Origin of the sequence: Streptomyces apocyni (assembly GCF_009739465.1) — a bacterium.
Classification (GTDB): domain Bacteria; phylum Actinomycetota; class Actinomycetes; order Streptomycetales; family Streptomycetaceae; genus Streptomyces; species Streptomyces apocyni.
In genome coordinates this window covers 1-56,578 of the sequence record NZ_WHOM01000064.1, presented here as the reverse complement: position 1 = coordinate 56,578, position 56,578 = coordinate 1, and the positions used below count along the sequence as shown (strand labels likewise).

At 68.6% G+C, this 56,578-nt stretch carries 48 protein-coding genes and 6 pseudogenes; 31 read left to right on the top strand and 23 right to left on the bottom strand.

Annotated features, from left to right (window positions below; translation table 11 throughout):
- Positions 1-695: 695 nt before the first annotated feature.
- A pseudogene (locus tag GCN81_RS18870) lies at positions 696-941 on the bottom strand (transposase family protein); the annotation flags it as partial.
- 53 nt (positions 942-994) lie between these two features.
- On the opposite strand from GCN81_RS18870, the pseudogene GCN81_RS32465 reads away from it, so the two are divergent.
- Positions 995-1,309, top strand: a pseudogene (locus GCN81_RS32465) (hypothetical protein); the annotation flags it as partial.
- 17 nt (positions 1,310-1,326) lie between these two features.
- On the opposite strand, the pseudogene GCN81_RS31925 reads toward GCN81_RS32465, so the two are convergent.
- Positions 1,327-1,507: pseudogene (locus tag GCN81_RS31925) on the bottom strand (hypothetical protein); the annotation flags it as partial.
- A gap of 648 nt (positions 1,508-2,155) precedes the next feature.
- Here GCN81_RS31925 and GCN81_RS18865 point away from each other — a divergent pair.
- Both GCN81_RS18865 and GCN81_RS18860 read left to right on the top strand, forming a co-directional pair.
- Positions 2,156-2,530 (top strand): hypothetical protein, encoded by a 375-nt coding sequence (locus tag GCN81_RS18865; RefSeq protein WP_231626833.1) that lies wholly within the window; start codon positions 2,156-2,158, stop codon positions 2,528-2,530.
- Positions 2,527-5,241, top strand: coding sequence for a tetratricopeptide repeat protein (locus tag GCN81_RS18860; RefSeq protein WP_156725785.1), 2,715 nt, complete (start codon positions 2,527-2,529; stop codon positions 5,239-5,241). The genes GCN81_RS18865 and GCN81_RS18860 overlap by 4 nt, the downstream gene beginning before the upstream one ends.
- Positions 5,242-5,386: 145 nt before the next feature.
- Here the strand turns inward: GCN81_RS18860 and GCN81_RS18855 are convergent, their stop codons facing one another.
- The 3 genes from GCN81_RS18855 to GCN81_RS18845 form a co-directional block, all read right to left on the bottom strand.
- Positions 5,387-6,886, bottom strand: coding sequence for a UvrD-helicase domain-containing protein (locus tag GCN81_RS18855; protein ID WP_156724944.1), 1,500 nt, complete (start codon positions 6,884-6,886; stop codon positions 5,387-5,389).
- 476 nt (positions 6,887-7,362) lie between these two features.
- Positions 7,363-8,223 carry a DUF6083 domain-containing protein gene (locus tag GCN81_RS18850; RefSeq protein ID WP_156724748.1) on the bottom strand — a complete coding sequence of 287 codons (861 nt, stop codon included), beginning with the start codon at positions 8,221-8,223 and terminating at the stop codon, positions 7,363-7,365.
- 171 nt (positions 8,224-8,394) lie between these two features.
- Positions 8,395-8,652 (bottom strand): helix-turn-helix transcriptional regulator, encoded by a 258-nt coding sequence (locus GCN81_RS18845; protein ID WP_156724749.1) that lies wholly within the window; start codon positions 8,650-8,652, stop codon positions 8,395-8,397.
- A gap of 166 nt (positions 8,653-8,818) precedes the next feature.
- On the opposite strand from GCN81_RS18845, the gene GCN81_RS18840 reads away from it, so the two are divergent.
- From GCN81_RS18840 to GCN81_RS18830, 3 genes are all read left to right on the top strand, one after another.
- Positions 8,819-9,928: a hypothetical protein gene (locus tag GCN81_RS18840; RefSeq protein WP_197287612.1), complete on the top strand. Its 1,110-nt coding sequence runs from the start codon at positions 8,819-8,821 to the stop codon at positions 9,926-9,928.
- 374 nt (positions 9,929-10,302) lie between these two features.
- Entirely contained in the window at positions 10,303-10,551 is a 249-nt protein-coding gene (locus tag GCN81_RS18835) for a hypothetical protein (RefSeq protein WP_156724750.1), read from the top strand.
- A gap of 1 nt (position 10,552) precedes the next feature.
- Positions 10,553-11,353, top strand: a complete 801-nt coding sequence (locus GCN81_RS18830; RefSeq protein WP_156724751.1) for a sigma-70 RNA polymerase sigma factor region 4 domain-containing protein — start codon at positions 10,553-10,555, stop codon at positions 11,351-11,353.
- A 15-nt stretch (positions 11,354-11,368) separates the two neighbouring features.
- On the opposite strand, the gene GCN81_RS18825 is transcribed toward GCN81_RS18830, so the two are convergent.
- The 5 genes from GCN81_RS18825 to tap form a co-directional block, all read right to left on the bottom strand.
- A complete protein-coding gene (locus GCN81_RS18825) occupies positions 11,369-12,088 on the bottom strand; it encodes a helix-turn-helix domain containing protein (protein ID WP_156724752.1) in 720 nt (239 codons plus the stop codon).
- Entirely contained in the window at positions 12,088-14,220 is a 2,133-nt protein-coding gene (locus tag GCN81_RS18820) for a hypothetical protein (protein ID WP_156724753.1), read from the bottom strand. The genes GCN81_RS18825 and GCN81_RS18820 overlap by 1 nt, the downstream gene beginning before the upstream one ends.
- Before the next feature lie 25 nt (positions 14,221-14,245).
- Positions 14,246-14,842, bottom strand: coding sequence for a helix-turn-helix domain-containing protein (locus GCN81_RS18815; RefSeq protein WP_156724754.1), 597 nt, complete (start codon positions 14,840-14,842; stop codon positions 14,246-14,248).
- A gap of 95 nt (positions 14,843-14,937) precedes the next feature.
- Positions 14,938-15,930 (bottom strand): hypothetical protein, encoded by a 993-nt coding sequence (locus GCN81_RS18810; RefSeq protein WP_156724755.1) that lies wholly within the window; start codon positions 15,928-15,930, stop codon positions 14,938-14,940.
- Between the two features lie 252 nt (positions 15,931-16,182).
- On the bottom strand, positions 16,183-18,387 hold the full coding sequence (gene tap, locus GCN81_RS18805; protein ID WP_156724756.1) for a telomere-associated protein Tap: 2,205 nt from the start codon (positions 18,385-18,387) through the stop codon (positions 16,183-16,185).
- A gap of 866 nt (positions 18,388-19,253) precedes the next feature.
- Between tap and GCN81_RS18800 the strand changes: the two genes are divergently transcribed.
- The 5 genes from GCN81_RS18800 to GCN81_RS18780 all read left to right on the top strand — a co-directional run bounded on the left by GCN81_RS18800 (position 19,254) and on the right by GCN81_RS18780 (position 25,839).
- Entirely contained in the window at positions 19,254-20,063 is an 810-nt protein-coding gene (locus GCN81_RS18800; RefSeq protein ID WP_197287613.1) for a TnsA-like heteromeric transposase endonuclease subunit, read from the top strand.
- A 29-nt stretch (positions 20,064-20,092) separates the two neighbouring features.
- Positions 20,093-22,201, top strand: a complete 2,109-nt coding sequence (locus GCN81_RS18795; RefSeq protein WP_197287614.1) for a transposase — start codon at positions 20,093-20,095, stop codon at positions 22,199-22,201.
- Positions 22,189-23,226: an ATP-binding protein gene (locus tag GCN81_RS18790; RefSeq protein WP_156724757.1), complete on the top strand. Its 1,038-nt coding sequence runs from the start codon at positions 22,189-22,191 to the stop codon at positions 23,224-23,226. Before GCN81_RS18795 ends, GCN81_RS18790 begins: the two co-directional genes overlap by 13 nt.
- 152 nt (positions 23,227-23,378) lie before the next feature.
- A complete protein-coding gene (locus GCN81_RS18785) occupies positions 23,379-24,509 on the top strand; it encodes a TniQ family protein (protein ID WP_231626690.1) in 1,131 nt (376 codons plus the stop codon).
- Between the two features lie 133 nt (positions 24,510-24,642).
- Positions 24,643-25,839 (top strand): endonuclease domain-containing protein, encoded by a 1,197-nt coding sequence (locus tag GCN81_RS18780; protein WP_156724758.1) that lies wholly within the window; start codon positions 24,643-24,645, stop codon positions 25,837-25,839.
- 265 nt (positions 25,840-26,104) lie between these two features.
- On the opposite strand, the gene GCN81_RS18775 is transcribed toward GCN81_RS18780, so the two are convergent.
- Positions 26,105-27,064, bottom strand: coding sequence for a 5'-nucleotidase (locus GCN81_RS18775; RefSeq protein WP_156724759.1), 960 nt, complete (start codon positions 27,062-27,064; stop codon positions 26,105-26,107).
- A 183-nt stretch (positions 27,065-27,247) separates the two neighbouring features.
- On the opposite strand from GCN81_RS18775, the gene GCN81_RS18770 reads away from it, so the two are divergent.
- The 3 genes from GCN81_RS18770 (at position 27,248) to GCN81_RS18760 (ending at position 33,929) form a co-directional block, all read left to right on the top strand.
- Positions 27,248-27,475, top strand: a complete 228-nt coding sequence (locus GCN81_RS18770; protein WP_267904582.1) for a 3'-5' exonuclease — start codon at positions 27,248-27,250, stop codon at positions 27,473-27,475.
- Between the two features lie 314 nt (positions 27,476-27,789).
- Positions 27,790-30,957: a DEAD/DEAH box helicase gene (locus GCN81_RS18765; RefSeq protein WP_156724760.1), complete on the top strand. Its 3,168-nt coding sequence runs from the start codon at positions 27,790-27,792 to the stop codon at positions 30,955-30,957.
- Between the two features lie 140 nt (positions 30,958-31,097).
- Positions 31,098-33,929 (top strand): dsDNA nuclease domain-containing protein, encoded by a 2,832-nt coding sequence (locus GCN81_RS18760; protein ID WP_197287615.1) that lies wholly within the window; start codon positions 31,098-31,100, stop codon positions 33,927-33,929.
- A gap of 410 nt (positions 33,930-34,339) precedes the next feature.
- On the opposite strand, the gene GCN81_RS18755 is transcribed toward GCN81_RS18760, so the two are convergent.
- Both GCN81_RS18755 and GCN81_RS18750 read right to left on the bottom strand, forming a co-directional pair.
- Complete coding sequence (locus tag GCN81_RS18755) at positions 34,340-35,092, bottom strand: HD domain-containing protein (RefSeq protein WP_231626708.1); 753 nt, start codon at positions 35,090-35,092, stop codon at positions 34,340-34,342.
- Between the two features lie 83 nt (positions 35,093-35,175).
- Positions 35,176-35,520, bottom strand: coding sequence for a PadR family transcriptional regulator (locus GCN81_RS18750; protein ID WP_231626691.1), 345 nt, complete (start codon positions 35,518-35,520; stop codon positions 35,176-35,178).
- A 766-nt stretch (positions 35,521-36,286) separates the two neighbouring features.
- On the opposite strand from GCN81_RS18750, the gene GCN81_RS18745 reads away from it, so the two are divergent.
- Positions 36,287-36,475: a hypothetical protein gene (locus GCN81_RS18745; protein WP_156724763.1), complete on the top strand. Its 189-nt coding sequence runs from the start codon at positions 36,287-36,289 to the stop codon at positions 36,473-36,475.
- Positions 36,472-36,654, top strand: a complete 183-nt coding sequence (locus GCN81_RS18740) for a hypothetical protein (RefSeq protein ID WP_156724764.1) — start codon at positions 36,472-36,474, stop codon at positions 36,652-36,654. The genes GCN81_RS18745 and GCN81_RS18740 overlap by 4 nt, the downstream gene beginning before the upstream one ends.
- A gap of 83 nt (positions 36,655-36,737) precedes the next feature.
- Here GCN81_RS18740 and GCN81_RS18735 read toward each other — a convergent pair whose 3' ends face one another.
- Both GCN81_RS18735 and GCN81_RS18730 read right to left on the bottom strand, forming a co-directional pair.
- The gene (locus tag GCN81_RS18735) at positions 36,738-37,490 is read right to left on the bottom strand and encodes an AbiTii domain-containing protein (RefSeq protein ID WP_156724765.1); all 753 of its coding nucleotides are present in this window, start codon (positions 37,488-37,490) and stop codon (positions 36,738-36,740) included.
- Positions 37,487-38,404 (bottom strand): hypothetical protein, encoded by a 918-nt coding sequence (locus GCN81_RS18730; RefSeq protein ID WP_156724766.1) that lies wholly within the window; start codon positions 38,402-38,404, stop codon positions 37,487-37,489. Before GCN81_RS18730 ends, GCN81_RS18735 begins: the two co-directional genes overlap by 4 nt.
- 575 nt (positions 38,405-38,979) lie before the next feature.
- Between GCN81_RS18730 and GCN81_RS18725 the strand changes: the two genes are divergently transcribed.
- The 3 genes from GCN81_RS18725 to GCN81_RS32450 all read left to right on the top strand — a co-directional run bounded on the left by GCN81_RS18725 (position 38,980) and on the right by GCN81_RS32450 (position 40,507).
- Positions 38,980-40,020 (top strand): coiled-coil domain-containing protein, encoded by a 1,041-nt coding sequence (locus tag GCN81_RS18725; protein WP_197287617.1) that lies wholly within the window; start codon positions 38,980-38,982, stop codon positions 40,018-40,020.
- A gap of 68 nt (positions 40,021-40,088) precedes the next feature.
- Complete coding sequence (locus GCN81_RS32455; protein ID WP_231626832.1) at positions 40,089-40,307, top strand: restriction endonuclease; 219 nt, start codon at positions 40,089-40,091, stop codon at positions 40,305-40,307.
- A complete protein-coding gene (locus GCN81_RS32450; protein ID WP_231626831.1) occupies positions 40,304-40,507 on the top strand; it encodes a restriction endonuclease in 204 nt (67 codons plus the stop codon). The genes GCN81_RS32455 and GCN81_RS32450 overlap by 4 nt, the downstream gene beginning before the upstream one ends.
- 275 nt (positions 40,508-40,782) lie before the next feature.
- On the opposite strand, the gene GCN81_RS18720 is transcribed toward GCN81_RS32450, so the two are convergent.
- The gene (locus GCN81_RS18720; RefSeq protein WP_156724767.1) at positions 40,783-41,052 is read right to left on the bottom strand and encodes an IS3 family transposase; all 270 of its coding nucleotides are present in this window, start codon (positions 41,050-41,052) and stop codon (positions 40,783-40,785) included.
- 360 nt (positions 41,053-41,412) lie between these two features.
- Between GCN81_RS18720 and GCN81_RS18715 the strand changes: the two genes are divergently transcribed.
- From GCN81_RS18715 to GCN81_RS18705, 3 genes are all read left to right on the top strand, one after another.
- Positions 41,413-42,045, top strand: coding sequence for a hypothetical protein (locus GCN81_RS18715; protein WP_156724768.1), 633 nt, complete (start codon positions 41,413-41,415; stop codon positions 42,043-42,045).
- A gap of 219 nt (positions 42,046-42,264) precedes the next feature.
- The gene (locus GCN81_RS18710; protein ID WP_156724769.1) at positions 42,265-43,179 is read left to right on the top strand and encodes a hypothetical protein; all 915 of its coding nucleotides are present in this window, start codon (positions 42,265-42,267) and stop codon (positions 43,177-43,179) included.
- Positions 43,176-43,718 (top strand): restriction endonuclease, encoded by a 543-nt coding sequence (locus tag GCN81_RS18705; protein ID WP_156724770.1) that lies wholly within the window; start codon positions 43,176-43,178, stop codon positions 43,716-43,718. Before GCN81_RS18710 ends, GCN81_RS18705 begins: the two co-directional genes overlap by 4 nt.
- Before the next feature lie 611 nt (positions 43,719-44,329).
- Here GCN81_RS18705 and GCN81_RS33010 read toward each other — a convergent pair.
- Positions 44,330-44,563: pseudogene (locus GCN81_RS33010) on the bottom strand (effector-associated constant component EACC1); the annotation flags it as partial.
- A gap of 480 nt (positions 44,564-45,043) precedes the next feature.
- Here GCN81_RS33010 and GCN81_RS18700 point away from each other — a divergent pair.
- Positions 45,044-45,697, top strand: a pseudogene (locus tag GCN81_RS18700) (amino acid--tRNA ligase-related protein); the annotation flags it as partial.
- A 364-nt stretch (positions 45,698-46,061) separates the two neighbouring features.
- Positions 46,062-46,538: a transposase gene (locus tag GCN81_RS18695; protein WP_231626693.1), complete on the top strand. Its 477-nt coding sequence runs from the start codon at positions 46,062-46,064 to the stop codon at positions 46,536-46,538.
- Between the two features lie 98 nt (positions 46,539-46,636).
- Here the strand turns inward: GCN81_RS18695 and GCN81_RS18690 are convergent, their stop codons facing one another.
- Entirely contained in the window at positions 46,637-47,314 is a 678-nt protein-coding gene (locus GCN81_RS18690) for a Crp/Fnr family transcriptional regulator (protein ID WP_156724772.1), read from the bottom strand.
- 111 nt (positions 47,315-47,425) lie between these two features.
- Here GCN81_RS18690 and GCN81_RS18685 point away from each other — a divergent pair, with 111 nt between their 5' ends.
- The 3 genes from GCN81_RS18685 (at position 47,426) to GCN81_RS18675 (ending at position 49,355) form a co-directional block, all read left to right on the top strand.
- A complete protein-coding gene (locus GCN81_RS18685) occupies positions 47,426-48,097 on the top strand; it encodes a hypothetical protein (RefSeq protein WP_156724773.1) in 672 nt (223 codons plus the stop codon).
- Positions 48,098-48,170: 73 nt separating this feature from the next.
- Positions 48,171-48,887: an adenylate/guanylate cyclase gene (locus GCN81_RS18680; protein ID WP_156724774.1), complete on the top strand. Its 717-nt coding sequence runs from the start codon at positions 48,171-48,173 to the stop codon at positions 48,885-48,887.
- A 105-nt stretch (positions 48,888-48,992) separates the two neighbouring features.
- Positions 48,993-49,355 carry a molybdenum ABC transporter substrate-binding protein gene (locus GCN81_RS18675; protein WP_156724775.1) on the top strand — a complete coding sequence of 121 codons (363 nt, stop codon included), beginning with the start codon at positions 48,993-48,995 and terminating at the stop codon, positions 49,353-49,355.
- A gap of 111 nt (positions 49,356-49,466) precedes the next feature.
- On the opposite strand, the gene GCN81_RS32445 is transcribed toward GCN81_RS18675, so the two are convergent.
- Positions 49,467-49,619 (bottom strand): hypothetical protein, encoded by a 153-nt coding sequence (locus GCN81_RS32445; protein WP_231626694.1) that lies wholly within the window; start codon positions 49,617-49,619, stop codon positions 49,467-49,469.
- Here GCN81_RS32445 and GCN81_RS33005 point away from each other — a divergent pair.
- Together GCN81_RS33005 and GCN81_RS31915 are read left to right on the top strand one after the other, a co-directional pair.
- Positions 49,605-49,862 carry a hypothetical protein gene (locus GCN81_RS33005; RefSeq protein WP_407697988.1) on the top strand — a complete coding sequence of 86 codons (258 nt, stop codon included), beginning with the start codon at positions 49,605-49,607 and terminating at the stop codon, positions 49,860-49,862. The genes GCN81_RS32445 and GCN81_RS33005 overlap by 15 nt on opposite strands.
- A gap of 35 nt (positions 49,863-49,897) precedes the next feature.
- A complete protein-coding gene (locus tag GCN81_RS31915; RefSeq protein ID WP_197287618.1) occupies positions 49,898-50,140 on the top strand; it encodes a serine hydrolase in 243 nt (80 codons plus the stop codon).
- A 125-nt stretch (positions 50,141-50,265) separates the two neighbouring features.
- Here GCN81_RS31915 and GCN81_RS18660 read toward each other — a convergent pair whose 3' ends face one another.
- Together GCN81_RS18660 and GCN81_RS18655 are read right to left on the bottom strand one after the other, a co-directional pair.
- The gene (locus GCN81_RS18660) at positions 50,266-50,721 is read right to left on the bottom strand and encodes a transposase (protein WP_156724777.1); all 456 of its coding nucleotides are present in this window, start codon (positions 50,719-50,721) and stop codon (positions 50,266-50,268) included.
- A 443-nt stretch (positions 50,722-51,164) separates the two neighbouring features.
- Complete coding sequence (locus tag GCN81_RS18655) at positions 51,165-51,371, bottom strand: hypothetical protein (protein ID WP_156724778.1); 207 nt, start codon at positions 51,369-51,371, stop codon at positions 51,165-51,167.
- A gap of 118 nt (positions 51,372-51,489) precedes the next feature.
- Here GCN81_RS18655 and GCN81_RS18650 point away from each other — a divergent pair, with 118 nt between their 5' ends.
- The gene (locus GCN81_RS18650) at positions 51,490-54,144 is read left to right on the top strand and encodes a tetratricopeptide repeat protein (protein ID WP_156724779.1); all 2,655 of its coding nucleotides are present in this window, start codon (positions 51,490-51,492) and stop codon (positions 54,142-54,144) included.
- A 67-nt stretch (positions 54,145-54,211) separates the two neighbouring features.
- Here GCN81_RS18650 and GCN81_RS18645 read toward each other — a convergent pair whose 3' ends face one another.
- The gene (locus tag GCN81_RS18645; protein WP_156724780.1) at positions 54,212-54,613 is read right to left on the bottom strand and encodes an HD domain-containing protein; all 402 of its coding nucleotides are present in this window, start codon (positions 54,611-54,613) and stop codon (positions 54,212-54,214) included.
- 420 nt (positions 54,614-55,033) lie between these two features.
- Positions 55,034-55,799: pseudogene (locus GCN81_RS18640) on the bottom strand (transposase).
- Between the two features lie 100 nt (positions 55,800-55,899).
- On the opposite strand from GCN81_RS18640, the gene GCN81_RS18635 reads away from it, so the two are divergent.
- Positions 55,900-56,313, top strand: a complete 414-nt coding sequence (locus GCN81_RS18635; RefSeq protein WP_156724781.1) for a hypothetical protein — start codon at positions 55,900-55,902, stop codon at positions 56,311-56,313.
- The last annotated feature ends 265 nt before the right edge of the window (positions 56,314-56,578 follow it).

Genomic DNA, 56,578 nt, shown 5'->3' with positions numbered 1-56,578 from the left:
GGCTCCGCACGGCTCCCTGTTACAGCAGGGAGCCGCCGTCGTTTACATCTCCTGTAGCAGGCGACGTAGAAGCTCAGCGAGCCCCTGCAGCGTCAGCCAGCCGAGGATCCGCTTCACGGCCCGGCGGTTCCGGTTCTCCCCACCCTCGGGCGGGGTGGCTTCCATACACACACCTCCCTTCTTCGGAGCGATCGGCTCCGATCGGAGACGCCGATCGAGACCACTCGAATGGAGGTGCTGACGAAGCACTTTACCCGCTCGTGAGTGCCGGTCGGGCGGCCCCTTGCGCTCCGTCTAGTCAACTGCGGGTCCTGGCACGGAAGCTGACGTCAGGGCAGGAACCGGAGGCACTTCCTCCGATTTCTTTCTACTGCTGAGTAGCAGTCAATTTCAATGTTCATATGGTCGGTTGCGCTTACAACTGGAGAAACGTATCCCCCCTCCTCAGGGGGACCTCGGCCCCTGCGTCCAACAAGCGGACGCGAGGGGGGATCTGTCTATACGGGCCCTTGTGGACTAGACCGCCACGCGTCATGCACTTGCCAGGGTTCACTGGTGTCAGGCTTCAGAGTCAGCTGGATCCCATGTGGTGGACATCACGGAGCGTGGTGTGACCTGCCCCATACGCCGAATCGGCTCCCCGAACCATCGCGCAGTATGGCGGCGGGGCAGCGGAAACGGCTCAGTGAGCTTCTTCAGCGTTGCCGCTCCAGGGTGAGGACGGCTTTGGCGATTGACGTCATGCGGTTTGGACTGCATCGGGATCTGCGGAAGATCCGCCAGGACTTGAGGCGGGCGACGCCGCGTTCGACCGGTGCCCGTGCCGCGGCCAAAGCCTGGTTGACGGTCTTCTCGGTGGGGGTGAGTTCCTGTAGGGGCCTGCGTTTGGTGCCCGTGGTCAGCCAGGGGCCGCCGCCCTGGTAGGCGACCAGGTCAACCAGTTCGTCCACACGAACTACACCCCACATGCCCTGAACCCCGCTACCGTGCCGTCGTGATCAGTTCTGTGCTGCCCCTCCTCTTTCTCGATATCGATGGACCACTCATTCCCTTCGGTACGACACGGCAACAGCTCCCCGACGGGTACCCGACCTATGAGAACGGGCGCAGGCCTGAAGAGACTGGCACCAATCCGCTCATCCCCAGGATCAACCCCGCCCACGGGGCCCGGCTGATGGCGCTGCCGTGCACTTCGGTGTGGGCCACGATGTGGATGTCCGACGCAAACGAATGCATCGCCCCGCGGCTCGGCTTGCCAGAGTTGCCAGTGGTGAACTGGCCGGACCCCTCCAACAAGGAGACGCCGGCCACGCCCGCAGGCGTGGCCTCACTGCCCAGCGGCCACGGCTCGTCCACCGGCCACAGCATCGGCCCACCCACGGAACTGGCCGACACATCGGACCTTCCCGGCCGCGGGTACAGCCGGGTCGTCGTGCCCCGGTCGGCGGGCCAGCTCAGGGAAGAGCGCCTCGACATCGAGCGGGCGCGGCGGCGTGGTCCTCGTCATGAAGGCGACCTTAAACACTCGACGGGTCCGGTGAGCAGCGCCCCTGGCCGCTTTCTCCCCAAGGCCGAAGCAGCGACCCGCAGGCATCCTGGACTCGGTCCCTCAAGCACCGATGCTGTCCAAACTCCGGGTTCTGGCTCACGTTCCGGATGCTGTTGGTGATCTTCAGCGCGAGCGCCGTTGCGTTTCAGTAGTCGCTGGTCAGCTGTCAGCTCGGGAAGTCGGAGTGCTGGCCGAGGGCAGCGCGAGAGCACATTTCGTTGACTGCGAGCCTGGGCACGCCGCACAGGGCGGAACAGCATAATTCCCACGAGCCTCGACAAGAGCACCAACAACATCCACAAGTTGAGCCAGACCCAAACTCGTGTGCAGAGCCAGTCAGCCCATCGCCTTCACCATTGCTCCTCGCCGCTGACCTGGTCGACTGTCGGAGAGCTTGTCGTGTCTGCCTCCCCATGGCCGAATGATGGTCGCGGAACTTGACAGCAATGCGTCAATGTCAGTGCGTAGCAAATGATTTGGTGTACTCCTCTGGCCCGCAACCTCCCGCGTAGCCAGCTGCCCCCTTATAGTGATTGTGGAGCTTCTCGGATGGTGGTGGGGATGGATCCGGTCGCGATGGCAGCGGGTACCGCACTCGTAGGAGCGATGGCCACGGATGCCTGGGGGCAGGTCCGCGAAGCAGTGGTGGCGTTGTGGCGCCGCGCACGTCCCGAACGGGCTGAAACCGTCGGCATAGAACTTGAAGAACTCAGGCATCACGTACTGGATGCCCGCAGCGACGGCGATGAGGAGACGGAAGAAGCCCTCATTGGTGCCTGGCGTCTCCAGCTGCACCAGCTGCTCCGTCAGAACCCGGCACTAGCTGCGGAGTTGCGGCTACTACTGGATCACCACCTAACCCCCGCATTGAGCGAAGGCGAACAGGCCCGCGTGCAGTCCGTCGTGCAGAATGCCACCGTGTCCGGCGGCGTAAGCATTCAGGCGGGCCGAGACGTGCACACCCCTCCTCCTCCTCCATGACCAGTGCCGAAGAACCACGGCTCCCCAGGCCAAGGCAGCAGGCTCTAACAGGTGGCGGTGGGGAAACCAATCAGGCAGGCCGCGATGTCCACAGGACCACGCATGTCCATGAGGTGTCAGCGCCAGCACGGCCCTCCGTCATCCACGGCCTGCGCAGAGATACCCTCTACTTCACAGGCCGTGATGCAGAGCTGAGATATTTGCTGGAGGCAACGACCTCGGGGGAAGCGAGCATTTACACTGTCGACGGAATGCCGGGCGTCGGCAAGACAGCTCTCGTAACGCATGCGGCTCATCTGCTGGCGAGCCGGTTTCCCGACGGACAGTTCTTCGTCGACCTTCGTGCTCATGCACCGGGGCAGGCTGCGGCAGACCCGGTCGATGTGCTCGCCACTCTCCTCGCTGGTATGGGCATTGACCCCCGTAACCTGCCCACGTCCTTGGAGCAACGCAGCAGCCTGTGGCGTGATCGGCTAACTGGCCGCCGCGTCTTGCTGGTACTGGACGACGCTGCCGACAGTGACCAGATGGAGCCGCTGCTGCCCGGCGGAGCAGGCTGTCTGACGCTGGTGACCAGTCGGCGCCGACTAGTTGCCCTCGACGGCGGTGAGCCGCTATCACTGGCCACACTGCCCCGCGACGAGGCCATCACGCTATTCAATCGCCTCGTGCATCGCAGCCGTCACGGCTATGCCCCAGACACCGCTGAGTCCGCAGTGGTCAGCAACGTCGTGGAGCTCTGCGGCTGCCTGCCGCTGGCAATCGTGCTGCTCGCCGGGCGTCTCGCTCATCGCCCGACCTGGACTGCTGCCGATCTCGCGGCCGACTTCACCACCACTGCAGACCGGCTTGGCCATCTGGTCGCTGGCAAGCGCGCGGTTGATGCCGCCTTCACGCTCTCCTACCAGGACCTGCCTCCGACCAGGAGACGTCTGTTTCGGCGCCTTGGTCTGCATCCCGGCCCCGACATCGACTCCTGCGCAACTGCCGCCCTCGATGGCATCTCCGATGCCCAGGCACGCGAAGAGCTAGAAGCGCTGTACACGGATCATCTGCTCGAGGAGTCAGCGCCCCGCCGGTACAACCTCCACGATCTACTTCGAGAGTTCGCTGCCGGACTCTGCGTCTCCCAGGACCCTGCCGACAACCGCGATCTGGCGGTTACACGGCTGATGAAGTACTACCAGCGCACCGTCGAGTCGGCCGAAGAGGTCATCTCTGCACGCAGCTCGGGCACCCCTTTGCTACCCGATGCGAACAGTGCGCTGACCTGCTTACGCACCGAGCGAGCCAACGTTCTGGCGTGCCTCGATCACGCAGCCGCCCACGATCAGCCGGAACACGTCGTCGAACTGACTGCAGCCTTGGCACCCTTCCTGCTACGCGAAGGTCCCTGGCCGCAGGCCGCAGCCCTCCACGAACGGGCCGCTGAAGCGGCCCGCCAGATTGGGGACCCGCTTGGCGAGGCCAATGCTCTCGATGAACTCGGCTTCGTACGGTACGTGACGGGCGATTACGCGGCGGCAGCTGGATACCACGGCCGCGCGCTGGCCCTGTTCGAGGACCTCGGCAACCGCCACGGACAGGCCAAAGTGCTCAACAACCTGGGCCGCGTCCGCGGTACAGCCGACGACTACACGGCTGCGACCGGATTCCATGAACGGGCGCTGACCCTGTTCAAAGACCTCGGCGACCGCCACGGACAGGCCGACGCCCTTCACGGCCTGGGCCGTGTCCGGTATATGACGGCGGACTACGCGGCTTCGACGGACCTCAACAAGCATGCGCTTGCGCTCTTCGACGCGCTAGGTGATCACCGCGGGCAGAGCAGTGCACTCCTCAGTCTCGGGTTCGTTCAGTACATGACCGGTGACTATGCAGCGGCGACCGGATTCCATGAACGGGCACTGACCCTGTTCAAAGACCTCGGCGACCGCCACGGACAGGCGAGCGCTCAGCAGGACCTTGGCCGTGTCCGCTACGCGACCGGCGACTATGCGGCAGCCAGGGAGCTTCATGAGCGGGCACTAGCCCTGTTTGAGGAACTCGGAGATCGGCACGGCCAGGCAAACGGCCTGAACAACCTTGGCCGTGTCCGCTACGCGACCGGCAACTGTACGGCAGCCAGGGAGCTTCATGAGCGGGCACTAGCCCTGTTTGAGGAACTCGGAGATCGGCACGGCCAGGCAAACGGCCTGAACAACCTTGGCCGTGTCCGCTACGCGACCGGCGACTATGCGGCAGCCAGGGAGCTTCATGAGCGGGCACTAGCCCTGTTTGAGGAACTCGGAGATCGGCACGGGCGGTCCAACGCCCTCCACGGGCTTGGACGCACACGGTATGCATCGGGTGAGTACGCAAGTGCGGCCGAACTCTTCGAGCAGGCCCTCCACCTCTTTCGAAGGGTCGGAGATCCTCAAGGCGAGGCGGAAGTCTGGAACAGTCTGGGGGCCCTCCGCACCAGAGTCGTCAGCCCCCAGGAGGGGCTGGCCGCACACCGCAAAGCTCTGGAGCTTGCACGCCGAGCGCACAGCCCCCTCGACGAGGCATGCGCCTTGGAGGGCGCCGCGCGCAGCCTGGTCCTCACCGGTGATCTAGAGGCCGCCATGGTCGACTTGAGGCAGGCGGTGCGCATCTACGACTGCATCGGGGCCGCTACAGGCGGATCCGTCGACAGGGCGACCGATGCTTCACGCGCAGCCGGTGGGTGATATCCATCCCGACGCCTGCCAGCATCCCCGCCACTAGCGCAGATCGCCGCGACCTGATCGCTTGGGCGTGCAATGGCGAGGTACCGCTCACCAAAGACACGACCTCTGAGGTGTAGTGCAACCTCGCTGAGCGCGCCATTCACTCTCAGCTGGCCAAGTTACCGCTGTTGTTGTGGGTTACTTCGTAAGCGGTTCCGTCGGGGTGATGGTGAATCCAGGACAGCCCTCCAAGGTCGAGGAGCATCCGGGTGCGGGTGACTGCGACATAGGAGAGCCGGGCTTCGGCGTCCTCGACGGGGCCAGGGAGGGGGTGGCCGGTCTCATCGTGCTGGCCACTGTCTTTGGGCGGGTGAAAGTCGCCGGCGATTTTCACCCGGCCCCACTCTCGCCCCTTGGCCTTGTGTGCGGTGGAGACGGTCACCTCGGCTTGTTGTTCGCTGGTGAGCTGGCCGACGGCGTTGAGGATGGCATCGGCGCCATGGGTGTCGACCAGGTCGACGAGCGGCAGCAGGTCGCATCCTGCCGGGTCGTGCGTAGCGTAGTCCTGGAGGTCGCCCCAGCAGGTAAACAGAACCAGTTCAGGGTGGCCGGTGCGGCGGCCTTCTTTCAGTTCCCGGGCGGCCGAGGCCAGAGCGCGCAGGGTGTCTCCTCCTCCAACGAGGGCGACGCGGCGCCCCGTGCCCAGCAGCTTCATGACTTCGGCCATGGCCCCGACGTTGGTGCGGCACAGCACCGCGTCGGGGTCCTCGACGTCGCCGAGTTCGGTGGGGATGGTCTCGGTGCCCTCGAGGCGGATGGGTGCGTCGGCGATGGCCAGCCACCGGTTGGCCTCGCTGGCCAGGCGAGGGCCGAAGCGGAAGGACTTTGACAAGGTCAGGGGGGTGCCGTTGAAGCTGGTCATGACGTCTTTGGCGCCGCGCCAGTGGTAGATGGCCTGGGCGGAGTCGCCGACCATCACCAGTTGGGCGTGGCCTCGCTGGTTGGTGAAGATCTGTTCGACGACGGGGTTGGTGTCCTGGGCTTCATCGAGGAGGAGGAAGTCGGTGTCGATCTTGGGGTCGGACAGGGCCCAGATTTTGAGGTAGTGGTCGTGGTCGAAGCGGACGGCGCCGTCGTCGGGGTGCTGAAGGTCGGCCCAGGCCCTTCTCGCGAACGGTACGACGCAGGCGGCGAGTTGGGTGTGTAGGTCGGGGTCTTCCAGGCCGCGCAGGTGGGGGATGTGGTGGTGGGTGATGGTGGGGTCGGCGGAGTGGCAGAAGCGGGTCACGGTGCGCAGGGTGGCGTAGGAGAGGGCCTTGGGTGACAGATCGCGTTGGCCGATGCGGATGGGCTTGGTGATGCCCAGTGATTGGCCGGTTCTCCAGGCGGGCTGGCGGGGGCCGTTGAGGCGGCGGGTGTAGCGGTGGCCGATGGCGGCGAAGGCCATGGCATGGGCGGTCTTGCAGGTGACGGTGTTGGGGAAGCGTGTGGCTGCGTCTTGGGCGATGGCTTTGTTGAAGGCGAGGTAGCGGCCGCGGCGTTTGGTGCCGGAGGCGAGCAGGGCGAGGGTGGTGGTCTTGCCGGTGCCGGCGCCCGCTTGGAGGGCGAAGTGGTCGCCGGCGTGGAAGGCGTCGGCTGCGGCGGTCTGTTCGTCGGTGGGGTTCAGCACGGTGCACCTGTCGTGGGGTGGGTGAGGGCGCGGCCGACGGCGGCCAGGAGTTGCGGGGCGGTGGTGCGGGTGAGGAGGCGCTGCAGGGTGTGGTCGAGCTGGTCGGCGTCGCGTCGGGCCTGCTGGGGCCAGGGCGTGGTGGATGGCCTGTGCCACGAAGGTGTGTACAGGTTGGCCTTGTTGGGCGGCTGCGCGGCGCAGGAGGGTATTGGCCTCGATTGGGAGGTCGATGCTGAGTAGGACGTGCCCGTTGGCATCCGGGTAGTGCGCCGTCACGGCGTCCAGGGGCAGGCGGGCATCGAGGCGGTGGCAGAGTCGGCGCAGGGCCTGGTGGGGGGACTTGGCTGAGACGAGGGCCATCAGGCGGGTGGTGTCGTGGTTGGTGGCCAGCGGCAGGATGCGGCGGGCTCGGTCGAGTTCGGTACGGGTGCAGGGTCTGGTCAGGGTGATTTCCAGGGCGTGGTGCGGCACGGTCAGGCCTCCTGTGCCGCGGGGGCGGTGTCGGGTAGGCACGCGTGGATATGGGGGTGGTGGGTGAGCGGGTCGAAGCGTTGCCAGCCGGGCAGGGTGAGATCGGGGGCGCTCGCGGTGGCGGCGTGGGCGGGGCAGCGCTGGGCGCGCCAGCGCAGTTGTTCGGCGTAGGGCAGGTGGCTGAGGTCGTAGAGCGCCATAGGGGTGTCGGGCAGGGCGAGTTGGCCGGGGCGGATGGGGTGGGCGGGGGTCAGGATCCAGGTGCCGGTGGGGGCGGCGGGGTTCAGGATGGGGTGGGGGCAGCGGCGGCGTTGGCGGGTCTGGGCTACGCACTGGATGGAGGTGAGCGGGCGGTCGGCGAGGTAGCGGGTGTAGAGGATCTGTACGACGGGTCGCTCTGGGGTGCGGGTGAGGCGTGCGGGGGTCAGGTTGCAGGTGGGGGTGGTGGGTGGGGTGAAGGTGCCGGTGTCGATGAGGCGGCGTGTGTGGAGGGCCAGGTGGCGGCGGAGGGCTTCGATGTCGGGGCCGAGCGGGCGGTCGCTGGTGTGGCGGGGGCAGAGCACGGTGTGGGGGATTCGGCACCAGGCGGTGGCGTCGGCGTGTCGGTAGGCGATGCCTCCGCTCAGGTGCCAGCGGCAGGAGTCCGCGACGGCGTGGGTGGCGACTTCCTGTGGGTGCAGGGCGATGGGCCGGTGGTTGCTGCGCGGGTACCAGTCGATGCGGTTGCCGCAGTCGCGGCAGTGGCCGTTTTGGCCGGTGCGTAGCAGGCGGCTGGGGCTGGTGGGGGCGACGCGCAGTCGACGGCGGGGCGTGGTGGTGGCGGGGCTGCCGTCCCAGTGGCGGGCTCGGGTGTGGGGGTGCATGGCGGGCAACTTGCCAGGCGGCACTCCGTGGTGGGTGGTTCGCGGCCGCTCAGGTCAGGCGAACGGCCCAACCGTCTACTACAGGCGCGCGAATGATGGCGCGTGTGTGCGACGTCGGGTGACCGTCCGGGTGGTGTGTGCGCGCGGGGTCAGGGGCCTGCTGGCGGCGGGTCAGGCGTCTGGGGTGCCGGAGGGGGTGTGTCCGTCGCAGAGGGTGCCCAGCAGGTGGTCGATGGGGACGGCGAAGGCGTGGGCGTGCCAGGTGGTGATGCTGCCGGTGGTGCGGCCGTGTTCGAGGTCGATGAGGGTGCGGCGGGCGAGTCCGCTGCGGTCGGCGAGTTCGTCGAAGGTCCATCCGCGCTCGCCCCTCAGCCGCGCGAGTGAGACGCGCAGGGCGTTGAGGTTGGGGTCGGGCGGGAAGATCGTCACTCCACCATCCGAAGGTGCAGGACCCTGCCCCGTCAGTGCAGACCTCTGCACTATTTGCTAGGGAAGGGGTGACATCTGCGGCTGCATCACCATGCGGCCGGACACCAGCCCCACCTAGCGCCGGACAGCCCTCGGCGCACGCCCAGACAGGAGGAGATCGGGCCCGATGAGGCTCTCCATGCACGCCGCCCTGCCCCGGGTGTGGTCGGTGGAATTGCACCCGCAGGCGGGCGGGCCGGTGCTGGCCTGCCAACGCTGCGCACCGCGGGCGACCCCGCTTGAGGCGAGCTCGGCGCGCTCCGCCGCCCTGAGGCATCTGGCCCTCCACGCCCGCATGGACACGCTGGCCGGGCACCTGCGGACCTGCCAGTGCCGGCAGCGGGGCTGTCCCTGGCATGCCCGACACCGCGGCTGCGCAGGCCCGGTACGGCTGGCGCTGGCCCGCGAGCACGGCGGGCGCGGCTGGCGGCTGGCCGACGTCTGTGCCGCGTGTGCACACGCCATCCCGCACACCGCCATCGTGCCCGACCCCCTACCCGCGGCTACGCCGCCCGCCGCGTCGGCCCACCAGACGGCGCAGCCTGCCCGACGGCTGCCGGGGCCTACCGCCGTGACTCGCGTGCGGGAGATGCTGAGCTACCTCGCAGCCGCCCTGCCCGCCTGCACTGCGGCCGAGTCACGCCTGCTGGCGCTGCAGTGCGCGCTGCGCGCCGACACCCGCGGCCGGCTCCTGCTGGCGCGCGGGGTGCTGCGCAGCATGCGCATGGCCCACTCCTCCGCCCCTTGGCGGGAGTTGGAACAGGCACAGTGGCTACGGCGACCGGCCAACTCCCCGACGAAGGAGAACACCGGCAGCATGCGGGCCGTACTCCTCGATGCCGCCGTCCTCACCCAGGTACCCGGCCGCCACGGCCGCGCCCAGGCCGCGGACTGGGCACTGCGCACCCTCACCGGCCCCGCGGTGCGCGACCAGACGGCCACCGCCCGGCTGATCACCCTGCAGCTGGCCGTATACACCCTCCCCGACAGCCCGCACGGCCGCGCCGAGGCCGACCAGCTCGCCCGGGCCGCCGGCCTCTCCCACGCCGCGCTCACAACGATCCTGGACCAACTCGCCGCCACGGGGGCACTTCAGGGATGGGGCTTCGATCCCGTCACCGACGAGGTGGCCTGGGAACTGTCGGTACCGATCCCTTCCGTACCGGCCCCGCCCGAACCCGGCAGCCAGCTCGCACGCCGGACAGAGAGTCCGCCTTCTGTCGCGCTGCCGGCCTAGCTCCCAGCCGCGTACACCTTCACGTGTACACCGACGCCTGTGTCCCGTGGCCTTGGTGCGTACGTATCTCGATGGTCGGGGCCCGCCGCGTTGTCTCCTGGCCTGAAGCGCTGCGGCGGGTCCCCTTCACACACCGGCGCCCCCTGCGGGCAGAGGTTCGCCTTCGCCCTGTAGATGCCACCAGAGGGCCGTTTCGCGTCATAGCGCTCAACGTGCAAAAGGCCACACCTCCCGTCCGCCACACGGCAGGGGCAAATAGGCTGTGAGCAGGCAGAATTGAGGAAGCGTCACTGGCGGGTCCGTGTTGCCGTAACCAATGTCTCCTGGCCGATTCATGCGCGCGGCGGCGGTCCCCTTCACACACTTGGAGCGTCATGTCCTTGTTTCCGCATGCCCACACCCCCTTCATGGCACCCGGCTGGCCTACTGCCGTCTGGTCCACCACTCCCGGCCGCGGCCGGCGGCACCCGCTGCACCAAGAACAGGTGCTGCTCGGAGGCCCGGTGACGATCCTGGTGATCGTGCTGGCCGTCCTCGGCTGGCAGGCCCAGGAGATCGCCGTGCTGCTGGCGACCCTCACACCGCTCGCCGTGGGCTACCGCCCCAGCCGGATGGCCTCCTGAGATGGCCATCATGGCGGGGCTGTCCCCCCAGCGCCCGGCCCGGTGGGACGGACACCGGCCGCAGCTCCTTGCCGCACTGCGCGAGCACCTGGCGCTGCGCGGCTTCAGCGACGACATCGCCGAGCCCGCAGCCGACGCCGCCATCGACCGCGTCGAGGCCCGGGCCAAAGACATCGACAGTGTCGTCGCCTACGCCAAGGAGGTGGCATTCAACGAGGCCCGCCGCCGCTCCGCGCGGCGGCGGGAGATGCCGGTGGCCGAGATCGCCAGCATCGCCGCACTGCGCGGCGCGCAGGCGCCGCACAGCGGCTCAGACACCGTCGAACTCCTGGACCTGCTGGCCCGGCTGCCGCACCGCCAGGCCGCGGTCGCCCTCCAGCTGTCCTGGGGGATGAAGGTCTCCGACATCGCCCGAGAACGCGAGGTCAGCCCGTCCACCATCCGCCGGGACATCGCCGACCTGCGCATCGCGCTGCGCCCGCTGTGGGACCGGCGGCCCGAGCCGGCCAGCCCCGTCCCTATCGGACGGGCACAGACAGCTCGCCGCACTCCCGGGGGCCGCGCGGGAGAACTAGCCCACGCCGTACGCAGCCTGGGCACCCGGCAGGGGCAGGTGTTCGACCTGCACCTGCGCGGTCTGTCCCCTGAGGCGTCCGCCCGGGCCCTGGGCATCCCCGCCAGCAGCGTCCGCTCCAGCCTCACCTACGCCCGCAAAAACCTGCGCGAGCGACTCGGCTGGAGCGCCGAAACCCTGCAGGCCGCTGTCCGAGAGTGGGCCCACACCAGGCCCACGGCCGCCTAGCGGGCCTCGCCCTCGTCATCTGCCCGCGTTACGCGGCCGCCAGGTGCGCACCTCAAGGTGGGTGATGTGCGCCTCGGGGTGGATCCGTCCGCTGTCCACCAGCCACTGGTGGACAGCGGCGGTCACGTCGCCGCCTGTGGCGTCCACCCGGCGGGCGAAGTCGGCGGCGTCGAAGCCGCCGGTGGTGGCGGAGCCATAGGAACGTTCCTCGGTGTGGTCGGTGCGCTGGATGACGTCCCGGCGGATGCCGGGTGAGTCGGTGCGGCTGCCGGAGGGGTGTACGTAGCCGCTCTTGCCCAGGCGGACGGTGAAGGCCAGGCGCAGGTGCTGGCGGGCGGCTTCGGCGATCAGGGGGCGCAGGCGGGCGGAGCCGGAGGCGATGGCCTGGGCGCCGACGCGGCCGGTGCCGGTGCCGGTAGGGGTGATGAGGACGGCTTTGGCGCGGACGCGGGCGCGGGCGCCGGAGGCGGTGGTGCGGCGGGTGATGTGGCGGGCGGCGAGGGTGGTGAGGGCGGGCAGGTCGGTGATGCCGCCGGTCTCGACCGCGGTGAGGACTTCGCGCAGGGCGGCCACGAAGGCGGCTCCTTTGTTCTTTGTGTAGAACTGGGAGACCAGGGAGGCGTCGCGGTTGATGATGCGGGCGATGTCGCGTTTGGTGTAGCCGAGCGCTTGGAGTTGGTCGGCGAGCTGGGCGGCTTCGTTGCGTTGCGGCGCCGGGCGGCGGCGGGGCGGCATCAGGCGCCCGCCGGTGTCTGGGCGAGCGCGGCGCGTCCGGCGTCGCGCAGTTGCAGGAGGTCTTCTTCGCTGGTGGGTGCGGCGAGGGGGCCGATGAGGTGGCCCTTGTAGAGGTAGTCGCCAGGCTGGTGGTGGTAGGGCCAGTTGTGGGTGCTGGTGAGGTAGAGGGCGTCGGTGCGGAAAGCGATGACGCTGCCGGGCTCAGTGTGCAGGGCGCCGGCGTAGGTGTCCTGGTCGCGGTGGCGCTGGCTGAGCAGGGCGGCGCGGGCTCCGGACCAGATGGCGGCGGCCCATTCGGGGTGGGCGTTGGGGTCGCGGGCAAAGCCGGTGGGCTTCTGCCAGGTGATCAGGTCGTCGTCGAAGCCGATGATTTCGGCGTCCGGGGGCACGTCGCGTTCCAGGTGGCGGGGGGTGGTGCCGGTGACGGTGCGGGGGCGCTGGGCGAAGGAGCCGATGCCGTACAGCAGGATGGCGCGCACCGCGCGGGAGGCGAGGTGCGCGGCGCGGGCCTGTTGGGCGTCGCCTTGGAAGTGGGCCTGGGTGGTGAGGTTGGTCCAGGCGTCTTTGAGTTTCTTGGCCCAGTCGTCCAGGGGTTTGCCGTCGTCGAAGAGGATGCCGTCGAGGATTTCGATCTTCCACGGCCCGATGGGGTTGGCCAGGGCGGTGTGGATTTCGGGGCCGCCGGCCCAGGTGGTGAAGGTGGTGCCCGGTGCGGCCGGGTAGTGCCAGGCGCGTTCGCCGGGGGTGGCGGCGGGCAGGAGGCCGACGTGGTTCCAGGTGTCGGGGACGGTGACGCGGACGTGCCAGTGGCCGCAGCCGTACAGGGCCCGGGTCTGTTCCTTCTCGGACCAGCTCGCGAAGGTGGCGGCGGTGATGCGGCGGGGGGTGCCGACCGGGGACTTCCAGGTGTGTTTGGCGTAGGCGAAGGTGCGGTCGTACTCGACCAGCGCGGGGAGCTGTTCGGGGACGCGGGGCGGGGTGATGAGTTCGGTGCGGCCCTGCCCGGCGGTGGCGTGCAGCAGGCCGCGCAGTTCCTCGGACAGGACCGGGTAGCCCTCGGCGTGCTGGCCGCGGGCGGGGATGGTGCGGGTCCACAGGTCGCGGCCGGTCTGCGAGGGGGAGCCCATGATGACCGCGTCGGTCCAGTGGCGGCGCAGGGCCTGCCACAGCAGCACGAACGCGTCGCGGGCCACGGCCGGTTCGTCACCGTCGAGGTCGAACCACTCCCCCACCGAGCGGATCTCGACATGCTCCTCGCCGTTCTCGCGCTGGTAGCGGGCGACGGGGTTGCGGGGATGGACGAAGTGTCCGGCCATCCGGTCCCTGCCACGGCCGGTGTCGGTGCGCCAGCCCGGCGTGGGCGCGTTCAGCCAGGCCGCAACCGCGTCCCGCAGGTAGGGATAGCGGCCGGCGTCCCGGTGCCAGGAGTCACCGCCGGTGATGTAAATGCGCTCCACGCCGCCGGGGAGGGTACGGAAGACGGCGGTGAGGATCTCCGCAGCCGAGCCTGATCCCAGCTCAAGCCGGTGAGTCTGGTCGCGATGGACCAAGACGCCGGTGTCGGTGTCGAGGAAGACGGTGGAGCGGGCCTGCTGGGTGAAGTTCGGCCGTGTGGAGGCCAGGTTCGCAGTGTGCGTGAACCACCCGTCGCCCGCGGCACCTTCGGGGATGGAGGGCAGAGTGCGCGGCGTGCCCAGGACGGCGGGCGGCGGACCGGAAGAATCCTGCGGGGGCGCCTCGGCCGCTGACGGGCCAGCGGGCTTGCCTGGCGCGGTGGACATGGCGGGGGCTGGCGTTCCCGCAGCCGGGGCAGCAGACTGCGGCGCCGCGCCCGCGTCATCAGCGGTCTGGGCTGCAGTGGCCGGTGGGGCCGTCGCCGAGTCGGGCGCGTCGTCGCCGGTCGTGGCGAGGCTGTCGGGCGCGAGGGCCGGGGCCAGGGCAACGACCTCGGCCAGACTCAGTCCGGCCGCCGGCGCAATCCGCTCCGCCTTCGCCTTCTCATACCCGGCCAGCACCGCGATCTGCTTGTCCCGCGCAGCCTCAAGTCTGGCCAGTGCGGCCTGCGTCTTCTTGATCTCATCCCGCACGGTGCGCAGTTCGGCGAGAGCGGCGGTGTAGCTGTGTGCGTCCATCGTGTTCCTTGGCTCGGGTGGCGCTTCAGCCGTTGCGGCGGGTGGGAACGTAGGCGATTGCCCCACCGGAATGGGAGGGCAGGCGAGTGCCCAGCAGGTGGCCGGCCAGACGCCGCTCGGCGGTAGTGGTCCCGGTCAGTTCCTTAACCGGAGTGGCGAGATCGGTGACGTAGCCGGCCAGCCGCGCCTGGGGGAAGCAGTGGCGCCCGTGCTCGTTCTTCTCCCACCCTTCCAGGCCGGTGAGCACGGCGACGACGTAGCCCGACACGGTCACCGGCAGCACTCCCCCGGCCGCGATACTCGCCGCGTCACAACGCCACCAGCCCCGCAGCGCCTTCAGGAGATCGTCCGGTGCGAGCGATGTAGAAAAGCCGATCCACTGGCGGTCGCCCTCGGCGACCTGCCGGGCCGCATCGACACGCAGCACCGCGACCTCGGGGGCCTCCAGCCGGTCAAGCGAGGCAAGATGACGTTCGGTGAGGGCTTGGATGGTGGCGAGCGGGACCATGACTCGCACCCCACGCCGCGACAGGCCCGGCAACAACCCGGCACGGATCAGGCGACGAAAAGTGGTGACCGCACAACCCAGCTCCTCCGCAGCCTGCCCCGTCGTCAGCAGCACCTCTACCCTCCCCGTATATCCCAAATCCGATATCTGATTTGGGATATACATTACGTGCACGGCGGATGAGGGGCAAGGAGCACGGTCATGGAGGTTCAGTAGGTGTAGCGGGCGGCCTCGTCTGCTGCGGGCCCGATCGCGCCGATCTTGTTGAGGCGACTGATGACGGCCCCTTCATCGCGTCCGAACTCCTGTGAAAGTTCCGCGATAGCGGCGCCTTCGGCGGCCCGCCGGGCCAGCAGGCGATCGTCCTCGGGTTCCCACTTCTTGTAGGCGTTCGGGTGTGCTTGGCGTTTGTCCGTCACGGTGTAGGCCTTGGGTTGCTCGGGGATGGTATTCGCACGCCGATCGGGGACGAGGTCTTTCGGGAAGGGTTCCAGGCGGAGGTCCCACAGCTTCCACCGGATGGCCGCCTCGCTGCGTCCGAACTCCTCTGCGAGCGTCGCTTCGTCCTTTCCGTCTGCGTGGGCGGCACGCAGAAGGTCGAGCAGGTCCTCGGTCCAGGGTGCGCCACGTTGGGCAGGCTTGGCCGATGGGGCGGGTGCCGACGGGGCTGGGGGTGACGCTGGACAGGCGTCGGCAGCTGCTTTCAGGAGACGGGAGAGATGGGCCAGGTCTGTGGCGTCGGTCTCTCCTGTGAGGGCTCCGTAGATCTCGCCGGCGGTGGAGGTGATCATGATGTTCACCTCGACTCGCCCGCCATCGAGCTGTTCCGCGTCGAAGCTGTAGCGGCGGTTGGCGGCATAGATCTCCAGTTTGGCGACGGGCACCGTGGCAGGCGGTGGAGGGTCGGATGGGGGCGCATGGGCGGCTGTCTGATAGGGGGCTGACAGGAGTTCGTGGACGTGCCAGGACGCCAGAACCCAGTCTCCGTTGTCGAGTTGGTAGGTGGTGGCGCTGGGCTCGAGGTCGGTGGCGGCGTACAGCACGCGCAGCGTCTGGCCGGCGAACAGGCTGGTTGCGGGGCCAGCTTGGGGCGGGGCGGGGAGGGTCAGGTTGCCGTGCCTGGGCTGGGGTTCGTGGATGTCGGCGTCGGGGTCTCCGTGCCACGTGCCGCTGGCGTCCGTGAAGGCATAGAACAGGATCATGTCGGGGGCTTTCCAGTCGGTGGGGTCAGACGGAGCGAACGGCTCCTGGGGCTGGTGTGGGCCCAGATTGTTGTCAGGAGCAGGCGGCCGCCGGTACCGCGCTGAGGCCGCGCGGTTCGCCCTCGGCAGCGTCCTGATAACGGGCGATGAAGAGGTCAGGCCACCGGCGTGCCCGAGCAGGCAGGAGATGTCCTGCCTGCTCGGAGGGCCAGGCGGGTGGCGAGTAGCGACGGCACGGTGAGGTATGCCCGCTTAGAACAGGAGCGCAGGCTCGTCTGGACCCGCGGGGTGGGACGGTTTCTCACGGGGCAGGGGGAGATGCGCGTCGGGGTCTTTGATCCCTGCGGCGGGATTGATGTGCCGTGCTAGCAGGGTGTGGGCCCAGTCCATGGTGTGAGTGCCTTCGAGGGTGACGTGGCCGAAGCGGGGGCTGAGGGTGAAGCTGCCTGGGACGGGGCGCTCGTCGGGCAGGATGTCCAGCGGCGTAGGCCGGGTGGTGGGGTAGACAATGCGGTCGGACAGCACCGCCACCGGGTAACGGCCCGCGTTGGCCATGCTGGTCATCTTGCGGTGCAGCTCGGTGCGGGCGGTGGCGATGATGGCGGCCCGGATGTCGGGGCGCCAGGTGACGCGGTTGAGGGCTGGCCAGCGTTCGTGGGGTTCCCGGTCGCGGTCGATAGGGTCTTCGTGAAGCCTGTCGATGCCGCCGTCTGCGGTGGCCTTGATGGCCGACAGCAGTATCCAGTCCAGCTGGTCGCCCTCGACTTCTGCTTGCTCACAGGCGTGCAGGAAAACGGAGCCGGTGGCGTCGGGGGCGATCCGTAGGCGGCGCAGCACTTGCCAGTAGGCCTCGCGCAGACGCTTGTTCCAGGGTTCGAGATAGGTTCCCGCGTTACCGTGCCGTAGGTAGGCCTTGATCGGCTTGATGGTGAGGCCAGCTTGGGACGCGAGCTGCTGGGCGTAGGCCAGGGTCGGGGTCGTATACCAGGTGGGGCCGGTGGGCGGCTGTCCGCTCGCGGTGAAGGGGGACGGCAGGCGGGAGTCGGTGGGGATGCCGGAGAGGTCGGCGTACCAGGTGCCTGGCACGGATGGGTCGAACGTCGGCTGATGTTCGAGGGGACCGGGGGGCCCGTAGCCGATCTTGAGCTTGCCTGCGGCATTGGTGAAGGCGAAGTTGACGGCGAGAGCGACAACGTGGCGGTAGGTCTCCCGTTCCCATCGGGCGGGCTGCCGGTACCAGTTGTAGGCCTCCTCGCGCAGGACGTCGTCGGGGTTCCGGTCGCGGCCCGCCACTGGGTGGTCCGCGGGCGCTTCGGGCGGGGCGGGGTCGTATGCCGCAGTCAGGGCGCCGCGTGCGGCGGGCTCCAGGACACGGCGGCCGCTGCGGGCTTGTGTGGCCCACTGTTTGGGCGGGCGCAGCTCGGTCATCAGATCCGAGCCGCAGGCCGCGGGGGTGTCATAGGGGGTCAGTACGGTGTCCGCGTAGCGGGTCGTCACCGTGGCGAGGTCCTTCGCCTCCAGGGCGTGAAGCCCCCAGCTGTCCCCCACCGCTCCCCAGGGCTGGACGGCGAGCCGGACCGTGACTTGGTGGCCTTCGCTCACGCGGGTCTGCAGTCGGCTCCAGGGCCCCATGCCCGGCTGAGTGGGGGGCCATCCGGCCCGGCCGAGGTCAGCCAGGACGGGGTGGTCGGCTGGCAGCAGCCGCTCGACGGGATCGTCCAGGGCCAGCGGAAGTCCGAAGAAGCCGGTGGCAGCTGCGGTGAGGATGAGCAGCGGCGGTACGTGATTCCCTTTGGCATGCAGCCGGGGTGCTCCGATGCCGCGCGTGTAGGCCCACGCGAGCAGGTCAGGCAGAGTTCTTGCAGGGCATTCCATGCTGCGGTGCTGTCTGAGGTGGGCCACGAGGCGGTCATTGTCGATGTGGTGGTCGATGACCGCCAATGGTCCGAGAGGGAAGCCTCCGGGCGGTTTCGGCAGGCGCAGCGGCAGTTGGGGAGCCGCGGGCTGTTGGGGGATGCGCGGGCCTTGTGGGGCGCAGTTGGTGTTCTGGTGCAGCCACCGTCCCCCGGGGTTATGGGTGGTGGGCTGGCCGCAGTGTTCGCAGCGGCCCATCGGCTGTCCGCAGCTGTCGCACGGCGGTACCGGTCGGGGCGGATGAGGTGAGGGAGCAGGGCGTCGGCGTAGGGCTGCCCAGTCTGGTTCGTGGCCGGGGGGCAGCTCTTGTCTGATGCGGTTGAGCAGGCGCAGGTAGGCGATCTCGTCGGCCTGGTCGGCGCCCCGGTGGCCGGCCTCCCAAGCCTCCATGTCGTCGGTGTCCTGGTTGAGAGTGCTGGCGAATTCCTCAAGGGAGGCACCCCAGGCTTCCCGCAGGTGGCGGCGTTCTTCGGGAGTGGGCAGCTGGGGCGGGTGAGGACCGCGCCCGATCAGGGCGTCCACTGCTACGAAGTGTTCGTTCATGTGTGAGTCCGAAGAAGTGTTGTTCGGTCAAGCGGTTGGTCGTCACGCTCTCGGTTCATGCCCCCCTCTTCCTCAGACGAAGCGGGGGATCTGTCGCTTCGCCGCGCAGCATGCCCGATCCGAACGGGCTTTAGTTCAGGCAGGTGAACGATTCTTCGCCGGTACGACCATCTGACCTGCACGAATTCCCGGCCCGATCTTCGACGAAACGCCCGTTCGAGTGGCGTGGGGTGGCCCCGCTTTGATTGCGTCGCTCGTTCGAGCTGTTCGAGCCGGAAGTTCTTCCCGTGCCAGGCCGTGTCCACCACAGTGATCGTCCTCAAGTCCGTTCAGGTGGACGGCAGATGGGTCTTTGTGCGAGGTGACAGGTGTGTGAGGTGGCGTGGGCGGAGTTCTGCTCGCCCTCGGGGCGTCGCAGGCGGCAGCCGGTGGGTTTGCTCCGGCACGGGGCACTCGAGGAGCGCGCCCTTGCGTGGGGAGCTGGTGCAGCACTACGGGAAAGGGCGACCGCCGCGTGCGTCTGGAGGACAGCAGAGCGTGGCAGCAGACCGATGCGGCAATGCTGCTGCATTCGCCCCGGACATCCGTACGTTCACGGCGTGACCACTGCTGTCCTCAGCAGGCTGACGGTGCTTTCGTGCCGGGCTTCTTCGCCCGTGAAACCTCCAGTGATGGGGGCCTGGTGGCCTGCCCCGGGCCGGTTCTTCGGGCTTGACGGCAGACGCTGGTACACGCCGCGCCTGCGCGCGACGGCCCAGCTCTTTCACTCGATCTGTGCGCAGCTGTGGGGGCGGCCGCAGAGGTGCAGCGTCCCGCCTGTCGCCGGATCTGCGCAAGCACGTGTTTCGAAGGAAGTGTGGCCTTTCATGTCTGAAGCTTCTGTGTGGGAACAAGGGCAGCCGCCTGGATCGGCGCGCGCCGTTTCGCTTCCGCTCCGTGGCCGGCGCGTCGACCCCGCGCTGGTGGAGGCGAGGTTCGTGGATGAGTCCGGTACGGAGCATGTGATGCCGTGGCTCCAGGCGGGCAGGGAGCAGGCGCTGGAGGAGTGTCTTCCCGTACGGGATTTCCCGGTGCTGCGGGGGCGGCGGATCGCGCCGGGCTGGTGGTGGTCGGCGACGTCCGGGCGGCTGGTGCACTACGGGTTCGGGGCGATGCGCACTCAGGTGATGATGCTGGATCGTGATCCGAAGGTGGTGGCACTGGCTTGCCGGCCGGTGGAGCTGCTGTGGCGGGGCAGGAGCGGGAAGGTCGTATCGCACGCGCCGCACCTGGTGGCTCGCCTCGCGGACGGCAGCGGGCTCTTTGTGGACTGTGCCGGCCGGTGCGGAGCCGGGCGGCGCCTGGTCCAGCGGGCTGGGCATGTCGAGGCCGCGGCCCTCGCGGCCGGCTGGCACTACCGGCTGGTCGGGCCGCCGCGGCCTGCGGTGGAGGCCAATGTGCGCTGGCTCGCCGACTACCGGCATCCGCGGTGTGCTGGAGGCCTGATGCCCCGGATCGTTCAGTGCTTCCGAACACCCACGCCTCTGGTCGAGGGGGTCCGTCTGCTGGGCGATCCGATCGCCGTGTGGCCTGCGGTGTTTCACGCCCTGTGGGCCGGAGTGCTGAGTACGCGGCTGGACAGCCCGCTGCACGAGCGGGCCGTGGCTGTGGCATCTCCGGCGGGAGTCGAACGATGAATGGGCTGGTACCAGGAGTCGGCGCTGCCGTGCGATTCAACGACCGTGACTGGACCGTTGCCGGGATCGAGGGAAACCTGACACCCCAGGCGCGTATCTGGCTAGCCGAGAACCATGAGGCGTGTGGGCTGGCGGTGTTCAGCCTGGCCACGCTGATCGGTGATCCCTCCTTCGAGATGAAGGACGGCCCGCCCCGTCTGCGCGTACCCCAGACGGGCCTGTTGTCGACCGTGTCCGAAGACCAGCAGCGGCGCGCGCTCGCCATCGAGCAGCACGTCCGCGAGGTGGAGACCGGCTACCCCACGCCGAACAGCGAAGGCCCGGTGAAGCCCCCGTACAACCCCGAAACCACCACGCTGGCACAGCGTGAGCAGGCCAAGGCTGACGAGCTCACCGCGCAGGGCTGGACGAGCGTGAGCCGGGCAACGGTCCGTAGGTGGCGTGCGCGCTACGGCACGGGCGGGGTGTGGGCACTGGTGCCCAAGCGTCGTAGTTCGACATTGCCCGGCCGGGCCGACGCCGAGGTAGTCGAAGCGGTTCGCAAACTGCTGCATCAGGAGGCGCCGCGCTCTCGGTCGCGGGGGTGGAAGAAGCGTATGCGCCGGGAAACGCAGTGGTGGCTGGATGCGAAGCACGGTCCCGGCGCAGTGAGGGTCCCGCCGCAGTCCACGTTCAACAAGCTCCTGGACAAGGTGGAAGCGGTGCTGGGCCTGGGGGGCACGGTGGCTCAGCGGCGTGCCCGGGCCGCACGCCCGGAGCCGCCGTTCACCCCGACAGTCGCGCTGCGTCCCGGCGAGCTGGTGATGATGGACAGCACCCCGGTGGATGTGTTGTGCGTCCTGGATGACGGGGTCGTGGCACGGCCGGAGCTGACCACGGCACTGGACGTGGCGACCCGCAGCTTGTGGGGAATTCTGCGGCCGCCGGGTAGCAAGCTGACCGATGTGGCGGTCTTGCTGGCGCAGATGATGACGCCGATGACGATGCGGCCCGACTGGCCCGCGACGCTGTCGATGGCCTCCTCAGTTATCCCCCACGAGCGGCTGGTCAGCCTGGATGAGCGGTTGAACGACGCCGCGGCACGCCCGGTAATCGTGCCCAAGATGATCGTGGTCGACCAGGGCAAGGTGTTCGTCTCTCCCGCCACGCGGGCCGCGTGCGAAAGCCTGGGGATCTCTCTGCAGCCCGTGCCACCGGCCAACGGGCCAGCCAAGGCGCACGAGGAGCGGACCTTCGGCTCGCTCAACTCTCTGTTCTGTCAGTGGCTGCCGGGCCACACCGGGGCGAACGTGTCCGAGCGGGGCTCCAAGGTCGAGCAGGAGCCGTTGCGGACCCTGCAGGAGATGCAGGAGCTGCTGGACGAGTTCCTCGTGCACTGGCACCACCGTCCGCATGAGGGCCTGCGCCATCCGCTGATGCCGAAGAAGGCCCTCACCCCGAACCAGATGTGGGCGGCGCTGCTCCCGGTGGCGGGGTACGTGCCGGTGGTACTGAGCTCGCAGGACTACGTGGAGCTCCTGCCGGTGCGCTGGCAGCCGGTCACCGGCGCCGGTATCCGGTTCGACTACCGCACCTACGACGACAAGTGCCTCCACGAAGACCACGGCCCTGGGACGCGGTCGAAGGGGCGCCTGCGGGAGGTGCACCACAACCCCTACGACCCGACCCGGATCTGGGTACGCCTGCCCGAGGGGTTCCGTGAAGTGCCGTGGATTCACGCCACCGCGGTGAGCCTTCCGTTCACCCACCACATCTGGCAGCACATCTGCAAGGTCGTCAAGCGCACCGGGTCCCGCGAGGAGCACGAGGCAGAACTCGCCCTGGCTCTGGACGACTTCCTCAAGCGGGCCTCAGGGAAGGGGGAGCTGTCTCGCTCGGAGCGACGGGTAGTGGCCAAGTCCCGCGCCTCGGGGGCAGTGCCGGTGCCAGCAGGCGGGCCCGACGTGCTGAGCACTCCGACGCTGTCTTTTGGACTGGCCGGCGTGTACGCCGCGCCGGAACTCGACGACGACACCGTTCCCGACGAGGACGACGACCTGTCTGTTTCCAGCGACGGCGAGCAGGATGCCGACCAGGTCGCCGACGGCTCTTCCATCCTCGACGACACCAGCCGGGAGAACGACCTGTGGCTGCCGTAACCGTGTGCGCGAGCGACGACTTCTTCGACGACGGTCTGCTCACCCCCAGCCCAATCACCAACTGCGTCCTGTGGCAGGCCTATGTGTCTCAACCGCGGGTGCCCGCTCTGCCTGTGAAGGATCCGTCCTGGAGCCGAAAGACGCTCCTGGAGTACCACTCCGAGTTCGTGACGCTGAAGACCCGCTCCATGGAACAGGCTCTTCAGCAGCTGAAGTTGACGCTCCTGGTCAACAACCGGCAGCAGGGTACCGCCCGGCGCGGGCTGATCGTGTCCGGGCCGCCGGGGGCGGGAAAGTCGACCACGCTCATGGAACTCGGCCGGTCCTTCGAACTGAGCGAACGGCGCCGTCGGCCCGGCATGGAGGGCTCCATGCCCGTGCTGTTCGCTTCCGTCCCGCCCACCTACACGCCCAGGAACCTGGCCAAGGTCCTCGCCCGGTTCGCCGGCATTCCGATCCACGACCGGATGACCGAACACACCATCACCAACGCCGTGTGCCACGTCATGTTAAAGCGGGGCACCCGGCTGGTGTTCATCGACGACGTGCACCTGCTCAACACCCGTACCCGGCCCGGCGCCGACACCTCCGACCAGGTCAAGACCCTGATGGAACGAGTACCCGCGACGTTCGTGCTGGCCGGTGTCAACGTGGAGGACTCACCGCTGCTGACCGGGCCCCGCGGTGCCCAGCTCGCCGCCCGCTGCAAACTCCTGCGCACGCCCCCGCTACTCAACGGCACCCAAGAGCAAAAGAAGATGTGGCACTCACTCCTGGGCGACATGGAGGGGGCGCTGCGGCTGGCCCGCCACCGGCCCGGAACGCTGGTACGCCACGCCGCCCACATCCATCTCCGCACCGGCGGTGTGATGGCCAGTCTCTCCCTCCTTGTCAGGGAGGCCGCGATCCGCTCCATCCTGGACGGAAGCCTCGCGATCACGAAGAACCAGCTGTCGCAGGTGCTCCTCGACGTCCAGGCCACGAACGCGGCGCGCGCCACCCTGCGGCAACACCCTGGCAACTGACCGGCGCGGCGGAAAGCCTCACCCCGGACCTCCCGCCGCGCGCCCGCCCTGTAGTCCCCTTTCCCCGTGCCGATGGGGCGCTGATTCATGGCCGCCTCCCCTGCCCCGCCGTGTCCTGCCCTCAACACCCCCACGCGTAAAGGAAGATGTTCGTGCAACCCTCTGCCTCCACGCTTGTTCGTATCCCAGCCGTGGCGGGCGAGCTGACCGGCTCCTGGTTTCGCAGGATGGCCGCCCTTTACGGTCTGCCCGCACAGGACTTGCTGCGGGGGGTCCTGAGCGGCGCGCACCGGGTGCAGGTGACCGGCACTCCGGGCAGCGGTCTGGAACTGTTCCTCAACACATCCGCGCGAACAGCCCTGGCCCGCTCCACCGGTCTTCCCCTGTCCCGGCTCAGCCGCCTGCTGCCCGCTCTCGCCGCCCCGCACGGGCGGCTCGCGGACGACGAGAACCCGCGGGCGGCCTGGTACATGCCGGGCGAGGCATGGGTGGGGACCTGTCCTGCGTGTACTGGGCGGGCCTTACGGCCTGGACAGCCGGTTCTGGTGTACCCAGGAACGGCCGGGCACGTCTGTCGGCGTCACCGGCGCTGGCTCCTCGCGCATCCCGGGAGGCCAGCGAGCATTCCGCTGGAGACCCTGCCCGAGGTCCTCACCGCGCACCGACACCACTGTGCTCTCGCACGGGCCCGTCCGGACGCGGCGGACGTGGTGGCCCTCGCCGCGGCGGTCGTGTGGTCGTGGCAGGTACAGGGGTGGCGATCCGAGACGGTCTGGCAGGACCGTGCACACCGGCTGGCCGCGGTCACGGGATCCATGCCGGCGGCCGTGGTGCCGCATGCGCTGGTGTCCTACCCGGAGACGATCGCCGTGGCCCGGCTGCTCGGCGCTCCGCGCTGGCAGCAGCGGCTGCGCGCGACCGCCGCAGCCCAAGGGGCAGGTGCCGCAACGGAATTGTTGCTTCGGGAAATCAGCCGCCGGGCCGGCAGGCCGTGGCTCGCGGACTGGCTGATCGCCTACACCCGCACCAGGCCCAGGACAGCCGCACAAACCGATCCCCTCGACCGGTGGCTGCGCTGGCTCACCGCTGCGGACGGCACCGAACGCGACGGCTTGTGGACGGTGCACCGGACAGCCGTACGGCCCACCGAGTACAGCGACCGCGTCGGCTTCCTCACCGACCGCCGTCCCCGCAGCATCTGCGAAGAGGCCAAGGCAGCCTTCCTCACTGGTGGCTGGGAACCGGCGCCCTCGCTGCGGCCCGAGCCAGCGCCGTGCCCGTGACATCTCCCGGCCCCGTCCCCGGCTCCCCCGCCAGCCAGCTCCGCCCCCGGCCGTATCGCGGCGGCGTCCGCAGGCCGCCACACACCGCACACCCCGCCCGCTCACCCCTCACACACGAAGGAGAGACACACCCATGGCATCGATCAGTCCGGAGTACGCCAGCCAGTTGCTGGCGGAACTCACCGAGGGCTGCCCCGTTCCCGCAGCGCCGGCCTCGCTGTCCCGCTACACCTTCCAGATCAGCAACCACGTCCTCATCGGAGACACCGCCGTTCGCGGCTACAAGCACAAGGGCCGGTGGCGGCTGGATGACCGGGACATCCGCGCGGCCGGCAACCGGCTCGCCTCGCTCCCCTTCGACCCCGACGACCTGGTCGATGCCCGTCTCGCGCCTGAGCACGACCGGACGTGGCGCTCACAGATCCACCGCTGGTTCGAGCACATCTCCTACCAGGACCAGAGCGCCAACGGCTGCCGCTGCGAAGGACAGCAGCCGTGCAGCGGCACCCGGCCCAACCGCTACGGGCTGGGGTGCGGAGCGACCTTCGAGCAGGTCAAGGAACGCTACGGCCGGTCGCCCATCGCGTGCACCAGCCCCCTGCCGCTGCTGACGTGGTCCGGCACCACCTGGATGGTCCCGCGCGCCTACGCCGCCCTCCTCGACCGGGCGGACCAGATCGCCGCCGAGTGCGTCGAACAGGCCGCCCGATGCAGCCGCTGCAACGCCACCGGAGACGTCTGGAAGTGGCGCACGCCCAGCAACAGCGGCTACACCACCCTGTGCCCCGCGTGCGCCGACGCCGTCGCCCGCCCCTACAAGAACCACCTGCGCGGCAGGCTGTACGCGTCGCTGCCGAAGAACTCGCAGCCGGAGGCGTTCCTGTGCCGGATGTGCCCCAGTCCGCGACAGGCCGTGTACTGGGACCACTGCCACACGCACGGATTCGTGCGCGGGCCGGTGTGCGCCAGCTGCAACACCTACGAAGGCGGCGGCCACCGGTTCATCCACCGGCCGGGCGCAGTCCGCCACCTTCTCTTGTGCGACGGCTGCCGCCGCAACAGGACCGTGCCGCCGCGCCATCAGTCCGACATCGTGCTGCAGACGTTCGTGCCCGACCCTCACGGCCCGTGCGCGAAGCAGCCCCACTCCGCGTGGGGTTCGGTTCAGGAAGACGGATCGATCCGTTTCCGGATGCGCTGCTGGCAATGCGCGTTTGCACCCCAGTGGGAGCAGGTCGTGCCGGCCGCACAGGTCAGGCAGCTGGTACAGGAGTTCGTCGACAAGACTCTGGAGGCCGATGCCGACACCCCCGGCCAGGGCACCGCCTGACGGCCCGTCTCCTCTATCGTTTCTGTTCCTGAACTTCTCTCCCCGAGTTCGCCCGTGGGCCGGGAGCCCGGCAGAAGGCAGCGCAGGCGCCGCCTTCTGCCGTACATCAACGAAACGAGACACGCCACGGCCTCCACACTCCCCCGGCGGTAACCCGTCCGGGGGTGACGGCATGAGCCTTACCAGCTGTCTGCATGACCGCCGCTCACACCTTTGCCGCTTCCCGGACGCGGAACGCCCGATGTTGCGGCGCTGGTGGGCGATGTCAGAACTTCGGCCGGTCCTCGAGAACACTCGGCTCGTTGATCTTCCCGAAGGGGACGTGAACGCTAGGGGTGGTCCGCGACGTGCTGGCCAGATGGCTTTCCTGGTCGTCGAAGAATATGTGCGGCTTGAGGACCTTCATGATCTCGCCCTTGTCGATGCCTCCGAGGAAGAAGGCATCGTTGACTGTCACCCCCCATCGCTTCAGGCTCATCACTGCCCGCTCGTGCGCGGGGGCATTGCGTGCGGTGACGAGTGACACGTGGAGACGGATCCGATATTCGGCGGCCTTCTGCCGTTCCTCCTCCTCCCTTCGCTGGATGCGGTTGATGCTGGCAAGAAAGTCTTTCAGTGGTCCCGCATCGTGCGGAACCGCGGCGTTCAGCACCTCGTGGGCGCGGAACCCGTCGATGCCTCCCGTCTGGTACACCTGCTCCGACGCGTCGGTGGCAAGGACGCCGTCGAAGTCGAAGGAGATACGCAGGTCGTGATCGCTAGTGTCATCCTCGTACGGCTCACCCAGAACGTGTCCTGCTGGCAGTCCCTGTGAGACGGCCTCGCGTACGTCGCTGTCGTTCGCTGACAAGAACAGCGACATGTTGAGGGCTGGCATGAATTTGTAGGGCGAGCGGCCCTGCATGAAGATGGCCCGGCTTATCGGCAGCGCATGGGCCTCTATCGACCGCATGACGCGAAGCCCGGTATCGGGGTCGTTCCGAGACAGAACGATGACCTCGACCAAGGGGTCACTTTCCTCGCTCAGGTCGTTCAGTGACAGCAGTCGGCGGATGAACGGGAAGGCAACGCCGGGGCGGAGCGTGTCGGCGAGATGCTCTTCCTGGTAGGCGCGATAGCTCTCCTCGCCCTGTTCCCGGAAGACGGCGTCCGACTCTGCGAGGTCGAACAGCGCGCTGGAGGCGATACCGACGACAAGCCGGTCCGCCAGTTCGTAGGCGGCCACAGCAACCCCTTTGGTCAGCCCGTTCTTACGCTCTCAATCATCGCACCAGCCTCGTCGCCGGGCCCGTCACGCATGCCCCGAGCAGTCCGGAAGCGCTGTTGGCCGGGATCTACCGAAGACGCAGCCAAGAGCCCGGCCCCCGTCCACCCCAGTAGGTGAGCTCCACAGGAGGAATCTGCAGACGTGAGCCTGATGAGCATGCACCGCTCCGAGGGTAAGGAGTTCGACGGCGGCGTCATCGTCGAGGGCATCTACAGCTCGAAACTCCTCAACGCGCAATGGGACGCGAAACGCACGGATGAGGCACGACGGCTGCTCCGGGTCGCGATCACACGTGCCCGCCACACCGTCGTCTTCGTCCGCCCGTCCGACGCTCTTCCCCTCACCCCGCCGCTCCCGGCCACGGGCTGATCGGTCAAAGGGCCTCGCATCCAATGGTGCCGCTGGTCCGCAGGCCACAGCGGCTCGCATGTCTCAAGGGACGATACGTGCTCGGATACGGCCGCTCTGGTGACTGGTTGTGTGCGGATCGGCGTAATCAGAAACCAATTTTGATCATTTTCTGGGTTTGATCTGCATATCTGCTGTCATATGAGGACCATGAATCAGCTCCTGCGCGTGCGTACGGCATTTCCCTCTCAGCCCCCCGCAGCCCTCAGGGGTACCACCGCCGCGCGGGTCCGCATCCGGCCTCGCAGCGGCACTGGCACGAGGAGCGGCGGGCGATGGAATTGCGGACTGAGCAGGTGTGGGCGGCTCCCCAGCGCTGGGCGGGCAACACAGTCAGCCAGCTTCTCGTGCCGGCCGGGGCCCTGCAGGTCAGCGAGGACACCGACTGCCGGTTCGTGCACAACGTCTACGGGCGGTGGGACATCGTCGGCGATGAAGCGGCGGTACTGAACCCGCAGTTGCCCGACGACCCTGGCGAGACCGTGGAGTGGAAGGGGCCGAGACAGCTTTCTGCCCCGCAGACGGTGCTGGCGTCGTATGCGGACGCGATCGAACTACACGACGTGGTACGTGAGCACGGGTTGAGACCGCCGCAGGCCGGGGCCCTGCACTCGGTGATCGGGTACTGGTACTCGCAGTTGCCCGAACCGGGTCTCGTGGTCATGCCGACCGGCACGGGCAAGACGGAGACCATGCTGGCCCTGCTGGTGGCCTGCCGTCCCGAGCGGCTGCTCGTGCTGGTGCCCAGCATCGCGCTGCGCGAACAGATCGCGGCGAAGTTCGAGTCGCTGGGCATCCTGCAGCGGCAGGAGGTCGTCTCCCGTGATGCGCTGCGGCCGTGCGTGGGCCGGGTGACGCGCCGGTTCACCGACGTCGCCGAAGCGAAGGCGTTTGCCGCGGCCTGCAACGTCGTGGTGACCACGCCGCACGTCCTGCACCACTGTACGCAGGAGGCTCGGGACGCGCTGCTGTCCGAGTTCAGCCATCTGATCGTCGACGAGGCGCACCACGCGCCGGCCTCGACCTGGACGAGCGTGATCCGGCAGTTCGAGGACCGGAAGGTGCTGCTGTTCACCGCGACCCCGTTCAGGGAGGACGGCCAGAAGATTCCCGGACGGACCATTTTCCGCTACCCGCTGCGCCAGGCCCAGGCCCAGGAGTACTTCACCCGCATCGATTACCGGGCGGTGCTGAGCCTGGAGGACAACGACCGCAAGATCGCCGAACTGGCGGTGCAGCGGCTGCGCGACGACCTGGCGGCCGGGCTGGACCACCTGCTGATGGCCCGGGTCAACGCCGTCAGGCGGGCGCGGGAGATCTGCGAGCTGTACCAGGAACTGGCCCCCGACCTGGAGCCGGTGGCGCTGCACGACGGGCTGGCGGCGACCGCCCGCAAGAAGGCCCTGGCAGGTATGGACAGGCGCAGCTGCCGCATCGTGGTGTGCGTGAACATGCTCGGCGAGGGCTTCGACATGCCCCAGCTGAAGGTCGCGGCGGTGCACGACGTGCGCAAGAGCCTCAGCCCGATGATCCAGTTCATCGGCCGGTTCACCCGCAGCGCTTCGACCGCCTCCAGCCCGATCGGCACCGCATCGGTGTTCGTGGCCCGGGACCCCGCCGCCGCCCTGTCGCCCATGCGCGATCTACTGAAGGAGGACGCGGACTGGAACCTGCTCCTGCAGGACATCACCGAGCAGAGCACGGCCCGCGGCGAAGAACTCAGCGAGTTCGGCACCTCCTTCACCAACATCCCCGACGGCATGGCCGTCAGCGTCCTGGAACCGAAGATGAGCGCCGTGCTGCACCGCGCCCCGTCAGGCGAGTGGGACCCGCAGGCGGCCGTCGGCCGCTATGGCGAGGGCCGGGTGCTCGGGCAGGCCGTCGCCACCGGCGGCGACGGCCGCGTCGCCTGGTTCGTCGTGGAGCACCGCACCCTGGTCGACTGGGGTGCCCCGCAGTTTTTGGAGCAGGTGCTCTACGAGCTGGTCGTCATGTACTTCGACGACGAGCGGCGGTTGTTGTATGTCTACGGCTCCCACAAGAGGGGCGACTACGCGGAGTTGGCCAGGGCTGTGCTGGGCGAGGGCAGTCGGCCCGTCAAAGGGCTCGACACATTCCGGGTGTTCGCCGGTCTCGAGCGGGTGGTGGCCACCAACATCGGTCTGCTGGACTCCCGTGACCACTTCAACCGCTTCTCGCTGCTGGTGGGCAGCGACGTCTTCGAGGCGCTGGACGCGGCCGCCCGCAAGAACCGCAGCCAGACCCACATCATCGCCTCGGGCATCGACGACGGCACCAAGGTCAGCGTCTGCGCGGCCCTCTCGGGCCGCTTCTGGTCGCCGCGCACCGCCCCCAGTCTGCTGGCGTGGATGCGGTGGTGCGACGAGCAGGGCACCAAGATCCTCGACTCCCGTGTGGACCTCGAGAACGTGATGGCGGGCTTCATCATCCCCGTCGAGCAGACCACGCGTCCCCCATTCCCCCTGCTCGGCCTGGAATGGCCCTGGCAGTGGCGCGCCGGCCTGGGCGAGGGCCCGCCCTTCGCCTTCAACGGGCGTTCCCACACCGTCACCGACATCGGCTACCGCGTCGACGACTTCGCCCCCGAGGGGCCGGTCCGCTTCTCGTTCGTCTCCCCCTCCTGGGAGCTCCCCTACAGCGCCGAGTTCACCGACCAGGGCCTGGTCTACTCCCCCGTCGGCGACGACGCCCTGGTGACCGTCCAGCGCGCCGCGCTGCCCGCCGCCGACTGGATCAACCAGCACAAGCCGTACCTGTACTTCGCCGGCGACCGCATCCTGACCCCCGACGACCGCCTGCACGCGCCCCGTACCGACCTGCCGCCCTTCGACCTGTCCCTGCTGGCGCCACTGGAGTGGGACGGGGTGAACATCCAGGCCGAGTCCATGGACCCCGAGCGGCTACCGCACACCGTGCAGTACTACATGTACCGCTACCTGAGCGAGCAGCAGCACTTCGACATCCTGATCGACGACGACGGCTCGAACGAAGTGGCCGATCTCGTCGGCATCACCGCCGACGACAAGGACATCACCATCACCCTCGTGCACTGCAAGTACTCCCACGAACCGGCTCCCGGCCACCGCGTCATCGACCTGTACGAGGTGTGCGGCCAGGCCGCCCGCGGCGCCAAGTGGCGCGAGTACGGCATCGAAGCACTGCTGCGCACCCTGTACAATCGCGCCGCCAAATGGGCCGCCCGCCATCCCGGCAAGAGCCCCTACCTGCTCGGCAGCATCGACGAGCTGTACCGCATCCGCGAACGCGCACCCCAACTGCGGCCCCACATCAACACCGTCATCGCCCAGCCCGGGCTCTCGGCAGCCGGGTGCAGCAGCGAGCAGCAGCACCTCCTCGCCGGCGCCCATTCCTACGTCAAGGCGCTCACCAAGGGCACCTTCACCGTGTACTGCAGCCCGTAGCACGGACCCCGCCGGGTGCAGGCATCGGTCCGGTCACCGGTATTTCCTCCAGCCGGTGCCCGGCGCCGGCCAGCAGTCCGCATGACACGTTGTCACTATGCTGCTGTGCCAGGGACCGGCCCACAGGGGGGATGTCGGGGATGCAGGATCCGGGCCGTCTTCCGGCGCCCGACGACACGGGTTCGGCGACCGGGGAGCGCTTCGCCTATCAGGCGCAGGCCGCCCTCCGCGCGGTGGTGGAGATGCTGGCGGGTGGCGGAGTGCTCCATGTGACGTGTGAGCATTTCGAGGATGTCCTGGTCGCCCGGACCGACGGCACGGTGCGGGGCGGAGTGGCGCTGTGGGACTTCCAGCAGATCAAGTCCCGTGAGGGGCAGAAGAATTGGACCTTGTCCGGCGTGCTCAGGAGCAAGGCTCTGGCGAGCCTTCTGCGCACCCATCGGGTCTTGAGAGAGCACCAGGACCTCACGTACATTCTGACGGTCGGCGTGGAGGGTGTGCTGAGCTCCGACGCTGATGTGCGCGCCGTCGCGCAGGGGCGGGGAGGTGACAGCGCGGAGCGGCTGGACAGGATCGCCAGGTACCTCGGTGCGGACGCTGCCGAGACTGCGGGGTTCCTGCGGCTGGTTCGTATCGAGGAGTTGCCGGACCGGTACGAGCTGGAGCGCCGCAATCGCGATGCGCTCTTCGATCTGGCCCCGCATCTTCGGGTCGGGGAAGCCGAGGCTTTACACGCGGATCTCCTCAACCGGGTCAGGCTCGCGATGGACGGGCGCCTGGGGCCGCGTTGGCAGGCGCTGGTGACACGGCTCGATGTCCCGGAGAGGGTTCTGCGCAAGCGCCTGACGCCGCAGAAACTCCGCGACGTCGCGCTGCGTCTGGACCGCCCGGACCTGGCCGACTACGTGCGCGCGAGCCGGCGTGCAGCACAAATGCATCCCTACCCCGGGGCCGAGTCACTGTCCATGCCCTCGCTGAGTTCTGTCTACGTGCCGCAGCGCCTGCACCGGATCACACCTGAGAGCGGGCAGCCGAGCGGCCGTGCGGCGGACCGGTCTCCCGGCGATGTTGCAGACGCCGCAGCGCTCCCGGGTCGCGCACCCGTGTGTCTGGTACTTGCCGGCCCGGGCGGCGGGAAGTCCAGCCTCCTGCGCGCTGTGCAAGCCGGTACGGCCGAGCGCTGGCCGGCCCCCGGGGGCCGAGGGCTGCTGGGGGTGACGGTGCCGGCCACGGCGCTGCTCGGCTCTCCCCTGCCGAGCGCTCTGGCGGCAGCGGCAACCAGCCAGCTGGCCGCTTTCGCACTGCAGCGGACGCTGTCCGACGAGCTCTTTCTCAACAGGCCTGCCCCGGGGGCCTGCTGGATCGTGCTGGTCGACGGACTCGATGAGATCACCGACCGGGACGACAGGCAGAACCTCCTGCGCACCCTGACGAACTTCGCCGCCGAGCCCGACCCCCTGTACCGGTTCGTCGTGGCCAGCCGGCCGCTTCCCGAGAAGGAACTGCGCGTCCTGGGCCCTGGCGTGCCCCGCTACCAGGTGATGCCCTTCTCCCGCAGCGAACTATCCGAGGCGGCCCGGCGCATCCTGGACGGCTTGGGTGTCCCCGACTCCCGGAACGCGGCACGCCGGTTCGTCCGTGTGCTGGACGACGCCTACCTCACCGATTTCGCCCGCACTCCGCTCATGGCGACGATGTTGTGCCAGCTGTATGCCGCAGGTCCCGGGCAGTCGCTGCCGGACACCCGCGGGGCTCTGTACGCGAGGTTCACCGACCTGCTGCACCGCCGTATGAGCGGCAGGAACCAGTCGGGCGTCCGGAGCCAGGCCGAGGCTGCTCTTGCGCGTTTCGGCCCCACGGCCATGTCGCGGGCCCATGACCTGCTCGATCAGCTGCCGGAGACGATCGACAGCCTGGCGTTCGGCCGTCACAGTGACAGCGAAGCGTCCTGGGCCGACGCGCTGGCCGCCCTGGACGGCGCCCGGCGTCCCCGTGCCGTTCCGGAGGACGACTGGAACGGCTTCGTGTCCTCGGTCCTTGGGCGCAGCGGGCTACTCACCCGTACCGGGGACGGTTTCGCCTTCCTCCACCGGACCCTTCAGGAGTACTGCGCTGCACGCCACCTCGCCCGCGCCCCCTCTTCCCATGCCCGTGAGCTCGACCGGCTGCTCGGCCCCTGGAAGGAAGATGGAGGAACAAACCCGTGGGGTGCGCCGCTGGACACCGCCTCCTACATCGGGTTCCTCATCGACCCCGGAACCGCCTCGCCCGCCGATCCCGCCACTGCTCTGAAGGACCTGGCGGTGCCCGGCAATCTCCGCGGGTGCGTGCTGATCGCCACCCTGCTGTCGCTGGGCACCGTGCTCGCCGATCAGTGGAAACCACTGGTCCAGGCGGCCGCGCAGGCGATGGCAACAGCGTGCGCGGATCCCGTTGGCGAGGCCACCCCGCGTGTCTGGGCAGCGGCCGTGCTGGCGGAACTGGACCTGCAGCGGGGCACGACCGCGTTGGAGATGCTGGCGGACGATCAAGGTCTGGACGATGAGTTCAACGAGGACCCTCACAGCCCGGACTTCAGCGACCGTCTCCTCGCTGCCAGGCGGCTGCTGGAGCTGGACCGGCCGCGGGGGGAAGAGGCCTGCTACCGGCTCGTCCACGATCCCGACCTGTACGGCTCCGTCCGGGTACGGGCCGCTGAAGTACTCCTGTCTTCCGGCGACGAGCGCGCCTGCCGCGCCCTGGAGTACCTCGCCGAAGCGGCGGACCTCCATTTCGACGACCGCCTCGACGCGGCGAGGCGGCTCGCAACCCTGGACCCTGAAGCGGCCGTTCACTCGCTGCACACAGTGATCGAGGACTACCGGGGTGATCCGGACTGGCTCGACTGGTGCATTGCCGCCGCCCAGGCGCTGGACGATCTGGGAGACCCGCGCGGTCGGCAGATCACCGACGAGCTCTCAGTCGGCTACTGAGCGCGCAGCAGCTCCGCGGCCTCCGCGTCCTGGTCAAGATCACGATGGCCGATGGGCCAGAGACCAGAGCGTGCCCGGGAGGGGAGACGAGTGTGTTGACCAGCCGCTCGCATCTCGCAGGACTGGGGGCGCTGTCATCTGCCGTCTTGGGCAGGAGGGGACGGAGACGCGGAGGGCTGCACGGGCTCGGGCCGGATGGGAGCTTCGGTGGGAATGAATGCGCCATGCCTGGATGAGCTGACCGAGTCGGCGGGCTGGTGTCTCGCTGGGGGTGAACAGGACGACCGCGACCAGGACAAGAGCGCCTGCCGTGAGCGCTCCAGCCGTCCAGGCGGACAGGCCGCCACGGACCATGGCCATCGCGAAAGCGGCCGCCGCACCCAGCACGCCGCCGATCCGGGCCGCGGTGCTCACCATCGACGTTCCCGGAAGGCCGCGCGGCGCAGTGTCCAGGACAGCCTGGGTGTGCTGAGCAGGACTCGGAGCGTGAAGCGGGTGCGGGTGCGGCGGGTGGGCAGAGCGGCCAGTTCCGCGTGCCATTCCTCGCGCCACCGCGCGCGCTGCCGGGTGGGAAGCAGCAGGGTGAGCATGGCCAGCATGCGCGTGGTGACCGCGGATGGGGTCGATGCGGGCTGGAGGGCGGCCGAGGAGAGGTCGTGCAGTTCACGGCTCACGTCGGCCAGGCCCGCCGCACGCGCCAACGGCGCGATGACGTCGCGGGTTTCACGGGCGACGAGGTACCGCCTGGCCGGGGCGACGAACGCGATGGTGCGCATGTTGTGCAGCCGGTCGGCGAGGCGGATGGCCAGCACGGCCTCCTCACGCGTCGGCTGGAGCGTCGGCGGCCTTGCGGTGTGGAGGTGGAGAGCCGTGAGTGGGATCGCGCCGATCCTGGCGGCGCGGACGGCAGCGATCAGATCGGCGATCTCCTGCCCGAAGTGCTCGGTCACGCGGCCCGCCGGGCAGGGGGTGTCGTCGATGTCGTGCAGCACGGCGGCGCAGATCACAGGTGGCGGCATGCCGAGGTCGGCGACGATAGCGGCGACGGCGAGGCAGTGGGTGAGGAACGGGTCGCCGCTGCGGCGGGTTTGGCCCGCGTGCCAGACGGCGGCCTCATCGTGGGCGTGCTGGATGAGCGAGGTGTCGGCGTGCGGGTGGTGCATACGCACGACGGCCAGGAGGCCCTCCAGGGACGGGAGGGCGCAGCGGCGCTTGTTCGGTCGGGGTGCTAACCGGCGCCGGGCCCTCATGACACTCCCCCGCCGTTGATCGGACGGGCGGCCCACCCCGGTAGGGGCTGTTTGCGGCCGCGGTAGGCACGCGCGAGGGCGTCCCGCGCGTGCTCGGCACCGTCCTCGGCGATCCGGTAGAAGCGACGGCGCGGCCGGCCGGCTCCCTCGTGCAGGGCCGGGTCTTCCCAGGTGCTTTCCACCCATCCGACGTGTTCCAGGCGGGCGAGGATCGGATAGATCGTGCCCGACGGCAGTCCCGCCAGCTCGCACAGCTCCAGGCCGTAGCGCTCTTTGGCGGGGTCCTCCAGCAAAGCCCGCAGCACCAGTTGGGTCTGCAGGGTCATACGCAAACTACCCATACTCGTACTCTACATAGCCCATATATGGCTTGCCTAGAAGTAGTGACACCTGGCGAGCCCCTGTGTGTACGGGCTGTCCACCGGCTGCTGGACGAGGCGGAGCAGAACTGACACAGCACAGGCCGGCCGAGGGCGGCCCCGCCAAGCCGCGCCCACAGCCGTCCCAGGCCACGCACCTGGGACGCCGGAGGGCAGCAGCGCTCAGGGGCCGCCGCCGCGGGGAGCCGAGGCGCGCGTACACCCGCCGCCTCTCAGCGGGTCACCGGCATAATCGACACGGCCGCAGCAGCAGGACAGGAGCCCGGTTTGGTCAGCACGCCCGACGTCCCCGGCCCGTCCATGGATGCCGTCCCGACCCGCTACGGCGACACCACGTTCCGCTCCCGGCTCGAAGCTGACTGGGCCGCCACCCTCGACGGCAACGGCATCCGGTGGGAGTACGAACCCGAGACGCTCACCCTGGACTCTGGCACCCTCTACCTCCCCGACTTCTGGCTGCCCGAACTCGGCACCTGGATCGAGGTCAAAGGCCCCGGCATACCGCGGACCGAGAAGGCCGAAGAACTGGCCCGCACCCGCACCTGCCGGTGCGAAGGCTCCTGCACCTGCCGGTGGCCCGGAGGCGAGTTCGTCCTCCTCGGCAAGCCGTCCCTGGCCTCCGACTGGAACGAACCCGGCCACCGCCCCCGCAGCGGCTACGCGAACTGGGCAACCCCCTTCGGGCCGACCGCATACTTCGTCACCTGCCCGCGTGCACACGGGCGCAGTGGATCACCCTCCGGCGCCCCTGGCGCTGCTGGAGAGAGAACAGGCCCACCGGCCTGTCGACCGGTTCGTCCGCTTCGTCGAGACCGCCACCGGCACGGGCCTCTTCGCGATGCCCGACCTGGGCGAGCCCTTCACCGACGCGGAACTCGGCCTGACCGACGCCCCCTCGGAAGATGACGTGCTGTGATCAGCACTTCCCTTGGGGCTGGCCAGGGCGGCCCGGCCTGGCTGCCGAGCGCCGCAGGACTGCCGTCCGCGGCTGGCTCCGCGTCGAGCCGGCCCTTCTCGGCCCCGAAGCAGCGCACACGGTTCCTGGCCTACCTCTACCTCGGGGGTGAGCAGGTCAAGATGGGCTCGCATCCGTGACGAACACCGGAGCCTCGATGGTGCGGGGCCGGGCGGTGTGGCGCCCGTCATCAAGGTGGCCCCTGCGGCAGGCGGGGAGGCGGTCAGCGTCGTCGCCACTGCCACCAGCGCTGTTGTACACCGGTTGCGGTGCTGGCTGTTGCGCCGTGGTCGGCGTGGGCGAGCGGAGCGGTGAGCGTGACAGGCGAGTTGTCGCCGGTGATGATGCTGATGCTCTGAACGGCCCTGTGGACCTGCTCCGGGGTGGGCGTGCCGGATCCGGCCGGCATCGTGGAACGCAGTTCGGCGACGAACTGCGTGAGGCGGGTACGGACTTGGTCGAGGATGTCGTGCAGAACGGAGGGAGAGACCGCCCAGTACAGGTCGTCGATGACGACGGCTCGGCTGCGGTAGCGGTCCATCACGCTCATCAGCGTGCGCAGTTCGGCCGCGCCAGGAAGGCTGAGGTGGACTGCCTGGCCGGGAGGGGTCCGGTCGATCAGGTTCTGCAGCTGACCGATGCCGAACGTGATGGTCACTTCTTCGTTGATCTTGCCCCGTGTGATCTCGGGGAGGTTCAGGGCGCTGATGGTTTCACCATGGCGTTGCCAGGTCAGCGAGTGCGAGTCGGCCTGGATGGGCGCGCGCGGGCGCCGGTAGTCCGGAACACCGGAGGCGGGTTTGCCTCCGTAGCCCTTGAGTTCGTTGAGAGCCCATTGCTTCAGAGGCTGGGAGGCGGCGTGGCCGCCGATGACGAGCGCGAGGCGCAGCAGTCCGGCAAGCGGGGCGGTGTCGTCGAGGACGCCTTGCTCCAACTGTTCCACGGGCTGCGGCCTCTGGCGGGTGGGTTCGGTCATCTACCCAGCGCAAGATAGGCGACGACGGCACCGGCTACCGTTCCCAGAGCGCTGACGGCACCCCAGAAGATGGCGCTGCGGTACCACGGCGCTTGTGGGGCCGTGGCGGGGTCTGCCGGTGCTGGCTGGCCGGCACTCGCGTGGGCGCCGTGGGAAGCGTGCGCATGAGGGGCGTTCACCGTGACGGGTGAGTTGTCGCCGGCGGTGACCTGGACCGAAGGGCCTGGCTGGGGTTGTTGCGGTGCGGGATGGTGGCCTCTTCGGCTCATGGTGTTCATCAGCTCCTTGTAGCGGTCAAGTACGGTATCGCGGGCCTGGGAGAGATCGCGCAGGGTCTGGGCGTAGCGTTCGGGGGCGGTGCGCCGCCACTCCGGGGGGATTTCGGTGTATGCGGCGTCATGGTCGGGGGTGAACGTCCCGCCAATCTCGTCGAGGAACCGGGCGAGGGCGTCCGTGAAATGCTGGTGCGCCGTTTCGAGTTCCGGGTCGACGAAGTCGATGACGTCGCGCTGCAAGGCCTCCAGGGCCGAGTCGACGCCCTCGGTGACGAAGTCGGGGATGCGCCGCATCGGCATGCGCCGGGAGAGATGGACCAGCCAGGCAGCGTCCGCCGGGGCCGCTTCTGCTACCCGCGCGGACTTGGCCCGGTCGGAAACCGTGGCCGTCACCGATGCTCCCTCCCGGTAGGCCGCCGCGACGAAGCCTTCCAGCGCCTGCCTGACGGCTTCGGTGTGACGGGTGAAGGCTGCATCGTCGAGAGCGCACAGGCGCTGCGCGCTGCCGTAATTGTGTATGTGCAGGTCGAATTGGGTGTCGGCGGCAGCCCGGGCTGCCGTGTAGAGGTCCTCGGCCGCCGCCGTGACATGCGGGGCAGCCGCCAGTTTCACCTCGTGCAGCCTGTTCTCCAGGTTCATGACCGCCACATCCACCTGGGCGACCGGCTCCGGTACGGGCGCGTCTGCCGACGGGGCGGGAGAGGCCAGCCAGCTGCGGATGAGAGCTCCTTGGCCTGCCTGAGCCGCCTGCAGGAATGTCGCGTGGTAGCTCATGGGCGGCCTTCCTCGTCACACTGTGATCGGTTGATTCTGCTGCACAGCACTGCGTTGTCACAGCGGTGATCTGTTCCCTGCCGTGTCCCCGTACGGAGTGCCGGCAAGCCGCTGTTCGCCCGCCGTAGGACAGTTCGCCGATCTGGCGCGGTCGGCTGGAGCAAGGCCCGGCCGGCTGCAGTTCGTGACGTGCCGGGCCGGAGCGTCTGGCACAGGACACCGGGGATACCGTGCACCAGGCCCGGCGGAGTCCCCAGGCATCGGCATCAAGGCGTCGCCGCTGTGTTCCGGGCACTCGCTGGCGGCTTCGGCGGTATCGCCGTCGGGGCGAGGGAAAGCGGTCATGTTCCGAGCGAGTCAGGCCATGGGCCCGCCCGCGGGGATTGCTCTGCCTCTGCCGGGGGCAGCTGTGGTGTTTTGACCTGTGGTGGGGGCGGCGAATGGCGCGTAGGAAGTCCTTGGCGGCGCAGTTGCTGCAGGCGTACCGGGACAGTCAGAAGGCGAAGGCCGCAGCCGCGAGGCGGGCTGAGGCGGAGCTGGCGCGTCAGGCGCGGGCCGCGGAGCGTGAGGCTGCCGAGCGGGCCAAGCAGGAAGCGCGGCGGGAACGCGAGCAGGCGCAGACGTGGATGCGGGCGCGGAAGGAGAAGCAGGCGCAGCACAGTGCCGAGTCGCGCAGGGCCGAGCAGATCGTGCGGGATCTTGAGAAACGTCAGGCGGCGCGGGCGAGGGAGCTCGAGCAGAAACGTCGTGCTGAGGTCCGCGAGAAGGCTGCGGCGGAACGGCGTGCGAAGCAGGAGAGCGCTGAGAGTTTGCGCCGGGAGTCTGCCGGCCGGACGGCCGAGGGCGAAGAGCGGCTTGAGGTGCTGACTGCGGTTCTGCGTGCCCGCCCCGGTGGGCTGCACGGGCTGCGGCTGCAGGTGGAGCAGGCGCTCGGTGAAGGAGATCTGGAAGGGCTCGCGGTCGGCGTGGAGAAGGCGCTGGGCTCCATCGGCTATCCGGAAGGACTCGGCGGTGCCCGGCGGGCGGCGTTCGCTCCGGAGTCCCGCGAGTTGGTTGTGGAGATCGAGTTGCCGGTCCAGGCGGTGGTTCCTCCGGTCACGCAGTACCGGTTCAAGGCCTCCGCTCTCCCGGCCGTGGTCCCGCAGCCGCGGAAGGAGAACGAGTGCAAGGCGTTGTACAGGGATCTGGTGGCCAGACTCGCGCTGCGGGCGATCGACGAGGCCTTCGCCGTGACACCGCCGTCGCTCGTAGACGGAGTTGCCTTTAACGGGAAAGTCCGCGCCAAAGACCGTGCCACCGGCAGGGCGATCGAGCCGTGTCTGATCAGTGTGCGGGTCAGCCGGGAGGCTTTCACTGAACTCGTGCTGGACGAGCCCGAACTCGACCCGGTGGCAAGCCTGCACCATCTGAACGCGATCGTCTCCCAGCACCCCACCCCTATGACCTCGAGCCGGTTCCTCCTGTCGTCACGTTCGACCTGACCCGGTACAAGATCGCCCCGGAGCGGGATGTCATCGCCGGCCTCGACAGCCGGCCCGACCTCGTCGCGATGGACCTGATCGACTTCGAGCACCTCATCCGGCGACTGTTCGAGAAGATCGGGCTCAAGTCGTGGGTCACCCAAGCATCCCGGGATGACGGCATCGACGCTGTCGCGGTCAACGAGGAACCCCTCATCGGCGGACTGTGCATCATCCAGGCCAAGCGCACGAAGAACGTGGTCTCCGCCGAGACGGTGCGGTCGGTCGGTCGGTCGCGGGAATCGTGAACGACAAGAGCGCTTCGAAGGGCATCGTGGTCACCACCGCGTGGTTCGGCAAGGCGAGCTGGGACTTCGCGCCCCGCAACCGTGTCGAGCTCATCGACAGCCGACATCTCAAAGCACTGCTGCTGGAACATCTCGGCATCGACGCTCTGATCGGCCTGCCCAAACCCCCGCCCGGCTGGCAGACACGCGATCTGAGCTAAAGCGCCGTCGTGTCCTTTCGGGCCGGTGTGCTGTTGGAGACAACAATCCGACACGAGAGGAACGAGCATGTCGTACGGGTACGGCGGCGGGCCCGACTGGCCGATGATCCAGGCCCGGCGGCGAGCCGAGGAAACAGCGAGATCGGCCGCTGGCGAGGCCGCGACCCACAGGGCGGCGGCCGACCGGTGGACAGCACGTCGGGTGCGACGGCGATGAAGTTACGGCGGACCAGGTCCCGGGCCGCCGGCCGCTTCCCGGGCCGGGTCAGGCTCCGTCACCGTTTCGGTCGCCGCCCGCACAGCCCCAGCTCGGCCCTCCGCGCCGCCACCGTGTTCTTGGAAACGCTCCAGCCGGCCTCGCACTGGTCGCGGGTGATCCCCGGCGAGCCGTAGGTGCTGCCCGAGGCGGCGAACAGCCGCTTGATCTCCTCATCCAGCCGCTCCTGGCGCTGCTCGCGGGCGGTGGGAGCACGGTTGATCCACTTGTAGAACCAGGACTGCGAGACCTCCAGGGCCCGGCAGGCGAGGCACCGACAGGGCCCCATTCGAAGCACGTCACCATCACAGACTCACCGACAGCCCGCGCCTTGAAGGTGGCGGATGCGTCGTTGCCACCGCTGATGCCGCCTGGGTAGGCTGCCGACAGCCATGCGGATCCCGGGCTGAAGCGCCGGGTCTGACAGCAACTCACCTCCGACCCATGCGGACGAGCCGGTAGCTCGTGCGACACGTCGGTTGGCAGGGTTCCCTCGTTCTTCTGCGGCTCAGGCGCGTGTTCGTGCCGGGGACCGCTCCTGAGATGTGATGTGAGACAGAAAATGATTCATTCGTTCATCGCGCACACGAGCCCTGGACGAAGCAGGGTGTTCGCCCTTGTGAGGAGGCCTGGGGACGAGCTGGAGGCGGTGACCACACTGGGAGCCGGCGATCTCCACCTGACCAAGGAACTGGTCAGTGCACTCAACTCCTTCCTGTACGACCGCGACGACAGCGCCCTTGAAAAGGTGCTGGACCGGGCCCCCAAACCGGTGCGCATGGCCGCGCAGCAGTACCTCAAGGACAAGTGCGAACCGGTGATGGGGGCCTTCACCGAGTGCGGGCCGGTCGAGGTCGTTCGCGAGGCTGTTTTCTTCGGGCGGATCGACGAGGAACTCGAGGAGTACCTCGAGTGTGCCTACACAATCGGGCTCGGCATCCGCATGTCGAACGAGCGTCAGCACGATGGCGGCGTCGGGTGGGTCATCCGGCTGCTCAACGACGAGGTTTCCGTGCCGGCCAGCGCCGAGCCGCGCACCTGGGCTGTCCCCACAGGGGTGAAGCTCGCGCGGACCTGGACGAGTAAGCAGCAGGCCGGCGATGCCGGTCCTGTTCGCGGCGCGCTCCAGGTGGCCGCGGATGCAACGGCCACGGGCCGGTGGGTGAGGATCCACACGCTGCTGCACAGCCGCTACGACATCGACTTCGAGGGCAGCGGAACCTCGGAATTCGCCGTCGACGTCTTCGACGCCCCCATCCCGCTGAACCAGCGGGGCGAGTAGGCCGGGGGCTGTCGCCCGGCCTACTCGCCGGATCACCCAAACCGGCGCCAGAGGGACTGCGTACAGCCGTTGCCGCCACGGACGTGGACGAGGCGGCAACGGCCGGCCGGTACGGCGAACACCAGAAGGCCGGTACGGGAGTCTTCATGATGAAATGACACGTGGTGCGTACAGGAACGTGGCTGTGTCGCGTCACAGAGTAGAGAATGGGGTTCCCGGGTGAATGACGGTGCGACACGTGAGGATTCGTCGGCGCCAACCTCGCGTTGGTTCATCTCCGCGCCGGCTGCCACAGATCTGCGCACGTTGCTGAGGGAGCTCAAGCGACGCGGTGTGGACCCTTATGTTCTTTCCGACGTGGCGCCTCTGGGAGCAAGCATCGCCCAGAGTCTGCGGCAGGCCATCGCGCAGGCGGAGACGGTGCTGGTGGTTCTGGGTAACCCTGATCAGTCTCAGAGCACCTTGTTCGAGGCCGGAGTCGCAGTAGGGATGGGCAAGCGGGTCATCGTCATTGCCGATCCCGATCAGGACACTTCTCCCGACCTCGATGGTTTGCTCACCATTCGTGCTCGACCGGACGACGTCGAGGCAGTCGCCTACGCCCTTGCCCAGGCTGAGGGGCGTCTTGTCAGGGTGACGCCTGCGACGTCCGCAGTAGAGCATGCGCTGGGCAGCACGCAGGTGAATGAGCTTCTGGAGCTGCTGCGTGAGCAGCCCATGCGTCTCGAGCGAACGGCCGTGGATGTTCTGAAGGCCGCTCTGGAGGGCAGTGGAGCGGTGGCGGTGGAAAATCCAGACCCGAAGGTCGGAGATCGTCTCGATCTCGGGGTGTGGTCGGACGACTTGGGTGCCATCGCCCTCAACCCTTTGCTCATCGAGCTGAAGCGCACGCTGTCACGCTCCGCGGTCGAGCAGACTCTCCATCTGCTGCAGCGCAGCCGCATGAACGCAGCCCTGTTGGTCTACCTCGATCCGCCAACGAACGCCGAGTTCCGTGAGGCCCTGAGGGTACCTTCCTTTCCCGTTCTGACGATCTCGCTTGAGACGCTGCTGGAACGCATGCGGGCGTCGAGTTTCGCTGAGGTCGTGCGCGATCTGAGGAACCGTGCTGTCCATGGCAGGGCGTACTCATGACGTCCATTGACCGGGGCCGTGTCGCCGCGTTCCTGACCGCCGGCGACACGGCTGCCAGCAACGCTGCACGGGGCAAGGCCTTTGAGGATCTCCTCACGTATCTCTTCGAGCTCGTCCCCGGAATCAGTGTGACCGTTCGCAACCAGCTGGATTACTTCTCATCTGAGGAGATCGACATCGCCTTCTGGAACGAGGGTGATCCCAAGGGGCTGCGCCAGTTCGACAAGATCATTCTTGTGGAGTGCAAGAACTGGTCGAAGCCTGTGGGGGCGGCGGAGGTGACACTCTTCAGCTCGAAGCTGGAGGGACGGGGCCGGCCCTTGGGAATCCTGGTCGCCGCGGCCGGCATTACTGGGGAGGCGGTTGATCGCAGTGCCGCGCACCAGATCCTCGCTCGCGCCCTGGGGCAGAAGCGGGAGATTCTGGTGGTGACCCGCAGCGAGATCGAACAGCTCTCAGACACCGACGATCTGGTGCGGCTGTTGAAACAGAAGCGGCTGCAACTGGCTGTGTCAGGCACCATCTACGGGGTGTCGTGAAGACCCGGCTGCAACCGCGACGGCGGAAGTATGGCGCGGATGGCTTCAGTGCGGGTTTCTCCACCTGGTACTCGTGAAGCCTCTGGTTTCAGACTGCGCTAAAGGCCCCCGTCGCTCCGGCCAATCAATTGAGGTGGCGGGCTTCTCGTCATTGCCCTCGTCCGAGCAGCCCCCTGGGTGGACGCCGCCGATCCGGCCCGGGACGGGTGTCACGCACTCACAGGTCTGGGGCGCTTCCACAGCGTTCTGCTCGGGGCCAGCCGGGTCAGGGGGTCAGGGCCGCGTCCTTCGGGACTGTTCTGGTCGCCCGGCGAGAGCAAGGTTGTGCACGTGGCGGCGACGGCCCGGACTGCGGGAGGGGGAACCATCGCCGCGCTGCCGAGGTCATGGACTCACCGGCGGCAGCGAAGCGACCTCGATAAGCACGCTGGCCGCCCTGGACAGCGCCCGGCACCCCCGCGCCGTCCCGGAAGACGACTGAAACGGTTTCCTGGCCTCGCCCCTCGGGCGCAGCGGGGACCCGGTCGAGGTCTGCCTGGGCCTGCGCCCGGTGGCCGAGCGCCTCGTTCGCCATTGCCCGTCTGCCGAGCACCCAGGCGTACCCAGCCGGATCAGCGCCTCGGCCTCAGAGGCGTCACCGGTCTCGACTTCCAGGGTGCAGTCGGCCCGGGTAATGGAGATGCGGATCTTGGTCGGGTACGGCTGTTCTGCAACCAAGTGGCGAGGGAACCGGCCAAGACGGTGGCGATACCGTCGGCGAGGGACACCGTGAGCAGTTCGAGACCGGCACCAAGCTCGTTCTCCGCGGGTGTGACGGGCACGACGTGCACGCGCCCCTGGGGGGCGCGTTCACCGCGGACCCCCGATCAGCGCCAGGTGATCGTCGAGTTCAGTAGCCGAGTCGAACCTGATCTGAGCATCCGTCGCCCCGGTGTCCTGGGTGCCGTGCAGCGCGTACTCCCCCTGTTGCGCGCATCTAATGCCCAGGACTACCCCCGGCTGGTACGAGGAGTCACCCTACGGGGCGGGCCCGCCTGGTTCGGCGCAGGCCCGACGAAGAGAAATCACGCCACGGCCCTGGGCCGACTCCGCGCCTTCATACCAGCGCCCCTCGACCGCCACTACCGGCGGCCCGTTACCCCTGAGCAACCAACGCTCCTGCTGAGCAGACCCCCGGAACCATCGTACAAACCGCAGGTCAAACCAACCTACAGAGGCCCACCCTCAACCCTACCTAACGGTAACTTCTACCGAACTCCGCTCTCCAAGACTGAGCAACTCTCTGGTCAGCACGTAAGGACTGCTCACCTCCAAGAGAGCCGCGACACCAGTTCTTCCACAGTGAGGCGGAGATAGCGGGCGGCCTCGACGACATGATGGAGGTGGTCGAGGCCTATCTGCGGCACCTGGCCGGAGCCCTGCTCACCCACGGCCGCGAGGCTGTGACCGGGATGGCCGGGACGGTGCGGCACCTGGAGGGGCTGGCCGGCAGCGGCCCGCTGCCCCGGATCGCCTTCGAGGAGGCCTACGGGATCCTGAAGGACCTGCCCGGAGCCGTCAAGGAGCTGGAGCCCGGCTGCCGGAGCCTCACCCGCGAGGGCGAGCGTGTCCTGATGGACAAGTTCGGCGGGTACGTCTGGCTGACCCACCCCGACCACCTGAGCGTGCCCTTCTACCAGGCCTTCGACCCGCAGGACCCGACCAAGGCGCTGAGCGCCGACCTGCTGTTCGGCGTCGGCGAGACGGTCGGCGCGGGCGAGCGCCACACCGACGTCGCCGACCTGCGCCGCGCCCTCGACCTGCACGAGGTTCCCGAGGACGCCTACGAGTGGTACGTCACCATGAACGAGCGCCACCCGATGCGAACCTCCGGCTTCGGGCTCGGCGTCGAGCGGTTCCTGCTCTGGGCGACCCAGCACGACGACATCCGTGACCTCGCCCTGCTGCTGCGCTTCAACGGCGCAAACATCCTGCCCTGACCGGCCGGAGGCCGTGGCCCCGCGCACACCTGGTGCGCAGGGCCACGGCCCGTGCCGGCGGGCGGGTGCCACCGCTCGGCAATTCTCAGATTGACTGAGTAGCTGTTGTCGTTCCGATCTTGAGGGCTGCATGTCGAACGGGGTGCTCGATCGGGTGGTTGCCGCCGGCTGCGGGCATGAAGGCAGGGCCTCTTGGTAGCTCGGGGTTGCGAAGCCAACCGAGATCCAGGAGACCCTGTTGCCGCAGTTGTACGTGCTCGCGCCGGTGGAGTTCAACTCGGCTGCACCGACGTGTGATTGTGTCGCTCGCCGGTTCGGAAACGCAGCCGATCACCCGGAACGTGTTCGGCGGTATCCCTCGGACATGACGGACGTGGAATGGGCCGTGGTCCGGCCACTGCTGCCTGTGCCGGGCTGGATGCGCGGCCGGGGCGGGCAGCCGGAGGTGTACTGCCACCGGGTGATACTCGATGCGATCCGCTACCTCGTCGACAATGGCATCAAGTGGCGGGCGATGCCGGTGGACTTCCCGCCGTGGGACCGGGTCTACGCGTTTTTCCGCCGCTGGCGCGACCATGCCCTGGTCAGGGAGTTCCACGACCGGCTGCGCGCCAGGGTCCGCGAGAGGCTGGGCCGCGACACGGAGCCGAGTGCGGGTGTGATCGACTCGCAGTCCGTCAAGGCGGACGCCGTCGTCGGCTCCGACAGCCGTGGCTTCGACGGCGGCAAGCTGGTCAACGGCCGGAAGCGGCACGTCGTGGTCGACACCCTCGGCCTGCTGACGCGCCGGCATGTACACGATCGACCAGATCTGCAGCGAGAAGCTCGCGTCGAAGTGTGAGGACGCCGGACTCGTCGAGGGGCGGTTACGGTCGAGAGGATCCGGCGGTCCGCCCGGTGCACCGGGCGGACCGCCCTGCCTGCCGCCCGGCCGGACGGTCACGGCGGAAACGCGTGGTCCCGCAGCGCGGGCATGTCGCATACGACGATGCGCTCCCGCTTCCGGACCTCGTCGAGGATTCTCCGCTCCTGGAGCTTCCGGAGACTGCGCCCGGCGGACGCAAGACTCATTCCGCACCAGTCGGCGAGCTCTCGCTGAGAGACACGCTCCAGCACGATGCCCGCATGGGTCGCTGTGCCCTCTGCTGCCACCACCCGTAGCAGCATCCGGCTGAGGCGGACGTCCGCGGTCGCCGCTCCGGCCAGATCGGCCCGGAAACCGTCGGCTTCCTCCAGCCGGTCGGCAAGTATCCGGAGGAGATTGAGCGCGATTCCGGGGTGCTGGGACAGCGCCGACGCGAATGCGCTTTTGCTGAGCACGCGTACCCGCACCGGAGTCAGGGCGACGACCGTCGCGGTCCTGCTCTCCGACCTGAGCATCGCCATCTCTCCGACGATGTCGCCCTTGGTGCGCGCCCCCAGATAGCTGCCGCTGCCATCCCGGTTGTGGCCGACGACCCGGCAACTGCCGCTGGTGAGCACGATGGCCTCCTCGCCGCGAATCGATTGCGTGAAGAGGTGCTGACCCGGCTGGTACCACCGCTTGGTGCGACCGATCCGGGTCAGTTCTCCTTGCTCGCCCTCGCTGAGACCTTCCCAGAACGTCGTGGTCGTCACGGAGCCAGAGGTTGCCAGGAATACGGCCCCCTATAGAGCAGATGCAATGTTGTGGCGGGGAACTGGCTGATTCCCTATGGGGACTTGCACGAAGGAGCTCAGGAGCAACGCATGTCCGATCACCCGAGACCAGTTCCTCCCGGCACCCGCACGGGGCACTCGCAGCGGGACGGAAGCGGCAACAGGTCCGTCAGCGTAAGCGGAAACACCACCCGGATCAGGGACTCGATCATCGCCGCCGGAAGCGTGTCCGTCACGCATATCCGCCGGAATCCCGTCCGGTCAGCCGTGCTGGCGGCGGCGGTGACCCTGACGTACGGCGGATATCTCCTGCTCGGCTCCGAGACTTCGTCGGCCGACGGGGTCGATACGTCCGTCGTGAACGAGAAGGGACTGACCGGGGCCTCGCACACGGTTGAACAGCTACGGAAGGCCGAGCGCACGGGCGACGCCGAGGCCTGGTGCGAGATAGCTCAACCGAGCGACCGCTCGTGTGCGGGCCTCATGCGGGGAGAGTTCGACCAACGGTCCCCCGAGAACCGGGCCCAGGTCGAGAACGTGACGATCGGTGACGCCCGGGAACGGCAGGGCGGTGCACAGGCGATGCTGGGCTGGAAAGGCGAGCCCCAGTATCCCCTGCACCTGGCGTGGACCAACGGACGCTGGAGAGTGGACAACTCCTCCTACATGCTGATCGGGCTGTCCGGCGGTGCCTTCCTGGTCGTGGTCGACGACCACAACGGTGAACGGAGCTTCGGTGGCTTTCCCGTTCCGTCGAGCTGACGCCGCGACCCCGACCGGCCCTGGCCCGGGCCCCGCAAGGAGCCGTGACCGGACACGCATCCCGGAACACGTCATGCTGCTCTTCGTCGACGTTGAGTCATTCGGGGGCCGCTCGGATCACGAACAACTCCGCACCCGGGAAGACCTGTACCGAGAACTGCGTGCCGCCTTCACAAGGGCGGTGTGGGACGCGTGCCCGCACGAGGACCGGGGAGACGGCGTATTGATCGTCATACCGCCGGAACTCCCCAAGCGGATGGTCCTGGGCGAGATCCTGCTGCGCCTCGACCGCGCACTGGGCGGGCGCCGACGCAGCGATCCGCTGCTGCGGCTCCGTGTCGCCGCCCACATCGGCCAGGTGCACCGCGATGCTCACGGCGTCGCGGGGACCGCCGTGAACCATGTCTTCCGGCTCTGTGACAGCGCCCCGCTGCGCCGGGCTCTCGACAGCGCCAGGAGCGACGTCGCGCTGCTGGTGTCGGACGCGGTCTACGACACCGTGGTACGAGGCGCCCAGCCCGCGATCGACGCCGAGTCGTTCTGCGAGGTCGAGGTGCTGGTCAAGGAGACCGAAGCGCGCGCATGGCTGAACGTACCGGGAGACCCGGCAACTGCTCCCGGCGTGGCACGGGAAGCAGCGGCTCGAAGCGACAGCGAGGGCGAGCGGCGCGCGGCGACGGCAGGGGTATCCGTCCACGCCGACGGCGACTTCTCGATGTCGCGCTCCATGATCGCGGGGCACGGCATCTCCGTGGCGCGCGGCGCTGGGAAATGGTGGCGGCGCCGCTGAGTTCCGCCGCGCGGGCGGAGCACATCCGTTCCGCTCCGGCAGCACGCGCCGCGGTCTGGCAGAGCGGCTGGGGACGGTATCCACTCATGACGAAGGAGTTATGCGATGGCACTATTACGTCGGTTGTCGCTCTGTGCCGGAGCGGGCTTCCTGATCTACTCGTTCGTGGACGGCTGCCTCATCGACAAGGAGCCGGCAACGAGGGCCGACGTCTGCCGGGGCTACGAGGAGCTGGGCAGCGAACTGCGGCAGTTCCGGGTCATCGACAATGCGGTGTTCCGTAAGGCGGGTACGCTCGCCGACCTGGCCGACAGATATGAAGGACCGGAGGATCTCTCCGCGGACGCCGAGAAACTCGACGGGATATCCGACTCGCACACCACGACCAGCCTCGCACTGCGGAAGGCCAGCACGCGCATCGCCGACCTCTGTGGCGCACCTCTGCCCCTGGTCGGGCTTCTGCGCTGACCTCCGACTCCAGGGCTCCCCTGGACGGGGGCGTATCGGAACGTATCTGCGGAGCCGCAGTCGACCGACGGCCTCCCGGGACGGGTACGGCCTGCGTCAGGGGAAGATGCCCTAGCCCGGTACCAGGATGCCATCCGGGTCGTAGCGGCGGCGGGCGGCATCCAGCCGGTCCCAGGCCGGACCGTAGTGGTCGCGCCAGTCGGCGGGCCGGAACGGGACGGCGACTTCTTCGAGCTGGGCGGGGGCTCGGTGCTCTGTGTCCAAGTGGCCTACCGCGCCCGGCGCGCCGGGTGGTCCATCGTGCCGAGGGACCTGTTCTCGCACCCGACCATCGAACGCCTGGCGGCGGTGGCCGTGCGTACCGCGGCCACCGCGGACGCACCCGTGTCCGGGCAGCCACCGGTGGCCGAGCCAGCTGCGCCCCACAGCGTGCGCCCGAAGCGGTCGTCCCCGGGAACACGGCGGCGACCGACACCACGGGCCCGGCCATCAGCGACGAGTTCCTGACCGCCCGTCTCGCCGAGCTGGCGCGCACGCACCGGGTGCCGGGCGCGCAGCTCGCCGTGCGCTACTCGGGGCGGCTGACCGTCGTCGAGGCAGGTGAGCGGGTAGCCGGGAGCGGCCTGCCGATCACTGCGGACACCGCGTTTCCCATCGCCTCCTTGACCAAGCCGGTGACCGCGCTGGCCGTGCAACTGCTGCAGCCGACGGGCGCCTCGACCTCGATGCCCCGATCGGCACGTACCTGCCCGAGCTCTCCGCCGCGAGCCCGGTGGGCCGGCTGACCGCACGGCAGTCCCTCGCCCACACCGGAGGTGGTCGCCGCGATCGACGAGCGGGTGCCGAGCACGGACCGGCGCCAGCGGGTGGAACGGCACGACTCCGTTGCCCAATTCCGAGCGGTCGCCGGTCAGGCTGTGAGTATGTAGGCAAGGTGTTCGAGTCTGCTGGTCCGGGGTCTGCTGAGCGGGGTGGTGCTCCAGTAGTCGTCGTCGAGGCGGATGACGTTCAGGGCGGTGGCGGAGAAGAGGTGCTGGAGGCGGACCTTGGCCAGTCTTCGGTAGCAGGCGCGGCGGATTCCGGTCATGTCCAGGGCCTGGTTGATCGTGCTCTCGACCCCGGCGCGCAGTTCGTACTTGTCCCGCCAGGTCCGGGTCTTCTGCTCGGCGCGGGCGGCAGTCTGGATCTCGTGCAGCTCTTTCGGCCGCAGGGTGAGTATCCGACTGCCCCTCCGGGAGGAGGTGCAGTGCGTCCTTGACGGGCAGGCCCGGCAGTCGGTGGAGGCGAACTGGGCGACGATGGCGGGCCTGCTGTGCTGGGTAACCGGATACGCTGATGGCGCTTTCTGAATCTCAACGAGCGCCATCAGCCCGTCCTGATGGGCCACAACGCCACTCCCCCGGCGGCCAGGGCCAATCCGCTAGCGCACCGATCTCACCCGCCATGACCAAAATCAACCACGCAAACCAGTCTTGCGGACAGGCAAAACTGCGGGGGGCTCTGATAGCGTCCCAGCTCAGCAAGTCTCCGCCCCGCACGCGCAGGGATGACACCCAGGCGGCGGAACCAGGGCCCCTTTTCGCCCTCTCCGCCCCGCACGCGCAGGGATGACACTCAGTTGCTGCCCAGCCACACATGAGCTCGGCGCTCCGCCCCGCACACGCAGGGACGATTGCCAACAATGGGCACGCAGTCCCACGCAAGCTCACCGAGCGTACCGGCGGAGGCGCGCCGACCCTGCAGCACGGTGCCCGACCCCCACACCGGGCTGGAAGGCCCGCGGCCGCTCGTCCCGAGGTGCGGGTCCGTTCAAGCGACCAGGGCGGCGAGGGCCGCGTAGGCGGCGGTCACGGCGGCGGCGAGGGTGAGCACCGCAGTAAAGGCCACGGCGGCCCGGGTGAGGGCGGCAGGGTAGGTGGCGCCGTCCAGGCGGGCGAGCTTGCCTGCACCGGCCCCGGCCAGCAGCGCGACGATCACCACGAGCACGGTGACCAGCAGAACGACAACGAGATCCACGACAATCTCCCTGTGATGGCGGGGTGTTGACGTGATCTAAGCTCCCGGAATCAGTGTTCAGCGGGGTTCACCCGGACGAGAATGGACACGGCCGAACACGTGACAACGCGGGGGAACGATGCCTGAGACGCCAGAAGAGGGAGGTCCAGACGCCGGTGACTACGGGGTGTTCCGCCGGAGGCTGGCCGACCGGCTGGCCAACGCCCAGGCCTCCTCCGCGCTGTCGAGCAAGAAGCAGCTGGCCGATCTGGCCGGCATATCGCGCACGACTCTCCACTCGGCGCTCGACCCCGAGGGTCCGCTGCCCTTGGAGCACACCGTGGCCGCGCTGGCCCGCGAGCTGAGGCTACCCGTCGGCGAGCTCCTCACGCTGCGCCGTACGGCAGCGAAGGCCTTCAGCACCCGGAACGCCTCCCGTGGCCCGACGGCATGCGTCGAGGACCCCGAAGCTGACCCCGAACCAGATGCCTTCGCGTCCCTTCGGGCCCTGGCGGCTCTGCCCCGGACCGCCGAGACGTTCGTCGGCCGCGAGGAGGAGGTGCGTACGCTTCTAGCGCCGCTCACCCCCTCTGCCAAGGACGAACGTCAGGCAGCACGGGTCCAGATGGTCGTCGGCATGGGCGGCGTGGGCAAGACCGAACTGGTCCTCCAGGTCGCAGGCCGGGCGCTGGCCGCACCCGGCTGGTGTCCCGGTGGCGTGCTGTATGCCGACCTGAACGGCTACGACCCGGTGGCTGCGCAGCAGGCCGTCGCCACCGATGTCCTGGACACCTTTCTCAGGGCCTTGGGCGTCGTCGGTGAGGCCGTTCCCCCTGGCGTCGCAGCACGATCCGCCCTTCTGCGTATGCTCCTGGCGCAACGGACCGCGGGCGGGCTGCGGACCCTGCTGGTTCTCGACAACGCCAGCAACGAGTCGCAGGTCCGGCCGCTGCTGCCGGGTGATGGAGCCACCCCCGTCCTGGTGACCTCACGCACCACTTTGGCCATCGGCGCCCGTGTACACGAGCTCGGCTCCCTGACAGCCGCCGCCTCACTCGAGCTGCTCCGGGCAACACTGCGCCAGGCATGTGGGGACGAGGACACCCGGGTCGATGACGAGATCGACGCGGCCCGCGCGATGACCGAGCTGTGCGGTGGGCTGCCGCTGGCGCTTCACATCGTCTCGGGGCTGCTCGTCGACACCGCGCGTCGCCCGCTTTCTGCTCTGGCCGCGGCCCTACAGGACGCACGGACCAGGCTCGAACGGTTGAGCCATGCGGACCAGACCGTCACCGCCGCCTTCGAACTCTCCTACCGCGCGCTCACCGCGGAGCAGGCGAAGCTGTTCCGGTTGCTGTCGCTCAATCCCGGCCCGGAGCTCTCCACCGCAGCGGCCATGAGCCTGTTGGACGCCACCGACGCCCACGATGCGGAGCGCGCCCTGCAGGATCTGGTGCGGGCGCACCTTGCGGAGCCTTCCACGGTGTGGGGCCGCTGGCGCATGCACGATCTGCTGCGACTGCACGCTGAGGAGCACGGGATCGCGTGTGCGGCCGCGGACGGGAGGGATGCCGCCCGCGAGCGCCTGCTAGGCCACTACCTGCGCACGACCCGCGCCGCCGTCGCCCAGTTGCCCCAGCAGCTCGTCCCTCCGACCGCGGGCTTCGCGGACCGACGGCAGGCGATGGCCTGGCTGGAGACGGAAAGGGCGAATCTGGTCGCGGCGTCACTCAGCGCGCCGCAGGACAGTGCGGCGTACGGATACCTGGCCTTGGCTCTGGGCGCTTTCTTCGATCGGGGGCGTCACTACGACGACTGGATCACGACGGGCACGCAGGCAGCGTCAGCGTTCCGCGCCTGCGGCGCGGTACTCCAAGAGGCCCAGGCCCTCAATTTCACCGGCCTCGCCCTACGTCAGGCGGGCGACGTCTCTCAGGCAGTGGCAAACCATGAGCGCGCTCTGGAACTGTTCAGGCAGGCGGACGACCTGCACGGTCAGGCGCAGGCGCTCAACAACCTCGGGCTGTGCCACCAGCAGTCGCACCAGGCCTCCCTGGCGCTACGTGAGCACCGGGAGGCGGCCGGCATGTACAAGGAAACGGGCGACATTCGCGGCCGGGCTCAAGCCCTCAACAACCTGGGGCTCGCCCAATGTCGCATCCGCGAGTTCCACCAGGCGCTCGCGACGTACGAGCGAGCCCGGACACTGTTCGCCGAAGCAGGCGACCGGTACGGCGACGCCCAGGTACTCAACAATGCGGGTTCGTGCCATCGGGAGATGCGGGAGCCGGCGAAGGCGGTCGTCGCGCATCGGGCCGCAGCCGCACTCTACGGCGAGCTCGGAGACGTCCACGCTGAGGCAGGTTCCTGGCTCAACGCAGGGCTCACCCTCAACACCAGCAGGCGGCCGGACGAGGCACGGCCAGCGCTGGAGCGCGCCCGCGACTGCTACAGCGACGTGGGCGACGCACCGGGCACTGCAAACGCGCTGAACGGTCTGGGGGCGGCCCTCTTGGCCCAGGGACAGGCACAGGAGGCACTGCAGGCCCATGCTTCGGCACTGACCGTCTTCATGGACCTGGGGGACCAGGCCGGCCAGGCGACGACACTGAGCCTGCGGGGCCTGGCGCAGAAGAACGGGGAGGATCGGGCAGGGATGCTGGATTCCTTCAGGGCAGCTGCCGACCTTTTCCACCAGCTCGGGGACCAGGCCGGAGAGGCAGCTGCCCGTGCCGAACTGTCCCTGGACCGCATGCGGTGGGCGACGGACTTCGGCGGCTTCGAAGGCGCGTGAACCGTAGCCCCCCACCAAGGCTGTGCCCCTGCCGGACATATCGAGGGGCGGGCGAGGAACTCAAGGACTACGTCACTGCACTGGTCCAGGCGCCTGATCGCCTATCTCGCACACCGAACACCACGTGCATCGAGTACGGGTCTACCTCCACCGGTACCGGCGAGATACGGCCCGCCCCGGCCACGCGATCCTCGCCCAGCCGCTCCCACGCGCCACGCTCACGCTGTTGGAAGCCCGGCACCAGCTTGCCCAGCTCCCGCAAGCCCGCCAGTGACACCGTCAGCGACCGCGACTGCTCCTCGCCCACACCCAGGCCTTCGCCGATCACCGCACGCTGCGACGAGCTCAAGATCCTGTCCCACAGCACCGCTGCATCCGCCGCGTCATCCAGCATCCGGAACAGCAGCGGATACGACGTCCAAGTCGCTGACTCAAACTCCGCCCACGCCCCGAGGTCGATACCGCGCATCCTCAACCACCCCCACCCACAGTCCCCTTCAGCCGCATTCGCGCTTACCTGCACCAATCGATCACGTAACGACCAGTACACTAGACTTACTTCACGTCACCGATGACGCACACGGCCCACCCCGCACACGCTGGGATGATTCGACCGAGCCGCGTCCGCCGGATCAGGAGGCGTACTCCGCCCAGCACAGGCAGGGATGACTCCTGCTCACCCGGGAGCCGCAGGTTCTGCCCGTATACTCCGCCCCGCACGCGCAGGGATGACTCACGGCGGCATCAGGCCTGTGGTCTCAGTGGCATCTCCGCCCCGCACGCGCAGGGTTGACTCAGCGCAGAAGAGGCAGACCGGCATCGAAGTGCTGTCCCGTAAATGATCTTCGGGTTGCCTCGGGCATGGTTGGCCGCTGTGCGGCCCGCTCGCTTATCCGGCGAGGGCGAGGCTGTGCATCCGGGCGAGCCGAGCATGGCGTGATGGACGCCGTCGCCTTTGAGGCGGCAGTCGCGGAGGATCTTCCATGTCTTCATGCGGGCGAAGGCGTGCTCGACGCGGGCTCGGACCTGCTCGTGGGACTTGTTGTGTTCCTCTTTCCAGTCCGGGAGTCCGGCCTGGCCGCGCTCGCGGCGGTGCGGGATGACGAGTCCGGTGCCCGGGTAGCCGCCGTCGGCGATCGTCATAGTCTTGCCGACGACGGCCTTGGCGCCGGACTCCTCCCATGCCTTGCAGTCGTTGCGGTTCCCGGCGAGCGGCCGGCCGACCACGACGACCAGGCGGGTGTCGGCGTCGATGACGACCTGGTGGTTGGTGGAGTACCGGTAGTTCTTCGACCGCTCGGCAATGGTGTGGTCGCGGGTGGGGACCAGGGTGCCGTCCACGATGAGCACGGTGTCCCTGGCGAACCTCTTGCGGGGCTGAAGCGCGAGCATCGGCCCGAGGTGGTCAATGATGCGGTCCGCCGCCGACTTGGACACCCCGAACAGCGGGGCGAGTTGCCGCATGGTCAGGTTCGTGCGCCAGTAGGCCACAGCAGGGCCCGGTCCTCCAGAGAAGGGCGCCACGGCCGGCCCTTGCGGGCGGCGTCCGCACCCTGGCGCCGCAGAACGGTCACCAGCTTCCCGAACTGCCTCGCGCTCAGCCCGCTGAACGGGGCTATCCAGGACGGCTCCGACGCCGTGATCACACCAGCCACGGCGAGATCGTCTCATCTTGATCATGCTGCGGGGCACGCCAGCCTCTGACGGGACACATCTCGGTCGCCCGGACGGATTCGGCATGAGAGCCTCACGCCCGTGGCTACTGAAACCGAGGTGGGAGAGCTGTTGCACCAGCGCGGCTGGCGGACGACATTCACGGTCACCCAAAGGGTGAACGCGTGGGCTGCCCTGGTGAGCGTCATCGAGCGCGGCTACGGCGACGACATCTACGAGTACACCAACGACCTCTACTGCCGAAACTGGCTGCACGAAGCGTGGCTCCTGCTGGACGAACACGTCGTCCAGCTCTGGACCCCGCGGATCAAAGCCCTGGACGCCCAATACAAGGCCGCGACCATCGACGACGACGGCCAAGCACTCGATCAGTTCCACAGGCTGCCCGGCCCCGACCTGTGGTGGTGGCGGCGCCACCCCCGCATCCTCACCGGAGACCTCGGGCGTTCGCTTCGCTCGGCCGGCGCCATCGGCGCCGATCCGGACACGGCATGACCCTCAGCCTCGTGGGATTACGAGACAGCACTTAGCCGAATTCCGCCCAGCTGGAAGAACCTGCAGGTCAAGTAGGGTTAACTATCGGCATTCTCACTTCAATGTCCTGCAGTTTCCCATCTGACGTCACATCAACTTCTCACCGGCTGCCGCCCTTGATTCTGCCGAGGATCAGCAAATGAGCACGTGACAAGGGCTGCAGCAACAGCGGAACATATGACGTCGAGCTGAGAACTTCGCCGGACATCAAAGTGAGACTCAGCAA

Excerpts from the sequence above, each read along its gene's own strand:
- GCN81_RS18865 (WP_231626833.1), top strand. The coding sequence starts at position 2,156 with ATGGCCACGGATGCCTGGGGGCAGGTCCGCGAAGCAGTGGTGGCGTTG.
- GCN81_RS18850 (WP_156724748.1), bottom strand. The coding sequence starts at position 8,223 with ATGCACCCCCACACCCGAGCCCGCCACTGGGACGGCAGCCCCGCCACC.
- GCN81_RS18750 (WP_231626691.1), bottom strand. The coding sequence starts at position 35,520 with ATGGGTAGTTTGCGTATGACCCTGCAGACCCAACTGGTGCTGCGGGCT.
- GCN81_RS18755 (WP_231626708.1), bottom strand. The coding sequence starts at position 35,092 with ATGCACCACCCGCACGCCGACACCTCGCTCATCCAGCACGCCCACGAT.
- GCN81_RS18835 (WP_156724750.1), top strand. The coding sequence starts at position 10,303 with ATGTCCTTGTTTCCGCATGCCCACACCCCCTTCATGGCACCCGGCTGG.
- GCN81_RS18725 (WP_197287617.1), top strand. The coding sequence starts at position 38,980 with ATGGCGCGTAGGAAGTCCTTGGCGGCGCAGTTGCTGCAGGCGTACCGG.
- GCN81_RS18695 (WP_231626693.1), top strand. The coding sequence starts at position 46,062 with ATGACGGACGTGGAATGGGCCGTGGTCCGGCCACTGCTGCCTGTGCCG.
- GCN81_RS18800 (WP_197287613.1), top strand. The coding sequence starts at position 19,254 with ATGTCTGAAGCTTCTGTGTGGGAACAAGGGCAGCCGCCTGGATCGGCG.
- GCN81_RS18650 (WP_156724779.1), top strand. The coding sequence starts at position 51,490 with ATGCCTGAGACGCCAGAAGAGGGAGGTCCAGACGCCGGTGACTACGGG.
- GCN81_RS18645 (WP_156724780.1), bottom strand. The coding sequence starts at position 54,613 with ATGCGCGGTATCGACCTCGGGGCGTGGGCGGAGTTTGAGTCAGCGACT.
- GCN81_RS18765 (WP_156724760.1), top strand. The coding sequence starts at position 27,790 with ATGGAATTGCGGACTGAGCAGGTGTGGGCGGCTCCCCAGCGCTGGGCG.
- GCN81_RS18660 (WP_156724777.1), bottom strand. The coding sequence starts at position 50,721 with ATGGCGCTCGTTGAGATTCAGAAAGCGCCATCAGCGTATCCGGTTACC.
- GCN81_RS18735 (WP_156724765.1), bottom strand. The coding sequence starts at position 37,490 with ATGACCGAACCCACCCGCCAGAGGCCGCAGCCCGTGGAACAGTTGGAG.
- GCN81_RS18730 (WP_156724766.1), bottom strand. The coding sequence starts at position 38,404 with ATGAACCTGGAGAACAGGCTGCACGAGGTGAAACTGGCGGCTGCCCCG.
- GCN81_RS18825 (WP_156724752.1), bottom strand. The coding sequence starts at position 12,088 with ATGCCGCCCCGCCGCCGCCCGGCGCCGCAACGCAACGAAGCCGCCCAG.
- GCN81_RS18680 (WP_156724774.1), top strand. The coding sequence starts at position 48,171 with ATGCTGCTCTTCGTCGACGTTGAGTCATTCGGGGGCCGCTCGGATCAC.
- GCN81_RS18780 (WP_156724758.1), top strand. The coding sequence starts at position 24,643 with ATGGCATCGATCAGTCCGGAGTACGCCAGCCAGTTGCTGGCGGAACTC.
- GCN81_RS18810 (WP_156724755.1), bottom strand. The coding sequence starts at position 15,930 with ATGATCCTGTTCTATGCCTTCACGGACGCCAGCGGCACGTGGCACGGA.
- GCN81_RS32455 (WP_231626832.1), top strand. The coding sequence starts at position 40,089 with ATGGACCTGATCGACTTCGAGCACCTCATCCGGCGACTGTTCGAGAAG.
- GCN81_RS18675 (WP_156724775.1), top strand. The coding sequence starts at position 48,993 with ATGGCACTATTACGTCGGTTGTCGCTCTGTGCCGGAGCGGGCTTCCTG.
- GCN81_RS18760 (WP_197287615.1), top strand. The coding sequence starts at position 31,098 with ATGCAGGATCCGGGCCGTCTTCCGGCGCCCGACGACACGGGTTCGGCG.
- GCN81_RS18705 (WP_156724770.1), top strand. The coding sequence starts at position 43,176 with ATGACGTCCATTGACCGGGGCCGTGTCGCCGCGTTCCTGACCGCCGGC.
- GCN81_RS18720 (WP_156724767.1), bottom strand. The coding sequence starts at position 41,052 with ATGGGGCCCTGTCGGTGCCTCGCCTGCCGGGCCCTGGAGGTCTCGCAG.
- GCN81_RS18830 (WP_156724751.1), top strand. The coding sequence starts at position 10,553 with ATGGCCATCATGGCGGGGCTGTCCCCCCAGCGCCCGGCCCGGTGGGAC.
- GCN81_RS18685 (WP_156724773.1), top strand. The coding sequence starts at position 47,426 with ATGTCCGATCACCCGAGACCAGTTCCTCCCGGCACCCGCACGGGGCAC.
- tap (WP_156724756.1), bottom strand. The coding sequence starts at position 18,387 with ATGAACGAACACTTCGTAGCAGTGGACGCCCTGATCGGGCGCGGTCCT.
- GCN81_RS18840 (WP_197287612.1), top strand. The coding sequence starts at position 8,819 with ATGAGGCTCTCCATGCACGCCGCCCTGCCCCGGGTGTGGTCGGTGGAA.
- GCN81_RS18860 (WP_156725785.1), top strand. The coding sequence starts at position 2,527 with ATGACCAGTGCCGAAGAACCACGGCTCCCCAGGCCAAGGCAGCAGGCT.
- GCN81_RS18820 (WP_156724753.1), bottom strand. The coding sequence starts at position 14,220 with ATGGACGCACACAGCTACACCGCCGCTCTCGCCGAACTGCGCACCGTG.